Source organism: Kitasatospora sp. NPDC005748, from assembly GCF_040630735.1.
In the GTDB taxonomy this organism is placed as follows: Bacteria; Actinomycetota; Actinomycetes; order Streptomycetales; family Streptomycetaceae; genus Kitasatospora.
The window spans coordinates 1-56774 of record NZ_JBEXYD010000038.1 but is presented as its reverse complement, the minus strand read 5'-3'; the positions used below and the strand labels follow the sequence as shown (position 1 = coordinate 56774).

Annotated in this window: 47 protein-coding genes and 3 pseudogenes; 27 read left to right on the top strand and 23 right to left on the bottom strand. The window is 72.6% G+C overall.

Annotated elements, in window-relative coordinates; all coding sequences use genetic code 11:
• Window positions 1-93: 93 nt before the first annotated feature.
• Window positions 94-1068 (bottom strand): zinc-binding dehydrogenase, encoded by a 975-nt coding sequence (locus ABZ495_RS24830; RefSeq protein WP_359838172.1) that lies wholly within the window; start codon window positions 1066-1068, stop codon window positions 94-96.
• 98 nt (window positions 1069-1166) lie between these two features.
• On the opposite strand from ABZ495_RS24830, the gene ABZ495_RS24825 reads away from it, so the two are divergent.
• From ABZ495_RS24825 to ABZ495_RS24805, 5 genes are all read left to right on the top strand, one after another.
• On the top strand, window positions 1167-1802 hold the full coding sequence (locus ABZ495_RS24825; protein WP_359838158.1) for a helix-turn-helix domain-containing protein: 636 nt from the start codon (window positions 1167-1169) through the stop codon (window positions 1800-1802).
• 763 nt (window positions 1803-2565) lie between these two features.
• Window positions 2566-3621, top strand: coding sequence for an ABC transporter substrate-binding protein (locus tag ABZ495_RS24820; RefSeq protein WP_359838156.1), 1056 nt, complete (start codon window positions 2566-2568; stop codon window positions 3619-3621).
• A 7-nt stretch (window positions 3622-3628) separates the two neighbouring features.
• Window positions 3629-4453: an ABC transporter ATP-binding protein gene (locus ABZ495_RS24815; protein WP_359838154.1), complete on the top strand. Its 825-nt coding sequence runs from the start codon at window positions 3629-3631 to the stop codon at window positions 4451-4453.
• A 170-nt stretch (window positions 4454-4623) separates the two neighbouring features.
• Window positions 4624-5430, top strand: a complete 807-nt coding sequence (locus ABZ495_RS24810) for an ABC transporter permease (RefSeq protein WP_359838153.1) — start codon at window positions 4624-4626, stop codon at window positions 5428-5430.
• Window positions 5431-5941: 511 nt separating this feature from the next.
• A complete protein-coding gene (locus tag ABZ495_RS24805; RefSeq protein ID WP_359808657.1) occupies window positions 5942-6832 on the top strand; it encodes a TauD/TfdA family dioxygenase in 891 nt (296 codons plus the stop codon).
• 111 nt (window positions 6833-6943) lie between these two features.
• On the opposite strand, the gene ABZ495_RS24800 is transcribed toward ABZ495_RS24805, so the two are convergent.
• Both ABZ495_RS24800 and ABZ495_RS24795 read right to left on the bottom strand, forming a co-directional pair.
• Entirely contained in the window at window positions 6944-8278 is a 1335-nt protein-coding gene (locus tag ABZ495_RS24800) for an LLM class flavin-dependent oxidoreductase (RefSeq protein WP_359838151.1), read from the bottom strand.
• Window positions 8279-8399: 121 nt separating this feature from the next.
• Window positions 8400-9620 carry an ROK family transcriptional regulator gene (locus ABZ495_RS24795; RefSeq protein ID WP_359838149.1) on the bottom strand — a complete coding sequence of 407 codons (1221 nt, stop codon included), beginning with the start codon at window positions 9618-9620 and terminating at the stop codon, window positions 8400-8402.
• 223 nt (window positions 9621-9843) lie between these two features.
• Here ABZ495_RS24795 and ABZ495_RS24790 point away from each other — a divergent pair, with 223 nt between their 5' ends.
• Window positions 9844-10308, top strand: coding sequence for a hypothetical protein (locus ABZ495_RS24790; protein ID WP_359838148.1), 465 nt, complete (start codon window positions 9844-9846; stop codon window positions 10306-10308).
• Between the two features lie 148 nt (window positions 10309-10456).
• On the opposite strand, the gene ABZ495_RS24785 is transcribed toward ABZ495_RS24790, so the two are convergent.
• The 4 genes and pseudogenes from ABZ495_RS24785 to ABZ495_RS24770 form a co-directional block, all read right to left on the bottom strand.
• Complete coding sequence (locus ABZ495_RS24785; protein ID WP_359838146.1) at window positions 10457-15343, bottom strand: tetratricopeptide repeat protein; 4887 nt, start codon at window positions 15341-15343, stop codon at window positions 10457-10459.
• Between the two features lie 84 nt (window positions 15344-15427).
• Window positions 15428-15895, bottom strand: a complete 468-nt coding sequence (locus ABZ495_RS24780; protein WP_359838144.1) for a hypothetical protein — start codon at window positions 15893-15895, stop codon at window positions 15428-15430.
• 252 nt (window positions 15896-16147) lie between these two features.
• The gene (locus ABZ495_RS24775) at window positions 16148-16447 is read right to left on the bottom strand and encodes a hypothetical protein (RefSeq protein ID WP_359838173.1); all 300 of its coding nucleotides are present in this window, start codon (window positions 16445-16447) and stop codon (window positions 16148-16150) included.
• A 16-nt stretch (window positions 16448-16463) separates the two neighbouring features.
• Window positions 16464-17161, bottom strand: a pseudogene (locus ABZ495_RS24770) (IS110 family transposase); the annotation flags it as partial.
• Between the two features lie 233 nt (window positions 17162-17394).
• On the opposite strand from ABZ495_RS24770, the pseudogene ABZ495_RS24765 reads away from it, so the two are divergent.
• Together ABZ495_RS24765 and ABZ495_RS24760 are read left to right on the top strand one after the other, a co-directional pair.
• A pseudogene (locus ABZ495_RS24765) lies at window positions 17395-17588 on the top strand (hypothetical protein); the annotation flags it as partial.
• A complete protein-coding gene (locus ABZ495_RS24760; protein WP_359838142.1) occupies window positions 17540-17704 on the top strand; it encodes a hypothetical protein in 165 nt (54 codons plus the stop codon). The pseudogene ABZ495_RS24765 and the gene ABZ495_RS24760, both read left to right, overlap by 49 nt.
• Window positions 17705-18089: 385 nt before the next feature.
• Here ABZ495_RS24760 and ABZ495_RS24755 read toward each other — a convergent pair whose 3' ends face one another.
• Window positions 18090-18515: a MerR family transcriptional regulator gene (locus tag ABZ495_RS24755; protein WP_359838140.1), complete on the bottom strand. Its 426-nt coding sequence runs from the start codon at window positions 18513-18515 to the stop codon at window positions 18090-18092.
• Between the two features lie 55 nt (window positions 18516-18570).
• Here ABZ495_RS24755 and ABZ495_RS24750 point away from each other — a divergent pair, with 55 nt between their 5' ends.
• Window positions 18571-19539: an SDR family NAD(P)-dependent oxidoreductase gene (locus ABZ495_RS24750; RefSeq protein ID WP_359838138.1), complete on the top strand. Its 969-nt coding sequence runs from the start codon at window positions 18571-18573 to the stop codon at window positions 19537-19539.
• 163 nt (window positions 19540-19702) lie between these two features.
• Here the strand turns inward: ABZ495_RS24750 and ABZ495_RS24745 are convergent, their stop codons facing one another.
• From ABZ495_RS24745 to ABZ495_RS24735, 3 genes are all read right to left on the bottom strand, one after another.
• Window positions 19703-20254 (bottom strand): FAD-dependent monooxygenase, encoded by a 552-nt coding sequence (locus tag ABZ495_RS24745; RefSeq protein WP_359838136.1) that lies wholly within the window; start codon window positions 20252-20254, stop codon window positions 19703-19705.
• A gap of 1904 nt (window positions 20255-22158) precedes the next feature.
• Window positions 22159-22635: a hypothetical protein gene (locus tag ABZ495_RS24740; protein WP_359838134.1), complete on the bottom strand. Its 477-nt coding sequence runs from the start codon at window positions 22633-22635 to the stop codon at window positions 22159-22161.
• A 5-nt stretch (window positions 22636-22640) separates the two neighbouring features.
• Entirely contained in the window at window positions 22641-26672 is a 4032-nt protein-coding gene (locus tag ABZ495_RS24735) for a polymorphic toxin-type HINT domain-containing protein (protein ID WP_359838133.1), read from the bottom strand.
• Between the two features lie 532 nt (window positions 26673-27204).
• On the opposite strand from ABZ495_RS24735, the gene ABZ495_RS24730 reads away from it, so the two are divergent.
• The 3 genes from ABZ495_RS24730 (at window position 27205) to ABZ495_RS24720 (ending at window position 31159) form a co-directional block, all read left to right on the top strand.
• Window positions 27205-27723 carry a hypothetical protein gene (locus ABZ495_RS24730; RefSeq protein WP_359838131.1) on the top strand — a complete coding sequence of 173 codons (519 nt, stop codon included), beginning with the start codon at window positions 27205-27207 and terminating at the stop codon, window positions 27721-27723.
• Between the two features lie 68 nt (window positions 27724-27791).
• Entirely contained in the window at window positions 27792-29603 is a 1812-nt protein-coding gene (locus ABZ495_RS24725; RefSeq protein ID WP_359838129.1) for a trypsin-like serine protease, read from the top strand.
• 92 nt (window positions 29604-29695) lie between these two features.
• The gene (locus ABZ495_RS24720) at window positions 29696-31159 is read left to right on the top strand and encodes a S1 family peptidase (RefSeq protein ID WP_359838127.1); all 1464 of its coding nucleotides are present in this window, start codon (window positions 29696-29698) and stop codon (window positions 31157-31159) included.
• A 308-nt stretch (window positions 31160-31467) separates the two neighbouring features.
• Here the strand turns inward: ABZ495_RS24720 and ABZ495_RS24715 are convergent, their stop codons facing one another.
• Window positions 31468-32331 (bottom strand): LysR family transcriptional regulator, encoded by an 864-nt coding sequence (locus ABZ495_RS24715; RefSeq protein ID WP_329491858.1) that lies wholly within the window; start codon window positions 32329-32331, stop codon window positions 31468-31470.
• Between the two features lie 92 nt (window positions 32332-32423).
• Between ABZ495_RS24715 and ABZ495_RS24710 the strand changes: the two genes are divergently transcribed.
• The 4 genes from ABZ495_RS24710 (at window position 32424) to ABZ495_RS24695 (ending at window position 35062) form a co-directional block, all read left to right on the top strand.
• Window positions 32424-33161, top strand: coding sequence for an SDR family oxidoreductase (locus ABZ495_RS24710; RefSeq protein ID WP_359810150.1), 738 nt, complete (start codon window positions 32424-32426; stop codon window positions 33159-33161).
• 604 nt (window positions 33162-33765) lie between these two features.
• Window positions 33766-33969, top strand: a complete 204-nt coding sequence (locus ABZ495_RS24705) for a hypothetical protein (RefSeq protein WP_359838125.1) — start codon at window positions 33766-33768, stop codon at window positions 33967-33969.
• Window positions 33970-34145: 176 nt separating this feature from the next.
• Window positions 34146-34343, top strand: a complete 198-nt coding sequence (locus ABZ495_RS24700; protein WP_359810144.1) for a hypothetical protein — start codon at window positions 34146-34148, stop codon at window positions 34341-34343.
• A gap of 233 nt (window positions 34344-34576) precedes the next feature.
• The gene (locus tag ABZ495_RS24695) at window positions 34577-35062 is read left to right on the top strand and encodes an SPW repeat protein (protein WP_359810142.1); all 486 of its coding nucleotides are present in this window, start codon (window positions 34577-34579) and stop codon (window positions 35060-35062) included.
• A gap of 172 nt (window positions 35063-35234) precedes the next feature.
• Here ABZ495_RS24695 and ABZ495_RS24690 read toward each other — a convergent pair whose 3' ends face one another.
• The 3 genes from ABZ495_RS24690 to ABZ495_RS24680 form a co-directional block, all read right to left on the bottom strand.
• The gene (locus tag ABZ495_RS24690; RefSeq protein WP_359838123.1) at window positions 35235-35738 is read right to left on the bottom strand and encodes a metallophosphoesterase; all 504 of its coding nucleotides are present in this window, start codon (window positions 35736-35738) and stop codon (window positions 35235-35237) included.
• Window positions 35739-35759: 21 nt separating this feature from the next.
• The gene (locus ABZ495_RS24685; protein WP_359838121.1) at window positions 35760-38543 is read right to left on the bottom strand and encodes an aconitate hydratase; all 2784 of its coding nucleotides are present in this window, start codon (window positions 38541-38543) and stop codon (window positions 35760-35762) included.
• A gap of 316 nt (window positions 38544-38859) precedes the next feature.
• Complete coding sequence (locus tag ABZ495_RS24680; protein ID WP_359838119.1) at window positions 38860-39309, bottom strand: hypothetical protein; 450 nt, start codon at window positions 39307-39309, stop codon at window positions 38860-38862.
• Window positions 39310-39761: 452 nt separating this feature from the next.
• On the opposite strand from ABZ495_RS24680, the gene ABZ495_RS24675 reads away from it, so the two are divergent.
• Window positions 39762-40613, top strand: a complete 852-nt coding sequence (locus ABZ495_RS24675) for a class II glutamine amidotransferase (RefSeq protein WP_359838117.1) — start codon at window positions 39762-39764, stop codon at window positions 40611-40613.
• 463 nt (window positions 40614-41076) lie between these two features.
• Window positions 41077-41433, top strand: a complete 357-nt coding sequence (locus ABZ495_RS24670) for an STAS domain-containing protein (protein WP_359810128.1) — start codon at window positions 41077-41079, stop codon at window positions 41431-41433.
• Between the two features lie 37 nt (window positions 41434-41470).
• Here the strand turns inward: ABZ495_RS24670 and ABZ495_RS24665 are convergent, their stop codons facing one another.
• Together ABZ495_RS24665 and ABZ495_RS24660 are read right to left on the bottom strand one after the other, a co-directional pair.
• Window positions 41471-42439 carry an AraC family transcriptional regulator gene (locus ABZ495_RS24665; protein ID WP_359838115.1) on the bottom strand — a complete coding sequence of 323 codons (969 nt, stop codon included), beginning with the start codon at window positions 42437-42439 and terminating at the stop codon, window positions 41471-41473.
• Window positions 42440-42819: 380 nt separating this feature from the next.
• On the bottom strand, window positions 42820-43230 hold the full coding sequence (locus ABZ495_RS24660) for a hypothetical protein (RefSeq protein ID WP_359838113.1): 411 nt from the start codon (window positions 43228-43230) through the stop codon (window positions 42820-42822).
• Window positions 43231-43432: 202 nt separating this feature from the next.
• Between ABZ495_RS24660 and ABZ495_RS24655 the strand changes: the two genes are divergently transcribed.
• The 4 genes and pseudogenes from ABZ495_RS24655 to ABZ495_RS24640 all read left to right on the top strand — a co-directional run bounded on the left by ABZ495_RS24655 (window position 43433) and on the right by ABZ495_RS24640 (window position 45439).
• Window positions 43433-43942, top strand: a complete 510-nt coding sequence (locus ABZ495_RS24655) for a DUF6480 family protein (RefSeq protein ID WP_359838111.1) — start codon at window positions 43433-43435, stop codon at window positions 43940-43942.
• 6 nt (window positions 43943-43948) lie between these two features.
• Window positions 43949-44296 (top strand): annotated as a pseudogene (locus ABZ495_RS24650) (MSMEG_6728 family protein); the annotation flags it as partial.
• A gap of 221 nt (window positions 44297-44517) precedes the next feature.
• Window positions 44518-45162 carry a HemK2/MTQ2 family protein methyltransferase gene (locus ABZ495_RS24645; protein ID WP_359838109.1) on the top strand — a complete coding sequence of 215 codons (645 nt, stop codon included), beginning with the start codon at window positions 44518-44520 and terminating at the stop codon, window positions 45160-45162.
• A 52-nt stretch (window positions 45163-45214) separates the two neighbouring features.
• The gene (locus ABZ495_RS24640) at window positions 45215-45439 is read left to right on the top strand and encodes a CDGSH iron-sulfur domain-containing protein (protein ID WP_359838170.1); all 225 of its coding nucleotides are present in this window, start codon (window positions 45215-45217) and stop codon (window positions 45437-45439) included.
• 38 nt (window positions 45440-45477) lie between these two features.
• On the opposite strand, the gene ABZ495_RS24635 is transcribed toward ABZ495_RS24640, so the two are convergent.
• Window positions 45478-45969: a CinA family protein gene (locus ABZ495_RS24635; RefSeq protein ID WP_359838107.1), complete on the bottom strand. Its 492-nt coding sequence runs from the start codon at window positions 45967-45969 to the stop codon at window positions 45478-45480.
• A gap of 393 nt (window positions 45970-46362) precedes the next feature.
• Here ABZ495_RS24635 and ABZ495_RS24630 point away from each other — a divergent pair, with 393 nt between their 5' ends.
• Complete coding sequence (locus ABZ495_RS24630; protein WP_359838105.1) at window positions 46363-48660, top strand: catalase; 2298 nt, start codon at window positions 46363-46365, stop codon at window positions 48658-48660.
• A 131-nt stretch (window positions 48661-48791) separates the two neighbouring features.
• Here the strand turns inward: ABZ495_RS24630 and ABZ495_RS24625 are convergent, their stop codons facing one another.
• From ABZ495_RS24625 to ABZ495_RS24615, 3 genes are read right to left on the bottom strand one after another with little or no spacing between them, the layout of a single operon-like run.
• The gene (locus ABZ495_RS24625; protein WP_359810109.1) at window positions 48792-49460 is read right to left on the bottom strand and encodes a DUF3618 domain-containing protein; all 669 of its coding nucleotides are present in this window, start codon (window positions 49458-49460) and stop codon (window positions 48792-48794) included.
• Window positions 49436-49933: a phage holin family protein gene (locus ABZ495_RS24620; protein WP_359838103.1), complete on the bottom strand. Its 498-nt coding sequence runs from the start codon at window positions 49931-49933 to the stop codon at window positions 49436-49438. Before ABZ495_RS24620 ends, ABZ495_RS24625 begins: the two co-directional genes overlap by 25 nt.
• A gap of 2 nt (window positions 49934-49935) precedes the next feature.
• A complete protein-coding gene (locus tag ABZ495_RS24615) occupies window positions 49936-50697 on the bottom strand; it encodes a hypothetical protein (protein ID WP_359838102.1) in 762 nt (253 codons plus the stop codon).
• Between the two features lie 254 nt (window positions 50698-50951).
• On the opposite strand from ABZ495_RS24615, the gene ABZ495_RS24610 reads away from it, so the two are divergent.
• The 3 genes from ABZ495_RS24610 to ABZ495_RS24600 all read left to right on the top strand — a co-directional run bounded on the left by ABZ495_RS24610 (window position 50952) and on the right by ABZ495_RS24600 (window position 54381).
• Complete coding sequence (locus ABZ495_RS24610) at window positions 50952-52589, top strand: NAD(P)/FAD-dependent oxidoreductase (RefSeq protein WP_359838101.1); 1638 nt, start codon at window positions 50952-50954, stop codon at window positions 52587-52589.
• A gap of 124 nt (window positions 52590-52713) precedes the next feature.
• The gene (locus ABZ495_RS24605) at window positions 52714-53187 is read left to right on the top strand and encodes an SRPBCC family protein (RefSeq protein ID WP_359838099.1); all 474 of its coding nucleotides are present in this window, start codon (window positions 52714-52716) and stop codon (window positions 53185-53187) included.
• A 489-nt stretch (window positions 53188-53676) separates the two neighbouring features.
• Window positions 53677-54381 carry a metal-dependent hydrolase gene (locus ABZ495_RS24600; protein ID WP_359838097.1) on the top strand — a complete coding sequence of 235 codons (705 nt, stop codon included), beginning with the start codon at window positions 53677-53679 and terminating at the stop codon, window positions 54379-54381.
• A 74-nt stretch (window positions 54382-54455) separates the two neighbouring features.
• On the opposite strand, the gene ABZ495_RS24595 is transcribed toward ABZ495_RS24600, so the two are convergent.
• Window positions 54456-54878, bottom strand: coding sequence for an ATP-binding protein (locus ABZ495_RS24595; protein ID WP_359810091.1), 423 nt, complete (start codon window positions 54876-54878; stop codon window positions 54456-54458).
• 216 nt (window positions 54879-55094) lie between these two features.
• Window positions 55095-55493 (bottom strand): STAS domain-containing protein, encoded by a 399-nt coding sequence (locus tag ABZ495_RS24590; RefSeq protein ID WP_359838095.1) that lies wholly within the window; start codon window positions 55491-55493, stop codon window positions 55095-55097.
• A gap of 231 nt (window positions 55494-55724) precedes the next feature.
• Between ABZ495_RS24590 and ABZ495_RS24585 the strand changes: the two genes are divergently transcribed.
• On the top strand, window positions 55725-56660 hold the full coding sequence (locus ABZ495_RS24585) for a SigB/SigF/SigG family RNA polymerase sigma factor (protein WP_359838093.1): 936 nt from the start codon (window positions 55725-55727) through the stop codon (window positions 56658-56660).
• Window positions 56661-56774: the final 114 nt, after the last annotated feature.

Here is a 56774-nt window from a genome sequence, read left to right as displayed (position 1 = left end):
TACGGCAGCTGGCGAGCGTGCCCTGTAGCCAACTTCGACGCTCACCCCTGCGCGGCACGCTGGTGCACCAGCCTGTCACCGGGCGGCGGTGCGTCACGGTGTCAGGACGACCCGCCCGAAGACCTCGCCGGCATCCATCAGCCGGTGGGCGTCTGCCGCAGCCTCGAGTGGGAGGACGGCATGGACGACGGCGCTGAGGTCACCTCGCACCGCGGCCTCCAACTGGTCGGCGCGTATCCGGGCCAGGTCAGCTCGCGGCACCGTGTCCAGACTGAAGGTCGCGACCGACAGCGACTGCCGGAACCGGCTCAGCAGCGCCGACCCGAAGTCCGCCGGAGGCGGCCCGGCGACGAGGCCGACCAGCACGAGCCGACCACGGGGTGCGAGCCGCGCGAGGAACGAGGGCAGCGCCGGCCCGGAGACGATGTCGACGATCACATCGAAGCCGGCCGGCTCGGGACCACGCGTACTGTTCCCGTCACGGTCGAGCACGTGTGTCGCGCCGTACTCCATCAACCGCTCGCCCCGCTCGGCTGACGACGTGGTCACCGCGACTGCCCGTGCACCGGCCCGGGCCGCGATCTCGACGGCTGCGATGCCGATGCTGCCGGCCGCGCCACGTACCAGCACGGTCTCGCCCTCGGCGAAGTGCGCCTGCTGCAGGGCGAAGTGCGCCACCGGGGCGGCGCTGCCGAGTGTCACCGCATCGACGGGCGTCAGGCCGGCGGGCAGCGGCGTGACGTTCGCGATCCGCGCGACCGCGTACTCGGCGTAGCCGCCGGAGAGGCCGGTGAACGCCCAGACGCGTCGGTCGAGCCATGACGCCTCGACACCCGCTCCCACGGCCGCGACCGTCCCGGCCACCTCACTTCCCGGCACCAGACCGTCGCGAGGCATGGCCGGGCCGAGCGCGCCCAGCGTGCCGCGCCGGATCACCGCGTCGACTCCGCCGACCCCGATCGCCGCGGTCCGGATGACGACCTCACCTGCGCTCGGGCTGGGGACGGGGACATCGACGACCTCCATGCCGTTCGGGCCGCCGAAAGTACGGATCGAGACTGCTCGCATGCATCGCTCCTGACTGGTTCGGGCCGGTTGGCTCCCGTACGATCGAACGTAACGGACGGATGCGTCCACTTGCTGTTGTGAGAGAGATCGCCTGAAAGATGACTCACCTGCTGCGTGTCGACGCGAGGGAGAACCGCGATCGTGTCCTCGCCGCGGCCCGGGCGCTCTTCGCGGAGTCCGGGCTGGGGGTGACGATGCGACAGATCGCCCGGCGTGCGGACGTCGGGCCCGCGACCCTCTACCGCCGGTTCCCGACGAAGCAGGACCTGGTGCTCGAGGCGTTCGAGGAGGAGCTCGCCGAGTGCAGCTCGATCGTCTACGACGGCACCGCCGACCCGGATCCGTGGCGCGGGCTCTGCGACGTCATCGAGCGCGCCCTGCTCCTCAACGCGCGCAACCAGGGCTTCACGGACGCGTTCATGTCGGCACACCCCGACATCGTCGACTTCGAGGCACACCGCGAGGAGCTGGGCCGCGCCGTCTCGACCCTCATCCGCCGCGCGCAAGCTGCGGGCCGGCTGCGTCCGGACTTCGTGCTCGATGACTTCGTCGTCATTCTCCTCGCCGGCCGCGGACTGACCGCCGCGCCCGCCTCCACGCGCGACGCAGCGGCACGACGTCTCGCGGCTTTCATGATCGACGGCCTCCGCGTCGCCGACGCCGAGCCAGGCACCCGCGCCAGTAGCGCCGCGCGAACGGGAAGCTCCGGACCGCGACCCCGACCTCGATCGTGAAGAGCCGCCATGACACCAGCGCCGCGCCGGTGCAGCCACCGACGCGTGTTGCCGGCGCGGCAACACCGCGCCCGCCAGCCGAAGCGACGCCGTCACCTTCCCCACTACCCACCTGGTCGGCTCGCTGAGCGAGTCGCCCGGTGCCGGGCAGGCAGCGGTCCCGGGGGCGGAGGGGCCGGTTGTCGGCGCAGGCGGCGCGGGCGGCGCAGGTGGTGCCAGGTGATCGGCGTCCGTGGGGATCCCCGCGGTCCGGCGATCGATGCCGGTCTCCTCGACCCGGGAGCACTCTGCGCGGGAGGTGCCGATCACCTGGTCGGTCCTCGGGCCCGGCCGCTCCCAGGCCGGCCGGCACCGCTCCGCGGTCTGCAGGCGCGGGGCGCTACTCCCCGCGGCGGCGGGTTTCTTCCGGCGGCTGAACATTCGTTGACCTGCTCCCGGTCCGCTGCCAGGCTGTCGGTCGTGAGCCAATCCGAGCGCCTTGTGGGCCGCCTGCACGTCGATCTGCGACGGCACGCGAGCGCCATCTGTGCTGTCTGCCACTGATCCGCGCTCCTTCGCGCTGACGCGCTTCTCTCACCTGCCGGCCTGAACCGGCGCGGTCTCCCCACCGGCGCGGCCGCCGCTTCGGCCCTGTGTGCCGGGTGGTCCCGTCCACCGCCGACCGTCCACCACCGGCTGTTCACCCGCCTCGCCGCGTGACGCGCAGTCCTGCTGCCCGTCCCCGTCGGCGTACCTTGCCGACCCCGCAAATAAAGGATCACCCATGCCCGTGACCTCATGGCCCACCCCCCGACCCACCTCCCGACGCCGCTTCCTCACGCTGGCCGCGGTCGCGGCGGCGGCGGCCGCCTGCGGCCGGGCGACGGCGGCAGGCGGCGGTGCCGAGACGAAGAAGCTCCGCTACCAGGGCTCGGTAGGGCAGGTGACGCTGCCCGAACTCGCTGCGGACCTCGGCTACTTCGGCGACGTGAAGCTGGAATGGGTGGGTAACACGATCAGCGGTCCGCAGGACATCCAGTCGGCGGCGACCGGGCAGACGGACTTCGGCGGGGCGTTCAACGGTGCCGTCGTCAAACTGATCGCGGCCGGGGCGCCGGTGAAGGCGGCGATCAGCTACTACGGCGTCGACGCCGCCTCCTACAACGGCTACTACGTGCTGGAGGACAGCCCGATCCGCTCCGCCCGGGACCTGGTCGGCAAGAAGGTCGGAATGAACACGCTCGGCGCCCACGCCGAGGCGGTGCTCGACACCTACCTCCAGCGCAACGGCTTCGCCGCCCCGGAGTTGCGCCGGGTCGAGCGGATCGTCGTGCCCCCGGTCAACACCGAGCAGTCGCTGCGGCAGAGGCAGATCGAGGTCGCCTCGCTGGGCGGCGTCCTGCGGGACAAGGCGCTGGCGGCGGGCGGGATCAGGCCGCTGTTCAGCGACTTCGACCTGCTGGGCTCCTTCAGTGCCGGCACGTACGTGCTGACCGACAGGTTCCTCAAGCAGAACCCGAACACGTCGAGGGTATTCGTGACGGGAGTCGCGAAGGCGATCGAGTGGGCCAGGACGACGCCGCGCGAGGAGGTGATCGCCCGCAGCACAGACATCATCAAGCGCCGTGGCCGCAACGAGGACGCGGCGGCGCTCCAGTACTGGAAGTCCTTCGGCGTCGCTGAACCCGGCGGCCGGATCACGGATCAGACCTTCCAGCTCTGGATCGACTGGCTGACGGACCACGGTGAGATCAAAGCCGGGCAGGTCAAGGCAGCCGACCTCTACACCAACCAGTTCAACGGCTATTCGGCCGCCTCGCCCACCGCCGACAGGAGCTGAGCCCGCGATGACCGATCACATCAGCTTTCGTCAGGTCACCAAGACCTTCAGGGTACGGGGGCGCGCCGGGGACCGTCGGCACTCCGGATTCGTCGCCCTCGACTCGATCGAACTCGACGTTGCCAAGGGCGAGTTCCTGGCAGTGGTCGGGCCGAGCGGATGCGGCAAATCCACCTTGCTGGACCTCCTCGGGGGTCTGGCGGCGCCGACCTCCGGCGAGATCCTCCTCGACGGCCGACCGGTCACGGGGCCGGGGATCGACCGCAGCATCGTCTTCCAGCAGTACGCACTGCTGCCGTGGCGGACGGCCCAGCGCAACGTGGAGTTCGGCCTGGAGGCCGCCGGCGTACCGAGACGTCAACGCGCCTCCAGAGCACGGGAGTACCTCGACCTGGTCGGTCTCACCGGCTTCGAGGACCGTCACCCGCACGAACTCTCCGGCGGCATGAAGCAGCGGGTCGCGATCGCCCGCAGTCTCGCGTACGACCCGGCCGTGCTGTTGATGGACGAGCCGTTCGCGGCGCTCGACGCGCAGACCCGCGAGTCGCTCCAGGACGAACTGCTGCGGATCTGGCAACGGACCGGCAAGACCGTCGTGTTCATCACCCACGGCATCGAGGAGGCGGTCTACCTGGGCGGCCGCGTGGCGGTGCTCACCTCGCGCCCGGGCCGGCTGAAGGAAGTCGTTCCGATCGAACTGGGTGAGCGCGCAGTCGGCCAGGACCTGCGCTCCAGCCCGGAGTTCGCCCGCTACCGCCACCAGATCTGGAGTCTGCTGCACGACGAGGTCAGCCGTGCGCAGCAGTTGGAGAGAGAGGCCAGCCGCGTATGACCGACCTGAACCCGCGCCCGGGGGTGGCCGTGCGGACGGCCTCCGCCCGACCCCGACCGGTGGCCGAGCCGGCCACGGGCAGGGCGTCGGCCCCGAAGCCGGTACTGCACCCCGCCCCCGTTTCGCCTGCCGAGCCGAGGGACCGGGCGCCCGGTGGCACGGACACGCCGGTGTCGGCGCCGGCCCACCGGCCCGGGCTGCTACGGCGCCTCGTGGGGCTGCTGCTGAGCGGCGCGACGAAGTCCGTCGCGATCGTCGCGCTGCTGCTGCTCTGGGAGCTCGCCCCACGCTTCGACCTGGTGGACCCGACCTTCCTGCCGCCGTTCAGCGAAGTGCTGGACGCCTGGTACGGACTACTGCAGAGCGGCCAGCTGGCCGACAACACCCTGGCCAGCCTGACCCGTTCGCTCAGCGGATTCGGCCTGGCGGTGGTGATCGGTGTGCCGCTCGGCCTGCTGATCGGCTGGTACCGGCCGGTGGCCAACCTGCTCAGCCCGCTGTTGGAGCTGTTCCGCAACACGGCGGCGCTCGCCCTGCTCCCGGTGTTCGTGCTGATCCTCGGCATCGGCGAGACGTCCAAGATCTCGATCGTGCTGTACGCCTGCCTCTGGCCGATCCTGCTCAACACCATCAGCGCGGTGCGCGGTGTGGACCAGACCCTGATCCGGCTCGCCCGCTCGCTGGACCTCTCCGCACCCCGACTGTTCGAGAAGGTGATCCTGCCCGCCTCGGTACCGGTCATCTTCACCGGCGTCCGGCTCGCCGGGGCGGTGTCGATCCTGGTGCTGGTGGCCGCCGAGATGGTGGGGGCCAAGGCGGGGCTCGGCTATCTGATCAACGCGTCGCAGTACAACTTCGCGATCCCGCAGATGTACGCGGGCATCGTGACGATCTCCGTCATCGGGCTGGTCTTCAACCAGCTGTTGGTCGAGCTGGAGCGCAGGTTCACTGCCTGGCGTGCCCCGCTGGGCAGTTGAGAGGTGTGATGTGAGTACGCAACAGGAGTTCGCGGCTGACGTCCTGGTGATCGCTGGCGGCGCGGCGACCACCTGGGCGGCGCCGGACGCAGCCCGCGCGGGCGCGGGCGTCCGTATGGCCGACAAGAAGTACCGCGGGACCAGCGGCTCGACGGCGGCCGGCGAGGCGCCGCCCCCAGTGGTGAAGGTGGCGTGGCACGGACGGCATCCCGTCGATCGCGGCAGGACGGCTGCCAGACCTGCGTCCGGTGCGAGGCCGACTGCCCGGTGGCTGCGCTGTTCATCGCCCCGTACACCCACCCGCAGCCGCAGGACCCGGCCGTCCGTGACGACCGGCGGCTGACCGAGGCCGGGCAGCTCGGCAGCTACCGCGCGCAGATCGGCTGGGCCGGGGCCGGACCCCGGGCGCGCTGCGAGCGATCGGCCCGGCCCCGGGGCCGGCCGGATCGGCCGCCCCCCCGTCACCACCTCCTGAATGTCCGCACCGTACCCACCGTTTGAGGGAGAACCGATGACCAGCACCTTCGAGATCCGCAAGATCGGCGGCCGGATCGGCGCCGAGATCCTCGGCGTCGACACCGCCGCCGCACTCGACGCAGCGACCGTCCACAGGCTCAACGCCGCGTTGGTGGAGCACAAGGCGCTCTTCTTCCGCGGCCAGCAGCTGGACGACGACGGCCAGACCCGCTTCGCCGCCAACTTCGGCACCCTCACCACCGCGCACCCGACCGTCCCCGCGCTCGACGGGCAGCCGAACGTCCTGGCGGTGGACAGCGAGGACGGCGGCCGGGCCAACCGCTGGCACACCGACGTGACCTTCGTCCGTACGCCTCCGAAGGCCAGTACCCTGCGCAGCCTGATCGTCCCGCCGTACGGCGGGAACACCCTGATCGCCAACACCCAGACCGCGTACCAGGACCTGCCGGAGCAGCTGCGCGAGTTCGCCGAGCGGCTCTGGGCCGTGCACACCAACGACTACGACTACGCGCAGGGCAAGGAGCTGGACGCCGCGGACCGGGAGCGCCGCCGGGTCTTCACCGCCCGCAAGTACCGCACCGTCCACCCGGTGGTACGGGTGCACCCGGAGAGCGGGGAGCGCGGGCTGTTCATCGGCGGCTTCGCCCAGTCGGTCGTCGGCCTGCCGACCGCCGAGTCCCAGGACCTGCTGCGCAGTCTGCAGGCGTACGTGACCCGGCCCGAGAACGTGGTCCGCTGGCGCTGGGAGCTGGGGGACGTGGTGCTGTTCGACAACCGCGCCACCCAGCACTACGCGCCGGACGACTACGACGACCTGCCGCGCCGCCTGCACCGCGTCACCGTCGCCGGTGACGTCCCGGTGGGCGTGACGGGCGAGTCCAGCCAGGTACTGGAGGGTGACGACGCCTCGCACTACACGTCCTGACCGGCAGCCCGGCCGCGCGGAGTGCTCCGTGCGGCCGGCGCCACGGGGAAGGCCCGGACCGAGCGGTCCGGGCCTTCCCGTGCGGCCGGGCGCCGGCCCGGCGTGCGGCCGTCACGGCGTGGTGTACCGCCCGACCGGCCGCGGCAGACCGTAGTGCTCGCGCAGGGTGCTCCCGGTGTAACCCTCGCGGAACAGGCCGCGTGCCCGCAGGATGGGGACCACCTGCTCGACGAAGTCGTCCAGGCCGCCGGGCAGGAGCGGCGGCATGACGTTGAAGCCGTCGGCCGCGCCCTGGGTGAACCAGGTCTCGATGTGATCGGCGAGTTGCTCGGGAGTGCCGACCACGACCTGGTGGCCCCGGCCGCCGCCGAGCCGCCCGACGAGTTGGCGCAGGGTCAGCCGGTCGCGGACCGCGAGGTCGCGGATCAGCTCGAAGCGGCTCTTGGCACCGTTGATCTCGGTGACCGGCGGCAGTGGCGGCAGCGGCTCGTCAAGCGGGTGGTCGGTGAGGTCGACGCCGAGCACGGTGGAGAGCACGCCGACCGCGCGGGCCGGGTTGATCAGCTCGTCCAGCTCCTGGTCCAGCGTGCGTGCCTCCGCCTCGGTGGAGCCGAGGACGGGGACGACGCCGGGCAGGATCTTCACCTGGGCCGGGTCGCGGCCCGCCTCGGCAGTCTGTCGCTTGAGGTCGCCGTAGAAGGCCTGCCCCTCCGCCAGCGTCTGCTGCGCGGTGAACACCGCCTCCGCCCAACGGGCGGCGAAGGCCTTGCCGTCGTCCGAGGATCCGGCCTGCACGAGCAGCGGGTGGCCCTGTGGGCTGCGCGGGATGTTCAGCGGCCCGCGCACCTGGAAGTGCTTGCCGACGTGGTCGATGTCGTGCACCCGGTCCGGGGCGGCGAAGGCCCCGCTCGCTCGGTCCAGCAGCAGCGCGTCGTCCTCCCAGCTGTCCCACAGCGCGGTGACCACGTCGAGGAACTCGGCGGCCCGCTCGTACCGGACGGCGTGGTCCTGGTTGGCGCTGCGGCCGAAGTTCTGGGCGGCGCGGTCGCCGGCCGAGGTGACGATGTTCCAGCCGGCCCGCCCGTGGCTGATGTGGTCCAGCGAGGCGAACTGCCGGGCCAGGTTGTAGGGCTCGGAGAAACCGGTGGAGACGGTGCCGATCAGGCCGATCCTCGTGGTCACCGTGGCCAGCGCGGTGAGCAGGGTGAACGGTTCGAAGTGGCTGATCAGGCCCCAGCCCCCGTCGGAGCGGGCCTCGACGCCGTCGGCGAGGAACACCGAGTCGAAGGAGGCCGCCTCGGCGGTCCGGGCGAGCCGCTGGAAGTGCGCGATGTCACCCGCGGCGGAAGGATCGGTGCGGGGGTGGCGCCAGGCGGCCTCGTGGTGGCCGACACCCATCAGGAAGAGATTGAAGTGGAGTTGGCGCTCGGCGGGATTTTCGGGCATGGCGAAACACTCCGGAGCTCGGAAGACGGGCGGGGGAAGGGATCGACCCGATTCTCCGGCCCGCCCTCCGGCCGTTCAACGATTCACCTGGCGGTGGAATTAATGCGCCGTTGACGAGGGCTCACCGCATCGCCCGGGCGGTCGAACTCCCGGCCGTCCGCAGCTCCATCGGACGCTGGTAGACGCTGTCGAGCACCCCGGCGCAGGCCGCGACCGCCAGCACCTCGACGCCGAAGGCCGTCGCCGTGACCAGCTGTTCGGGTGCCGCGTTGGAGTGCAGCCGGATCTGTGCCGCCAGATACGGGCGCAGGCAGGACGCCACCGACATCCCCGCCTCACTGACCACCAGAACCTCGGGGTTGAGGACGTCCAGCAGCAGGCCGGCGGCGGGCGCGACGAGCCGGAGCCGCTCCTCGAAGAGCCGGATCGCGGTGGGGTCCCCGGTGCCGGCCAGGTCCAGCAACAGGCCGAAGTCGGGGCCGGGGATCAGGCCGAGGGCGTGGGCCCGGCGGGCGAGGGTCCGGTCCGCGACGGTGGCCTGGAGGCAGCCGGTGCGCCCGCAGCAGCAGGGCTCGCTGGAGCCGGGTACGGCGAGGTGGCCGATGTCGCCCGCGCGAGACCGCCGCCCGAGCAGCACGCTGCCGCCGGTGGCGATGGCCGCGTCGACGACGTTGCCGACGAACAGCTGGACGAGTTCGGTGGCCCTGCTGCCGGCGCCGAACAGCAGCTCCGCCCGGGCCAGCGCCCGGGCGTGGCTGTCGACGTGCACCGGCAGCCGGGTGGCGTCGGCCAGGACGTCGCGGACGGGGACGTCGTGCCAGCCGAGCGGGCCGTGGGCGACGACGCTGCCGCTCTCGGAGTCCACCCAGCCGCCGGTGACCACGCCGAGGCCGAGCACCGAGTGGCCGGTGGCCCGGCGGGCCAGGAAGCCCGGCAGGTACGCCCGGATGGCTCCCAGGACGGCGGCGGCGTCGCCACGCCGGGGCAGGCGCTCGTGGGCGACCACCCGTCCGCGCAGGTCCAGCAGGGCGAAGGTGAGCCACGGCACGCCGATGTGCACCCCGCAGGCGAGGTGGTGACGGGTGTCGATGTCCAACGGCAGCTGGGGGCGCCCCGCCCTGGGCGGACCGTCCGGCGGGGGCAGTACGCGCAGGAGCCCGAGACCGGTGAGGTCGGCGGTGTGCCGGGAGACGGCGGCCGGGCTGAGGCCGGTGGCCCGGCCGACGGCGCTGCGGGTCAGCGGGCCGCCGGTCAGTACCGCGCGCAGCACGGCCCCGGCCCCGCCGCCCTCGGTGGGCGCCGGGGTCCTGCCGTGCGCGGGCGGTGCAACCAGGGAGAGCATGCGGTCGATGCTCCCAGCGGCGTGTTGCACGGGCGTGGCGAGGGCGTGAAACGGCCCGGCCCGGCGCCCGACCGGGCCGGCCCGCCTACGGCATCGGTGCCCGACGGGCCCCGGCGCCCGGACCCGATCGCCACCCGCTCAGTGTCCTGTCGGTGCCGCGCGCTAGGATCAACTTCGTATACCGAACACCGGTACGACACGTGAACGCAGCAGGGGGACCACGATGAAGCGGACGAAGACGCGCACGCTCACCGCAGCGGCCGGGGTGCTGGGGGTGACACTGGCGTTCGCCGGGACGGCATCGGCGCAGTCCGCCGACCCTGCACCGGCCTCGGACGAGCCCTTCGGTCAGCCGGGCAAGGGCCAGATCCTGCCGCCGGCGCCGGACGAGGACACCATGTTCTCGATCCCCGACTGGATCGGGAACGGCGGCGCGGTGACGGCCTCGGTGATCGAGACGCTGCCGATCGCCGTCACCGTCGGCTGTCAGGGCGGCGGTTCGGTACAGGTGCACGTCGGCGGTCTGGCTCCGGCCGACTTCACGGTGCAGTGCCCGGTGGACTCCGTCGGCGTCGGCTCGGTGGACATCCCCGCCCGTCCCGGCCGGGACTTCCAGTTCACCGTGCACACCTCGGACCCGTCGATCCACTGGGGCATCAACGCCCTCCAGATCCGCTCGGCCAACTGACCCGGATCCCGGGCCCCAGACTCAGCCCCGCATGCTCCGGGGACCGGTAACGGCCGTACTTAACCCGCCCCCTCGGATGAGCAGTTCTGGAGCGGGAGGAGCACCTGAACGTGCCGCTCAAGCACAAGGAGCTGTTCGTGCTGGTCGATTAGGACGTGCGCCGGACCTTTACCGCCTCCTCGGCAACGGCCGAAGCTTCCTCATGCAGCCCTGCCTCCGTCAGGAGCGCACCGAGACTGGACAGTGCACGGGCGAGCTGTGGCTCGTAGCCAACGGAGTCGTTCACAGCCAGTCGGCGGTAGATGTCGACCATCTCCTCGGCGGTGGCCAGGGCCTCCGACCGCTGCCCCGCCTTCGACAGGTGGAGGGCGAGGTTGGACAGGAGGAGAGCGACGTGGGGTTCATGGGTGGCAGGATCGTTCGCAGCCAGTCGGCGTCGGATCTCCACCGCCTCCCTGGCGGCGGCCAGGGCCTCCGCGGGACGTCCCGCCCCCGACAGGTCGCTGGCCAGGTCGGACAACGAGTCGGCGAGACAAGGTGCGAAGGCGGCAGGGTTCTTCGCGGCGAGTCGGCGCCAGGCCTCCACCGCCTCCCTGACGGCGGCCAGGGACTCCTCCCGCAGTCCCGCCTCCGACCGGAGGCTGCCGAGCTCGAGCAGCGAATCGGCGAGGCGGGGCCCATGGGCCGGGTCGGCCGCGGCCAGAAGGCGCCGGACCTCCACCGCCTCCTCGGCCGGGGCCAGGGATTCCTCCCGCCGCCCCGCCTTCGACAGGTGGATGGCGAGTTCGAGCAGCGAATCGGCGAGGCGGGGCCCATGGGCGGGGTCGGCCGCGGCCAGAAGGCGCCAGAGCTCCACCACTTCCCCGGCGGTGGCCAGGCACTCCTCCAGTCGCCCGGTCCCCCGCAGGTAGAGGGCGAGGTTGCCCAGTGACACGGCGAGGCCGGGTCCGCGCTCGGCCGGGTCGGCCGCCGCCAGCCGGCGCCGCACCTCCACCGCCTCCTCGGCCGGGGCCAGGCACTCCTTCCGCAGCCCCGCCTCCCACATCAGGGCACCGAAGTCGAACAGCGAGGCGGCGAGGTCGTCCTCGAAAGTGGCCGGGTCGGCCGCGGCCAGCAGGCGCCGGACCACCACCGCCTGCTCGGTGGCGGCCAAGGCCTCCCGGTGCCATCCCAGCCTCCCGAACCGGATGCCGAGGTCGGACAGCGCGGTGGCGAGGTCCGACTGGGCGGCGGGCGGCTCGGTTCTGGTCAGCAGGCGGTAGACCTCATTCGCCACCTCGATGACGGCGCCGGCGTCCACCTGCGGGGCGTCGGGACTTCCCTCGACGACGACGTTCATCTTCGTCCCGTTCGGGAGGTCGACGGTGAACGTCTGCGACTCCTCGCTGGCGTTGGCCTCTTCGCCGAGGACGATGTCCAGCAACATCCCGTTCGAGAGGTCGACGGTGAACGTCTGCGACTGCTGTTCGGTGATGGGGCTGGTGTCCTCCTGCCGGGTGTCGGGACTTCCCGGGGCGACGAGGTCCATCCTCGTCCCGTTCGGGAGGCCTGCGGCGGGCGTCCGCGACTCCGGTTCGGCGGCGGTGCCTCCCGGGGCGACGACGTCCGTCCTCGTCCCGTCCGGGAGTTCGATGGTGAACGTCCGCGACTCCGGGGAGCCGCTCCGCCGCGGATCCTTGCGGCGCGGCCGGAGAACCGTACCGACCCGCCGTCCGATGCCCGACAGGAGGGTGCCGACACCCGACGGCGAGCCGGCGGGGCGGGGTGCGTCGGCCCTGCCCCGCTGGCGCCGGATCTCCGCGGCCTCCAGTTCGGCGGCGCGGGATTCCGTCCTCCGCCCCGCCTCGGACAAGAAGACGGCGAAGGTGGACAGCGCGGTGGCGAGCTTGGGACCGAAGGCCGCGGGGTCGTGCACGGCCGGCCGGCGGTAGGCGCGGACCGCTCCGGCGGCGGCGGCCAGGCCCTCCTCACGCCGTCCCGTCTTGGTGAGGCAGGAGGCGAGGTTGAACAGTGCGCTGGCGAGGCCGGGCTCGAAAGCCTCGGAGACCTCCGTGACCAGGCGGTGGTGGATGTCGACCGCCTGTGCGAGGGGAGGGAGGGCGCTCTGCGGCACCCCGGCCTTGATCAGCCCGGCGCCGAGGTTGGACAGCGCGCGGGCGAGGCCGGGTTCATGGGTGTCGGGGTCGGCCGCGGCCAGACGGTGATAGATGCCGATCGCCCCCTCCAAGGCGACCAGGGCCTCCACCAGCCGCTTCGTCCCCAACAGCCCGGCGCCGAGGTTGGACAGCGCGCGGGCGGACTGGGCTTCGAAGAGGGCGGGCTCCTTCGCGGCTAGTTGGCGGTAGAGGTGGGCAGTCTCCGCGGAGGCGGCCAGGCCCTTCTTCCGCTGCCCCGTCTCCGTCAACCAGCTGCCGAGGTTGGCCAGGGAGTGGGCGAGGTCGGCTTCGAAGGCCGCGGGGTTGCCCGCGACCAGGCGGCGCCGGATCTCCACCGCCTGTCCGACGGCTGTGAGGGCCTCCGCCGGGCGCCCCGCTTCCAGCAGCGAGACGCTCAGGTTGGACAGCGCGAGGGCGAAGGCGGGTTCGTGGGCCGCGGGGTTGCCGGCGGCCAGGCGGCGCCGGATCTCCACCGCCTCCAGTTCGGCGGTGATGGCCTCCTCCTCGCGTCCCTCCCCCGACAGCCAGATACCGAGGTTGACCAGCGAGTGGGCGAGGTCGGCTTCGAAGGCCGCGGGGTTGCCCGCGACCAGGCGGCGCCGGATCTCCACCGCCTGTCCGACGGCTGTGAGGGCCTCCGCCGGGCGCCCCGCTTCCAGCAGCGAGACGCTCAGGTTGGACAGCGCGAGGGCGAAGGCGGGTTCGTGGGCCGCGGGGTTGCCGGCGGCCAGGCGGCGCCGGATCTCCACCGCCTCCAGTTCGGCGGTGATGGCCTCCTCCCGGCGCCCGACGCCCACCAGGTGGAGGCCGACGAGGGTCAGTTGGCCGGCGAGGTCGGGTTCGTGGGCCGCGGGGTTGCCAGCGGCCAGCCGGCGGTAGACGTCGACTGTCGACCGGGTGGTGGCCAGGGCCTCCTCTCGCCGCCCCGCCCGCGACAGATGGTGGCCGAGGTTGCTCAAGGCCGTGACGAGACCGAGTGCGTGGGCCGCCGGGTCGGCCTGGGCCAGTCGGCCCAGGATGTCGACGGCCTCCTGGGTGGTGGCCAGGCCCTCGTCCCGCCGCCCCGCCTCCGCCAGCAGGGCGCCGAGGCTGACCAGTGAGGCGGCGAGATTCGGTTCGTGGACAGCCGGGTTGCCTGCGGTCAGCCGGCGGTGGAGGCCCGCCGCCTCCTCGGCGGCGGCCAGGGCCTCGTCCCGCAGTCCCACCGCCGACAGGTCACTGCTGAGGTTGACCAGCGAGGCGGCGAGGTCGGCGTGGTGACCGGGGCCGGTCCGGGTCAGGTCGCGCCAGATCCGTACGGCCTGCCGCCCGCCGGCGACGGCCTCGTCGCGCAGGCCGGCCCGGGACTGGCGGAGCGCGAGGCCCCGGTGGATGCGGGCGCGGGAGGCGGGGTCGGTGATGGTGGCCAGGCGGTGTTCCGCCAGCCGGGCGGCGATCGCGGCGATGCCAACGTCGAGGCCGGTGTGCCGGTCCGCGGGGAAGTAGGGCTCGACGGTTTCCAGGACGCCGGTGTCGAGGGTCTCCAGGGCGGCCAGGCGGGTCAGGGCGGCGCTGCCCGCCGCCAGGGCGAGGCGGGGGCGGTCGCGCAGGATCGGTTCGAGGTGTCGGGCGGTCAGGTGGGGCCAGCGGTGGGCCGCCTCGATCAGGACCGTCAGGGCCTGGCGGGTATAGCCCGCAGGTTCACCGGTCCCGTCGTCGGGCACCAGCAGTAGGGCCGGCGCGGCGGCGCTCCAGGGGTCCGTGGCGTGGTAGCCGAACTCCTCCTCGTGGCCGGGCAGGGTGAGTGCGAGGTAATCCTCGCCGAGCCGGTCGGGGGCGAGCGGGTCCAGCAGCAGCTCCGAGTCGGCCGGCGGGTAGCAGCGGCCGTGGTCCTCGGCCAGTCGCCCGCCGGCGGCGGTGCTGTCGGCGGCACCGGCCCGCACCAGGGCGGCTGTGGCGTTGGCGGGGGCCAGGGCGCCCGCGAGGGTGGCCACGTACACCGCCCGGCCGATGGTGCGCGGGTCACTGCGCAGCGGGCCGCGGCCCCGGTCGTGGAAGGAGTGCCAGTGGTCCTGTTCGCGGTCCAGCAGGTAGGAGGACAGACTCGCCTGCCCGTTGCCGGTCGGGGCGGCGCGGCCCCGGCTGGCGGCGTCCACGTCGACCAGGGCCCGCATGTGGACGGTGAGGGTCAGGGCGAACGCCGGGTCGTTCAGGTCGCCGGGCACACCGATCCCGGCGGCGTTCGGGTGCGCGAAGAGCTCGGCGAACCGGTCGCGGGCCGCGGTGTACACGGCCGCCCGGGCGCCGGGGGCGTCGGGGAGTCCCTCCAGCCGCAACTTCTCGACGTCGAGGACGTCGAGTTTGGCGAGCTGGTGGGCCAGACCCTGCCACCAACCGCCGGCCTGGCGCGCCAGCAGCAGGATGCGCAGCCGGTCTCGGGCCGCGTCCCGGTGTTGGCGCAGCAAGGTGATCAGGTCCTCCAGGGGCCAGCGCTCGGCGTAGTCCACCACCAGGACCAGCCCCGGGGCACGTACCGTCAGGGACTGGTCCTCGCCCCCGGCCGAGGCGACCTCGCTGCGGTGCCGGGCCAGTGCGACCGCCCAGCCCGCCTCGGCCGAGCGGGCGGCGAACTCTGCGGCCAGCCGTGTCTTGCCCGACCCGCCCTCGGCGTGCAGCAGCCGCACCGACAGCCCCGGCACCGCCTCGTCCCGCCAGGACTCCAGCAGCGCCGACTCCGGCCGGGGCAGGAAGGGCACCACCTGGTGACGGGCCGTCAGCAGGCGGCTGGGCACCCGCGCCAGCCCGGACGGCAGGGCGGCCGGCCCGGCGAGCGGGAAGGGCTCCACCCGGTAGGGCGGGGTGCAGCGGTAGATGTAGTTGTACTGGTCCCCGTGCTGCACGGGCGTACACCCGGCCGCCGCCGGTGGCCGTGATGTTCTGCGTGTACACCACGCCCTCGCCCGGGCCCACCGGCGTGCCCACGGTCAGCCCGCCCTCTCCTCACCCCCCGCACCGGTATGGGCCCTGGAGGCGGAGGAGTCCATGTAGTAGTTGTTCTGGGTACCATCCTGCAGCGCGAAATTGGTGCCGGGGCCGTTGAAGGTGTTGTTCTGCACCCGCTGCTGCTGGGCCTTCGGCAGCGCCGCCCGCATCGCGTCCAGCTGCGCCCGCAGCTCCTCGACCGCCTCGGGATGTGCGTCCAGGAAGCCTTCGAGCTCCAACTGCCACGGCCCGCGGACCATTTCGCGGGCACGGTCGACGTCCCGGCTCCGGGCGACCTGCTCCGCGCTGCTCTCCAGGCGCGCCGCGATCGCGGCACGCGGTTCGGTACCACGGCGCTGGAGGAGCGCCGACACGCGGTCACGGACGTTCCCCCAGGCGTCCGTGGCCATCGCCGCGACGATCGTCGTCGCGCCGGACATGGCTAATGCCACGATCTCCTGCTGTGCCATGAGCACCTCTCCAATCCTCAAGGTCCAAGATCGGCGGCAGGTGAAGGACGAGCGCCCAATCCAGGAGCCGGGGGACCTTGCCGCGGCGGAGCGTACGCCCCTGGGCCCCCGCCCGTCAGCAGCACGACTGCGGCCCGTTGCGAGTCTCCAGGTCATCCGCAGACGCTGTTCGGTGCCTGCCCGGCTTCGCCCCCTGGCGACATGTCCTGCCGGACCGTCCCAGATCAGCATGGGCGAACCCGCAAACGTCGCTCAACCGATCGGAGACCTCGTGACAGATTCGTTGCAGTCCCGGACCGGGCGGCGAAGGCGGGGGCGAAGTGACCGATCGTCCTGAACCAACTCGGGCAGCCGCCGCTCGGTCAGCGCCCGCAGCCTCAGGTGGTCGTCGAACAGCTGCCGGATCACCTCCCGCATCCGCACGCCCAGCGGGTCCTCAAGCCGGCAGTGCGTCAACGTCGCCCCGTCCGGTCCCCGCAATTCCACGGCCACCGCGTCCAACGGGCTCCGCGAGGCGGCGAACGTCGCCTCGACCGTCGCCAGGTCGCTCACCAGCCCAGTTTCCATTGCCGGGCGCGACGACGCTCTGCTCGTCGAGGGCGTCGAAGGTATCCTCGACCAGGCGCTCGGCCAGCCTCGGGGCCGTGGGTCGTAGCAGGGTCACCAGTCGGCGTCGTCCGACCTTCCTCAACTGGGCCGGTGAGCCGTGGCGTTCGAGTAGTGCCAGGACGACGGGGTGGTCCAGTCTTGGGCCCAGGATCCGCTCCAGCGGGGGTGGATCTGGGTGAGCAGGCCGCGCAGGCGGATCTTGATCCTGGTCGACTCGGTGGCCAGGTCGTCGTCGAAGCCGACGATCATCTCCAGCTCGGCGGCGGTCTCGTCGGACGGTGCCAGGTCGCGCAGGGTGTGCGGCATCGTGCGCGCGGCGTCCGCGATGATCGCCGCGTCCCGGGCGTCGGTCTTGGCCTCGCCGGCGTAGAGGTCGGTGATCCGTCGCATCGTCAGGCCGGGCAGGTAGGCGACTCGGCAGCCCGTGTGGCGGGCCACCGCGAGAGGCGGGGCGCCGATCGAGGCGGGCTGGTCAACCACTATCAGCACGGTGCCGTGCTTGGCCTGGAGCCTGCTGAACACCTCGCGCAGTTTCGACTCGGTGTTGGGCCGTCGCTTGTCGAAGACCCGTTTGCCGGCCCGGGTCAGAGCGGTGGCGTGATGCTCGCCCTTGCCCACGTCCAGGCCCAGGTACACATCAATATCACCCGTGTCGATCACGCGTATTCTCCACCGTGGTCGTGCCCTTCCTGGCCTCACCTGCGGCATCAGCGTGCCGGCATCCACGTTACGAAGAGCTTGCCTCACCCGGGACGGGATCGGCGCTCGTGCCCCTAATCAGCGGTCTGCCAATGCCTCCGGCCCCGGTGACAGCACCTTTCGATCATGATCGACTGGGGCGACCAGTCATGCCGGGCCCGGAGGCCGGGTGCCCCATTGCGGGGCCGCGAAAACGGTAACGGGGCGCGTCGTAGGAACAGAACGGACAAGACGAGCGCGGACGGGTCCGGTCGCGACGCGAGCTCCGTCTGAAGCAGACCCTGCTCGGCAGGTCACGGGGCGGGCTGACCAGCAAGGTCCATCTCGCCGCCGCGGGTGCCGTCCGCTGGCGCTCGTCCTGACCGCGGGACAGGCCGGCGACAGCCACGCGGCACCGAGGTCCGGTTCATACGCCCCGAACTACGCGCCGAAGTCGAATTCCTCGAACTCACCCCAGCCGGCCGCCTGCGCCACCCCGTCTGGCGAGGCCTGCGCGGGTAGCACCCGAACGCGCCGCCCCCTCAACCGGCAGGAGCGTTCACTCCCGGGGAGCTCTCGCGTTCAGCGGGCAGGGCGGGCCGTGGGCACGTCCTGGCCGACAGGACGCACTCGGCCGACACCGGTGATCTCCAGGACCCGGCGGCCGTCCGGGGGCGGACGAGACGAACCCCGATGCCGGGGCAGCTCGCGCAATTCGCCGAGCACGGTGTGGAGTGGGCGTGGACGGCCTGTTGCTTCCGCCGGAAGGTGCCAGCCGACCTCGCGCGTCGTGCGGGGCCGGCCGGTGGCGTCTGCCGCGGCTGCTGTGGGCAGCGGCGTGGTTCGGAGATGATGCGAGCGTTGAGAGGTCGCGGGGCGCGAGGTCGCTGGCGCCGCCGGTCGGGCTTCAGGTCCTTGTCGGGTCCCAGAGCCCGTCGGCCTTGCCGCGGGCGACGTGGTCGGCGTAGACGCCGACCTTCCAGGTGATGAGCGACCGACACTCATCCAGGGCTTGCATATGCGCGTCCACGCGCTGCCGGTGGTCTTCGAGTAGCTGCAGCCGTTCCGCCTCGTTGCCGGGCCCCTGCCGCACGAGTTCGGCGAACCGCTTGAGATCGGCCAGCGGCATTCCGGACTCCCTCAACTTGACGCAGATCAGAAGCCAGTCGACGTCGAGCGAGCTGTACCGTCGCCGGCCGCCTGAGGTGCGCTGAACCGGTCCGACGAGCAGGCCTTCGCGCTCGTAGAAGCGCAGAGCGTGGACGCTGAGGCCGGTCTGCCCGGCCACGTCGCCGATGCTCAGCGGTTTGGCAGAAAGCCTGGTGGATTCCATGCGTCACAGCCTAGGACTTGATCTAGACCTCGCTCTAGATCGTAGCTTCGACGGCATGACCATTGACCAGCAGCCGCTCGGCTCGCCCTTCTCCGCCGTCAGCACCGCTCGGGACGTCACCGCCGGCCTCGACCTGTCCGGGACAAGCGCCGTCGTGACCGGGGGCTACTCCGGACTCGGTCTGGAAACCACCCGTGCACTCACGGCCGTGGGAGCCCGCGTCATCGTCCCGGCACGCCGGCCTGACATCGCGCGCGCCGCTCTCGCGGGCGTGGTGGGTTGTGAGGTCATCCCCATGGATCTGACCGACCTCGCCAGCGTGCGACTCGCCGCCGCACGCCTTCGCCGCTCACTGACCTCGCTCGACCTGCTCATGGCCGTCGCCGGAGTCATGGCCCTCCCCGAACGGCGGGTCGGACCCGGATGGGAGAGCCAGCTCGCCGCCAACCACTTCGGGCATTTCACCCTTGTCTGCGAGCTCTACCCGCTCCTGGCCGCCGCCGACGGTGCGCGCGTCGTGATCAACAGTTCCGCCGGCCACGCACTGTCCGACATCCGCTGGCACGACCCGCATTTCCTCACCGGCTACGACAAGTGGCTCGCCTACGGCCAGGCCAAGACTGCCAACGCCCTTTTCGCGGTACACCTCGACGCCCTCGGGCGAGAGGACGGTGTTCACGCCCTCTCGCTCCACCCAGGCAAGATCATCACCGGACTGCAGCGGGAGATGACACTCCAGGAGCAGGTCGACCGCGGGTGGGTGGACGCCCACGGCAACGTGATCGCCGCCGACTTCAAGACACCCTCCCAAGGCGCCGCCACCGGCCTGTGGGCCGCCACCTCCCCCCTCCTCGCCGACCACGGCGGTCGCTACCTGGAGAACTGCGACATCGCCGGCATCTCGGCACCCGGGACCCCGATGGACGACGGCGGCGTCCGCGCCTACGCCGTCAACCCCGATGCGGCGCAACGGTTGTGGGAGCTCTCTCTCGCCGCCACCGGCGCGACGCCGATCACCCGATGAGTCCCGACCCGCCGTGACGACCCGTCCCGACCGAGACCCCGGCAGTCCGCGGATCCGAAGCGCCCGGCCCGGCCGCACCGGCCCCCCGGGGCCGGAGGGGCGAGTCGGGCCCGCAGCGCGTCCAGCTCCGGGGCTGTCATGCCGGTCAGGCGGCGATCGGCCACTATCCGGAGAGCCAGCGCGCGCGGGCGGCGGCGCGCTCATCGGTGCTGGGCAGGGCCGGGGCTGCGGTGTCGTCGGTGACCGGGGCGAGCTCGGCGATTCGGTCGCCGAAGATGTACTCGACGCCGTCGCGGGTGTCGTCGTACAGCACCTGGGACAGGTCCCCGCGCAGGATCTCGATGTCCGCGATGAACCCGTCACCACCGTCGTCGTCCGCGCGGAAGGTCTCCAGCACCCGCCCGTCCGCGTCCACGGTGTGCGCGCCGGCGGTGTCGGTGCACGCCGCGCGGACCGCCGCGTCCAGCCCCATGCGCCTGATGACCTCCTTGGCGACCCCGCGCGCGTCCACCGCCTGCCCGCCGGGACGCAGCTCGGGAGCCCGCTCCACGACGGTCACCTCGGCTCCCCGCCGGCGCAGCCAGTGGGCCAGGGCGGGTCCCGCGATGCTCGCCCCCGCCACCAACACCCTAGGACCGCTCACCCGCGTCCCCTGCTCGTCCGTTCGGATCGTGCGCTCCGGCTCGGAGTCGTTGACGCCCACCACTGCCTCCATGTGCTTTCCCTGGGCTGGAACGTTTCCCAGCACAGGCCCACCACTATCGGTGGATCCAGAGTGTGGACTGCGGATCCGCACACAACTCATCGGTACAGCCGAAATCGCGTCACGCTCCCCCAACCACCATGAACGGCATGGCACGCGTCGGGCATGGCCACGATCGCCGTGACCTCGGCCGGCCCGCTGTAAGCCAGGTGAACCGGGCTGTCAGCTAAGTGGTCGGCTCCGGAAGTCCTTCGGGGGTTGACCCCGCCCGACGCCAAGCGAGCTCGGCGCACGGACGGCGTCCATCCCGCTCACCGCTCTCACCGGTGGACCAGCGCCGACCTCAGCACAGAGCACGCTGGGTGGCGCGTGATGCCGACAAGCGGACACCCCTGATCAGGGGCTTCGGTCCCGGTAAGGACGATGTCCATCATGGAGAGCATGGGGAAGAAGCCGCGCCCTCGCCGCTCGTTCACGCCGGAGTTCAGGCCGAGATCGTCGAGCTGTGCCGCTGCGGACACCACACCAACGGTGTTCGTCAAAGCGGAGCAAGCTCAGTACCTCTCCACCGGCTGGTGGACGGCCGGTCGCGCACCGACCTGGGCATCCCCCACCGCTCCACCATGACCCGCGACAACCTCCAACGCGCCCTCGAACAGGCCAGCCACCTCCACCGGACAGCGTCCTGAATGGGGACCCCACGGTCCGGACACCTTGTTCGCGGCGCAGCGGTCGGGCTGGTCGAGCGGTGGGATGGCCAGCCGTAGTCCGCCGGCTCCGAGTAGGAAGGGGGCCGCCGCCCGTGAGTGGTGGTTTCTACTGTCCCGGGTGTCTCGGGGGGGGTGGTTTCCGTGGCTTCGGGTGCGCGGCGCGGCGTAGATGTGGAGACTTTCGGCCTGAACGAGAGCGTGGGCCTGGAACGAGACCGTGGCGGATGCCCTTAAGGGCACGCTGCCGTGCGCTCGCGAGACTTGGACCCGGCCGCTGCTGGCCTGGACCCAGGACCCGAAGTCAACGAGTTCGACTCCGCCGACTTCAATGCCGAGCACCGCGAGGCTGGCGCCACGTTGTCGACGCTGGAGTTGAGGATCGCCGAGCTGCCGGTGCGCCAGTCCTGGCGGATGGAACGGGTCCCCGCGCTACCAGGGGCCACAGTCCGCAAGCCTGCACCGAGGCTTTGCGGATCACGTCTCTGGGAAACGAAGAACGAAGTAGCGGCAGGCCGGGCGCCGATCAGCGCCCGGCCTGCCGCTTCAGGCTGTTCCTCATCTAGGAACGGCCGATGACCAGGATGGCAGGCCCTTTTGGCTTGAGGTGTGGTTTCTATCCGCTGATGAGCTGCTCACTTCTGCTCGGGACCTCTGGGGGTCAGAGGCCGAGAGGGAATCAGCATGAACATCGGATGCCTTGCGGGGCGCAGCGCGCCGGGCGGTGCGCGCGGCCGGCGCCGAGGAGGGTGGCTGGGGCCGGGTCGCGGCCGTCCTCGACGACAGCTGGTCCGCGAAAGCGAATCGCGGTTGGCGCGGCGGCGCTCGGCCTTGCCGGCGCGGGCCTCGTGGCCGGGGCTGGACCCGCGAGCGCGACCTCGACAGGTACAGCACAGGCTGAACGGACAGGCCCGGCACTGCTCGGGTGAGGGCGCAGGGCCGGGGCGATGCCGAGGTAGGCGGCACGGATACCGAGGTCGGTCCAGGTCGGATCGATCACGCGGCCGTCCGCGTCGGTGCACCAGGCATGGGCGATGGCGACCGGGCTGCCGGCAGCGATGGCGAAGCCCTCCGTGTAGTGAAGGTGGGGGTGCGTTCGTTCGATGGTCGCCGCATTGACGTAGCAGTCGCGCTCCGGGAGAGGCCGGATCGAAAATTGGTGTACCTGTCGAATTGCGACGATGCTCGAGAGTCTGGATCGATGTCCACCTACGGGAGTTCGAGGGAAACCCCCGCAGCCAGCTCACGCACGTGACGATTCTTGGCGAGCAGCGGATGTTCGGATGTCACTCGAATCAACTCATTTCGAATGAAATCTGATCCAGCGGAAATGAATTCATTTGCGGTACAGGTAGCCTCAAACTCCAGATAGCTCGGCACCATATGGAGAGAAGTGCCATTCAGTTCAAAGTCAATGGATTCGGCATTCTCGGTGAAGTCGATCTTCCCCAGAGCCTCGCCGCCTTCGGCGAATATCATCACCTGTTGCACACAGTAGAGCGCATCGAACAGCGGCACCCATTCCCACGGAGGTCCGATCTCGGTCCCGTGATGGGAGATTTCCAGCGCTCCCAGGAAGTAGTACCACCGCAGATCGGCTCGCGTCACTGCCGCCAGATCGGCGGCGTGAGCATGTTCTCGTCCGTGGGCACCGAAGAATTCACTCGGCCTGAATGAGATTCGCACGCAAGTCACCGCCGCACAGGAAAGGCATTGCGGACTTTATTGAGATCCGGATCATAGTATACGCGCAGGACGTAAAGCGGATTCCTCCTCGCGGTCCGATCGAACCCGACTACATCATTGAACCGTAATTCCAGAGTGATGCCGTCTCGATTTTGATTATCCGTTACTCGCGTCCCACGGCTCAGTACTTCTTTGATCTTGGCTGCGCGCGACATAGGCGTGGTTCCCGGAATCCATTCAGTCTTGGACGCGATGGTTGAGAATATTCCCTCGGGTGTGTGACCTGCCACGATGTGGGCGTCGTCGATTACCAGCGTTTTAGGATCGAAGCACTCGGCGTTGTGAACCAGCACCGGCGTGTCGCCCGCGAGCACATAATACGTGTGAAGGTCTCGCACCGTGAGGTTGTAGGCGGCCTGGAGGGTCGCCCGGTGGTCGGTGGCGACGATCTCCACGGCGCCGGCGGACGGTGTCCTCAGGCGGTTCCCGGTTTCGAGGTCGGCTGCGTCGATCCAGGTCTGTGCGGTTTCCGACCAGAAGGGGTGGTTGTCGGTGGCGGTGAGGTCGTGGACGGTGCCGTCCTCGCCCTGGATCCGAAGGTCAGTGAATACCCTGTCGTCGGGTGTGTAGATGACTGCGTCGACCGGGCGGGCAGCGGTTTCGCCGGTGAGTGGGTCAGTGGCGAGGACCTGCTCCCCGGTGGAGACCCGTTCGATCGGCTCGGTGGTTCCGTCGGCCATAAGAACGCGGGTGCCGGCCGGGAAGCTGTTCTTCTTCAGGCAGGACCCGGGGATCCTGGCGAACAGCTTTTTGAGGAAGTCGACGACTTTCCCTGACCCGGGTACCTTCTCGGCCCATTTGGCGAGTTTGGCGATGGCTAGCGCGTCGCCGGCGAGGGGGATAGCCCCGGCGCAGGAGAGCAGGGCGTTCTCAACGTCCTTCTGCAGGCCGTAGAGGCCGCAGTTGATCAGGTCGGCGATGTCTCCGAAGCCGGGGACGAATCCGGCGACGTCGAGGAGCTTGTGGAGCCCGTCGATCCCCATGTCGACGGCCTTGTCGACCAGGTCCCCAAGCCAGCCGCCCGAACTGTCGTCCCTGGCCTGCTTGCGCAGTTCCGCCTCGATGGCGGCGAGGGCATCCTGCTTCTGCTGTTCAGCCCGCTGTTTCGCTTCGGCGTCCGCGTTCTCGACAGCGCGGCGGGCGGCCTCCTGCTCGACCGCGACCTTGTCGGTATACGACTTGAAGGCCTGGAGCCAGGCCCTTTCGGCGGTCTCGGAGTCCTGACCGGCCTCCTGCGCGGCGGTCCGGGCCGTTGCTGCCCACTCGTGGGCGTCATGGGCGGACTCGTTCGCCCATGACGCCGAGGCCTGGGCCTGCCGGGACGAGTACGCGGCCGACGCCTCCGCCCGGCGCGCGCTGCCCTCGGCGGCTGTCGCGGTTCGGGCCGCGGCGGCGGCGCTGTTGGCGCTGGCCTCGGCCTGTTGGGCCTTCGCGCGGGCGTCGGCGGCGTAGCCGGCGGCGCGGTCGGCGTGCTGGCGGGCCTGAGTGGCGTAGCCGTTGGCCTCGGTCGCCGCGTTGCGGGCAATGGCGGCGGCCTGTTCGGCCTCGGCGGCGCTTTGCTGGGCGTAGGCGGCGACGGCGGAGGCTTCGGCGATGAGGCGCTGGATCTCGGCGATATGGGTGGCGGCGAGTTGGTCCTTGCGCGCGGCGGTGTACTGCCCGGTTGCGACGAAGGCGCGCAGGACTGTCGGTGGTCCTTCCAGGGCGATGCGTGCGGCGGCCTTGACCTCGGGGCCGCCGGTGCCGGCAAGTTGGGTGGCCTGGACCTGGTCGTCGCTGATCTGGGCGGTGTAGCGGCCGCGGCTGAGGAAGTCACGTAGCCCGCTCACTGGGCCGTTGAGGGCCGCGCGGGCGGCCTGCTGCACGCCGGGGCCGCTGCTGGCGACGAGCTGGGTGACACTGACCTGGAGGTCGGGCGCGGCCACCTGGTACTGGCCGGTGTTCAGGAACGCGGTGACCGCGGCCGGTCCCTCGGTGAGGGCCTGGGTGGCGGCGGCGCGCACGGCCGGTAGTTCGGAGTCGATGGCGAGGGCGCTCGCGCGTTCGCGCTCGTCCATCTCGATGGCCCGGCGGCGTCCGGACGTGAGGTACTCCAGGACGGAACTGTCGGGACCGGAGAGTGCGGCGCCGGCGGCGGCGGTGCCCCAGGCGTCCGAGATCCGCATCGAGAGCAGGGCCAGCTTGCGTCCGTCCGAGACGATTCGGGCCGTGTCGGCGCCTGGCTGCGCGAGAGCGGCGGCCAGGCGATCCGCCTCGTCCTTCACCCGGCGAACCTGCTGGACGGCCTCACCTGCCGCGGCCTGCTTGGTCTCATAGGCGGCCTTGGCATCCCTCGCCTTCTCCACCGCCGCGGCGGTGCGGGAGTTGAGGTCTTCCGCTTCCGCACGCCGCGCGAGGTCCTGGACCGTATTGGCCGCGTCGACGGCGTCGCTCGACTCCTTGGCGGCCACCTGTGCGGCGTCGGCATGCGCCGTGGCCACCTGCGCGGCCTGGGACGCCTCGGTTGCGTGCTGCGCCGCTTCGTCGGCGGCGGCTGCCGCGGCGCGGGCGTGGGTGGCGGCGGATGCGGCCAGGGTCCGGGCACTGGCGGCGGCCTTCGCCGCGTCCGCCGCCAGGGACCTGGCGGCGCCGGCGGCGCGTGCGGCTTCCTGGGCGTGGCGGCGGGTGGCTGCGGCGGCGGCTTTCGCCCGGGCCGACTGGGCCCCGGCCTGGCCTGCGAAGTCGCCGGCCTGGTCGGCTGAGTCGGCGGAGGCCAGCGCGTTGCGTCCGGCGCTCTCCGCAGCGTTTGCGGCCTCACTGCTAGCCGACGCTGCGGCGTTGGCCTGGGTCAGCGCTTGGGCGGAGACTTCCGCGGCGGCGGCAGCGGCGGCAGCGGCGGCAGCGGCGGTCGCCGCCTGGGCTGCGGCGCCCGCCCGCGAGCGGTCGGAGACGGCGGCCGCGGCGGCTGACCGTGCGTTGGACGCGGCCTGCGCGGCGCCGGCCGCGGCGTAGGCGGCCTGGGAGGCGGCACTGGCGGCCACACGGGCCGAGTTCGTCGCCGCCTGGGAGGCCTTCACGGCGGTTTGCGCGGCTCGACCGGCCCGCTCCGTGGCATCGGCCGCCCGTGCGGCCGCTGCCGCGGCCTTGACGCTGTCGTTGCGTGCGGCCTCGGTCTCGGCCGCTGCCCTCGCGGTCGCCTCCTTGGCCAGGGCGGAGGCTGCCAGAGCCTGCGCGGCGAAGGCTTTCGCCGCCTCGGTCTCACGGACCGCCTGGGCGCCGGCCTCCTGAGCCTGTTGGGCCAGCTGGACGACGGTGGTGCGCTCCGCGTCGCGGGCGCGGGCGACGTGCTGGCCGACGGTGAGGAACTCGTGGACGTCGTCGGCTGTGCCGTTGATCGCCAGGCGGGCGGCGGCCTGCGTGTTGGGTCCGCCCTGGCTGAGGATCTGGACCAGTTGTACGCGCTCGTCGGCGTCCCGGGCCGTGTACTGGCCGTCATTCAGGAACGCTTGGACGTCGTCCTCGGTGCCGTTGAGCGCGGCCTGCCCGGCCTCCCTGACGCCCGGTCCGGCCCCGTTCATCAGCTGGGCGACCCGGACCTGCTGGTCGGCCTTCAGCGGTTCACGCCATCCCCCGTCGAGAAATGCCGCGAGTTCCTGGGGCGTACCGGCCAGCGCCCGGCGCGCCGCCTCCTGCACGCCGGGCCCTCCTGCGGAGTGGATCTGGGCCGCGGCGACCTGGTCGTCCTGGATCCGGGCGGGTACCTGCTCGCTGTCCAGGAAGTGGCGCACGTCGGCATCCGAGCCGGTAAGCGCGGCCTCCGCCGCGGCCTTGATCCCGGGGCCACCCTCCTGCCAGAAGAGCACCACCCGGGCGCGGTCCGTCAATGGCGCCGGCTGCCCGTCGCCGTCGGTCGCCGTGGCGGGGTTGGTCCCCAACAGCCCCGCGACGAGGGCCAGCGGCAGCATCCCCAGCCACACCCGGCCCATGCCCGCCAGCACCTGACGTCGCCTTCTGCGCATGGCGAAGCCACCCCACCCGTGCGTCACGAGAAACCCCCCCAATCTCCCTCAGGCCTCGTTCGAGCACAGCCTGGCTATTGGCATCACCTGAGAGCAGAGCACGAATTCACTGGCCCAGTCCAGCCCTGGCAGAAATATTCCGCGCGGCTGGAATCGGAATCCGTGAAAGAAGTTCCCCGCCTCAGTCTCCGAGTGGGCGACAGGAATGCCGGACGCGGAGAACTGGGCCAATGGTGCTGGTGGGACGGATGAGGCAGGCGGTGACACCTTGCCGGACATCGGGCAGTATGGGCGGCCATACGCGGATTTCCGCACGTGCCGGCGATAACCGGAACCAGGTGGCAATAGCAACTCTTGACTTTCCTTTGATGATCCCCTCAGGGTGGAGGGTGCGTTATTCGCGTCCCAGCGCCCCGAGATGTCGGCGAAAGAGGACGTGACCTTAGTCCTTTTGACGCCTGCAAACCTGTTCGTATGATCAGTCCAGAAAGGGAATCGGATGAGTCTTCGCATGCGCAGTCGGCTGACAGCTGCCGCTTTTGCCGTCGCTGTCACCTTCACCGCCGTGGCCGCCGCCTCGGCCGACTCCTCCTCAGCCGCCTCCGCCGCCCAGACGGCCCCCGTCGCCGCGTCGGCCACAGCCGACGACGCGACCCCGCCGCCGGCGGTCGAGGACTTCACCTATCCGGGCGCCAGCCCCTTCCCGAACCTGAAGCTCCTACGGGGCGACGGCCACATCCTCCTCGCCGACTGCAACACCACCACCCAAATCCAGCTCTGGAGCCGGGCCGTCCCCAACCCGGCCGGCGGCCCCTCGGTCTGCTTCCGGGTGAACGGCACCGTCGGCCAGCTCACCCTCGAACTGCCGCAGACCTTCCTCATCCAGACCAACGATCGCGCGGTTCGCGCCAACCTCACCGCCGACGGCGTCGCCCAGACCGTCGACGTGCCCAAGGGCGGCATAACCGGCGTCGGCGAGGGCGTCGGCCAGAAGCCGACCATGCTCGTCGAACTCCGCGTCACCGGCTGACCGGGCGCGCTCCCAACCCCTTACCGAGTCACCCACGGGTCGGAACGGCAACGAAGGAAGCCCATCCCATGTTTCACTTCCGCACACGTACGGCCTGGACGACCGGGGCTGTCACGACCGTCGCCCTGACAGGTGCCCTGCTGGCCGGTACGCCCGCTCCTGCTCTCAGTGGCGACGTCGCGACGGCGGGGTCCTACGCGTTCACGGCCAAGCTGGACATCGGTGACGGCAAGCGTGCCTGCACCGGCGCGTTGGTCGATCCGTTCTGGGTCGTCACCGCCGCCTCCTGCTTCGCCGACGACCCCGCCCAACCGACGACCGTCCCTGCCGGTCCGCCGACACTGAAGGCCGTCGTCACCGTCGGCCGCGCCGACCTCACCACCACCACGGGTCAGGTCCGGGACATCGTCGAACTCGTCCCCCGTACCGACCGCGACCTCGTACTCGCCCGGCTCGCCACTCCCGTCACCGACATCACCCCGGTGGCGGTGGCCACGGCCGCTCCCACCGCCGGCGAGGACCTTCGGGTGACGGGCTACGGCCGCACCAGGACCGAGTGGGTGCCCGACAAGCTCCACAGCGCCCTCTTCACCGTCGGCGCCGTCGACCCGATCGGCCTCGCCATCACCGCGAAGGCGCCCACGGACGCCACCGTCTGCAAGGGCGACACCGGCGGCCCCGCCCTACGGCAGGTCGGCGACCACTACGAACTCGCCGCCCTCAACAGCCGCTCCTGGCAGAACGGCTGCCTAGGCTCCACCGAAACCACCCGCACCGGTGCCTACAACACCCGCACCGACGACCTCGGTACCTGGATCCAGCAGACCACCTCCGCCTGGGCCGCCACCGTCCGGTCCGGGAACCGCGGCACCGTCTACAACCCGGACACCAGGACCGCCGAGATCTTCACACTGCGGACCGACGGCGCCATGATCCACGCCTACAACACCAACGGCGAGGGCTGGTCGGGCTGGCACGTCCTCGGCGACGGCGCGCGGTTCGTCGGCGAACCGGCCGTCGTCCACAACCCGGTCACCAACACCCTGGAGGTGTTCGCCACCGGCACCGACGGCTCGATGTACCGGGCCACGTGGAGCCAGGCCACCGGCTGGACCCCGTGGACCCTGACAGGTGACTGGAAGTTCCGCGGCGACCCGACCACCGTCTACAACCCGGACACCAGAACGGCCGAGGTGTTCGCTCTGCGGACCGACGGCGTCATGGCACACCTCTACAACACCAACGGCGAGGGCTGGTCGGGCTGGTACGCGCTGGACCCCGGGGCCCGGTTCGCCGGCGAACCGGCCGTTGTCCAGAATCCGATCACCAACTCGCTCGAGGTGTTCGCCACCGGCACCGACGGCTCGATGTACCGGGCCGCGTGGAGCCGGGCCACCGGCTGGACCCCGTGGACGATGACTGGTGACTGGAAGTTCCGCGGCGACGCCTCCACGGTCTACAACCCGGACACCAGGACGGCCGAAATCTTCGCTCTGCGGACCGACGGCGTGATGGCGCACCTCTACAACACCAACGGCGAGGGCTGGTCCGGCTGGTACGCCCTCAACCCCGGAGGCGCGTTCGTCGGGGTGCCGGCCGTCCTCCACAACCCGGTCACCAGCACCCTGGAGGTGTTCGCGACCGGCACCGACGCATCGATGTACCGGGCCACGTGGAGCCGGGCCACCGGCTGGACGCCCTGGACCATGACCGGCAACTGGAAGTTCGGCAGCTCCCCCGCCGCGGTCTACAACCCCGACACCAGAACGGCCGAGGTCTTCGGCCAGGGCACCGACGGCGTCATGGCCCACGCCTACAACACCAACGGCGGTGGCTGGTCCGGCTGGTCCGTGGTCGGCCAGATCCCCGCGACAGGCTGACCGCACCCGTGATCCACCCGCCCGGGACACCAGCAGGTCCAAGAAGGGAGAAGAGTTACCTCATGCCTCGCTCACGCCCACGCTCGGCGTGGATGACCGGGACGGTCACGACCGTCGCCCTGACAGCTGCCCTGCTGGCCGGTACGCCCGCGCCCGCGCTCAGCGGTGACGCCGCGCCGGCCGGTGCCTTCGCGTTCACGGCCAAGCTCGACATCGGCGACGGCAAACGCGCCTGCACCGGTGCCCTGGTCGATCCGTTCTGGGTCGTCACCGCCGCCTCCTGCTTCGCCGACAATCCCGCCCAGCCGGCAACCGTCCCCGCCGGCCCGCCCGCACTCAGGACCACCGCCACGGTCGGCCGCACCGACCTCACCACCACGGCGGGCCAGGTCCGGGACATCGTCGAACTCGTCCCCCACACCGACCGCGACCTGGTCATGGCGCGCCTGGTCAACCCGGTCATCGACATCACCCCGCTCGCCCTGTCCTCCACTGCCCCCACCGCCGGCGAGGAACTCCGGGTGACGGGCTACGGCCGCACCAGGACCGAGTGGGTGCCCGACAAGCTCCACACCGCCCTCTTCACCGTCGGCGCCGTCGACCCGACCGGCCTCGCCCTCACCGCGAAGGCGCCCACGGACGCCACCGTCTGCAAGGGCGACACCGGCGGCCCCGCCCTACGGCAGGTCGGCGACCACCACGAACTCGCCGCCCTCAACAGCCGCTCCTGGCAGAACGGCTGCCTAGGCTCCACCGAAACCACCCGCACCGGCGCCTACGACACCCGCACCGACGACCTCAACGACTGGATCAAGTTCGTCCGCTCCAGCACGATGCCGCCCCAGGCCCCCGGTGTCCTGCGCTGGTTCCTCTCCGACTCGGCCCAGTCGAACGTCTCCACCCGGGCCACGTTCGACTTCGGGGAGAGCCCGATGATCCCGCTGGCGGGCAACTGGGACGGCATCGGCGGGGACACCCCGGGCGCCTACGACCCCACCACCGCCCACTTCTACCTGACGAACTCGCTCGACGGCGGCCCCAGCACCACCGACTTCGGGTTCGGCGACCGGGACGATGTCCCCCTCGTCGGCCGGTGGGACGGCGGACGCACCAGCGAAGTGGGGATCTACCGCCCGAGCACCGCCGAGTTCCACCTGCGCCACCACGACGGCACCGTGACGTCCTTCAGGCTGGGCAACGGCGGCAACTGGAAGCCGATCGCCGGGGACTGGACACACAAGGGATTCGACACCCCGGGGCTGTTCGACCCCGACACCGCCACCTTCTACCTCGTGAACTCCATCCACGACGGCGAGGCCGACATCACGTTCACGTTCGGCGCGCGCGGGGACACGCCCCTCACCGGCGACTGGAACGGCAGCGGCACCACCCAGGTCGGCGTCTACCAGACCACCGGCAGCGCCTTCCACTTCCGCGGCGCCGCCCCCGACGGCTCCACTACCTCCGTCTCCTACGGCGACAGCGGCCTCCCGGTCACCGGCGACTGGAGCGGCAGCGGCAAGTCGACCCAGGGCATCGTCGTCCCCGGCCGGTGAAGCGCCGCCCACCCGTCCGGACCGACACCGTGGACACCGGAGGCCGCCAGCCGTGGAACAGCCGGACCAGCCCCCGCCCGGGGCGCGGTCCGATCAGGCCCGGGGGCCCACCGCCATCCCGGCATCGATGTGGGAAATGATCTTCGGAGTGATGGGAACGCCCACGTCGCCGGGTTGGTGTCGCTGCAGGTCAACGGATTCCGTCGGATGGCCTCGACGAGCTCCGCGGAGTCCTACCCGGCACCCCACCCCTCCGGCCCAGCCCCGCTCCGCACCTGATGCCACGACCCGCGGAGCCTCGGACCCGGTCACAGCCGTGCGGCCGTGCGGACCAGGCCGGCCAGCGCGAGGGAGCGGCTGTGCGCGGGCCAGGCGATGTGGGTCACCACGGAAGGTGCGTCGACCAAGGGAACGGCCGCGTGCTCGGCCCACAGCCAGGAGCGGGCGGAGTCGGGGACGACCGCCACGGTGCGTCCGAGGGCGATCAGCTGGGCCAGTTGTGTCTGGTTGTGGATCTCGGGGCCGGGGCCGGGTGCGTAGGTGCCGCGGGTGGGCCAGCGGGCGAGCGGCAGACCGGGGACGTCCCTGACATCGGCCAGCGACAAGGTCTCGCGGGCGGCGAGGGGGTGCCCGGCAGGCAGGACGGCGACCTGCCCCTCCGCCGCCAGTACCTCGCTGTCGAACCCGGCGAGGGAGTTCCACGGTGTGTACATGAGCGCGACATCGGCGCGTCCGTCGCGCAGCATCTCCTCCTGCTCGCAGATCCCGCCCGGCAGCACCTCGATCTCGGCACTGTCGGGCTCGGCTGCGTAGGCGTCGAGAAGCTTCCGCAGCAGTTCATGGGAGGCTGCGGCCTTCACCGCGAGGACCAGGCGGTCGCGGGGGCCTCCGGGGCTGTCGGCACCGCCGGCGCGCCGGGTTCGGCGAGCGGCGGCGACGGTCGCGTCGAGGGCCGCTCGGCCCTCGTGCAGCAGCACCTCCCCCGCACCGGTCAGGCGGACACCACGGCGGTTGCGCTCCAGCAGGCAGACTCCCAGGCGCCGTTCGAGCTGCTGGATCGCCCGCGACAGCGGCGGCTGGGCCAGGCCGAGGCGCTCGGCGGCGCGTCCGAAGTGCAGTTCCTCGGCGACGGCCACGAAGTACCTCAACTCGCGGGTTTCCAGGGTGTCCACGGCCGCAGCTTACGCGGTGATACCCGGCAGGTATGACAGGACACCGTATCGGTGTTGGCCACGCCTTTCGTGCGAGGAGCACCATCATCAGCATGAGCGAAACGATGATCGCGCTGGTGACCGGCGCGAACAAGGGCATTGGGTACGAGATAGCGGCCGGGCTGGGCGGTCTCGGGTACCGCGTGGGCGTGGGAGCCCGTGACGAGGCCCGTCGCGAAACCGCCGTCGGCACACTGCGCGCCCTCGGCGTGGACGCCTTCGGGGTGCCGCTGGACGTGACCGACGACCGCAGCGTCACCGATGCGGCGGAGCTGGTCGAACGGCTGGCCGGACGCCTGGACGCCCTGGTCAACAATGCCGGGATCTCGGGCGAGATGGGCCCCGGGTGGGAGCAGGACCCGACCGCGCTCGATCTGGAAGTGCTCCGCACGGTGGTGGACACCAACGTCATGGGTGTCGTCCGGGTGACCAACGCGATGCTGCCGCTGCTGCGGCGCTCCGGCTCGCCACGCATCGTCAACGTCTCCAGCAGCGTCGGCTCCCTGACCCGGCAGGCGGACCCCGACACCGAGGTCGGTCCGATCATGGCGGCCTACGCTCCGTCGAAATCCTTCCTCAACGCCCTCACGCTGCAGTACGCCCGCCGGTTCGCCGGCACCGGCATCCTCGTCAACGCCGCCTGCCCGGGCCTGGTCGCCACCGACTTCACAGGCTTCCACGGACCCCGAACCCCCGCCCAGGGCGCGGCTACAGCGATCCGGCTCGCCACCCTGCCCGACGGCGGCCCGAGCGGTTCGTTCTTCGAGGACGACGGCGTCGTCCCCTGGTGACCGGCCCACCGAGGCGAACAGGTCGACGGCTTCCTGGCGACGCCCGCGGCGTTGGCGTGTACGGGGTGGGAGGGTGCATGGTGTCACCATGTCCGAACGCCGCGACCGCCGCCGTCTTCACGCCCGCGCCCGAGCTCTCGGGGTACCCATCGAGCAGGCCGGCCGCCGCGCCTTGCTGCGCAGGCCCGGACCGCCGACCGCGGAACCCGTGTGGCCGCGTACCGCGATTCCTGACCGGGACGAGGCTCCTGCCGTCGTCCGGGCGGTGCCTCCGGTGGCGGTGGCGTGCTGCACGGTCTCGCGCGACCGGCAGGTCACGGACGGCGGGACGGTGGTCGTACTGACCCGCCACAGGGCCGACTGTCCGATCTGGTCGGCCCGCTGAGCAGACCGAACAGCAGGGATTCCGCGGTGGCGTGAACGTCGTGCGCCGCCGCGGGGACGTCGTCCACCGGTCGACGTCCCCGGCGACACCGGCGATCCACCGGCTGCTGCGGCACGTTCACGACCAGGGATTCCGCGGCGCACCAGAGCCCCGTGGCTTCGACGCCGACGGCAACGGGCTGCTCACCTTCCTCGACGGCGAAGTGCCTGGCGGGCCCGGTTGCGCGACGCGGACGACCTCGCCGCCGCGATCGACCGGCTGCCCGACACCGACGGACCGCTGACCGTCGGCCTCCGTGCGGTCGAGTACCTCGACCGCACGGGCCTCACCGTCCTCTTCGCCCGTGCCCACCGGATCCGGTTGATCGCGGGCGGACCCAGCCCCTCCCCCGCCGCCCGCGCAACGGCTGACCACCGGGGGTGACCGGTCCCGGCGCTCCGGCTCCCCTGCCCACGTCGTCACACTCGCGCGGCCCGCCGGTAACGCCGGGGCCTGACGTCCACCCGATGGTCACCAGCCCGAGACACGCCTGCAAAACCACCGTCATGACGATGCGTCACCCTTGAGGTCAAAGGACGAAGACCGAAAGGAACCATGAAATGAGCGACTACTTCGCACTCGTCACGGCCCTGGCCCCCCTCCCCGCCCACGTCCACGCCGACAACGGCTCGGGCCCACCGCCCCGGCTGACCGGCCACCAGGCGGACCGGCTCGCCGGCATGGCGAAGCACGACGGCGCCACGACCACCGTCCGGCGCCGGCGCCGCCGCTTCGGCCGGCGGCCGTCCTTCGCGTAGCACCGCCGGCCGGGCGCCGGTCCGCCGGGCGGCTGCGGCCCGGACACGGGTGGTGGACCTGGCCGCGACGGCGGCCCCGCCGCCACGCCGCCGGGCTCCGTGGTGCGGCTTCCCACTTGGGAGCCGACGCGGGCTTCTCCGAGAGGGGAGCACCTCCCACTGTCCGATTTGCGTGTTTATGGGCTCTTTATGGGTAAGCGGTGGAGGACTCACTCACCCATTCGGAGGCCATCATGGCGTCGACCCACCGCGCACCCATCGAGGAGCACCCCGACCTGATGGAGCTGCGCGCCCGGCACGACCGCGCCGCCGCCACGCCACGTGCGCAGATGATCGAGGCGCTCGCCCTCGTCACCGGCCTGTACCTGGCGGCGTCGCCCTGGATCTGCGGTTTCAACGGCTTCACCACCCTGGCCGTCACCAACCTCATCACCGGCATCGCCTACGCCCTGCTCCTGGGCGGCCTCGGCAGCTCCTACGAGCGGACCCACTCGATGGCCTGGGCCGCCGCCGCGCTCGGCATCTGGACCTGCGTCGCCCCCTGGGTCGTCGCCGGCGACGTCGCCCACACCCGTTCCATCACCAGCAACCTCATAGCCGGCGCCATCGCCACCGTCCTGGCCTGCGCGGCGTCCGCCGCCGCCCGCGACCGCGCGACCACCGGGCAAGCGACCGGCACCCGTCGCAACCGCCCCATGCCGGGGCTCGACGACCGCTGACACCGGCAAGACCGGCAAGACCGGCAACCCCACCCGCCGCCGGGAGGACGACCACTCTCCACCCCCTCCCGGCGGCATCCGCACGCCACCACGCCACCACAGCGGATCGCCGAGCGCGGCGCCCCGGGTGGGCCGGCCCGGGCCGCCGGTGCCCCCGGCCCGGTGCCGGTGGTCAGGAGCGTGGTGGCAGCCGGTGGAACCGCACCTCGGTGAGGTGGCCGTCGTCCGCGCGGGCGGTCAGGTAGGTGGCGAAGGGCTGGCGCCGCCGGTCCGTCGGAGAGCCGGGGTTGAGCAGGCGCAGGCCCCTGGGAGCCCGGCTGTCCCACGGGATGTGGCTGTGGCCGAAGACCAGGACGTCCGCATCGGGGAAGCGCGAGCCGCACCGCTGGTCGCGTCCCCCGGCGGGGCCCGTCTCGTGGACGACCGCGAAGCGCAGGCCCACCAGCTCGACCCGGGCCACTTCGGGCAGTCGTGCGCGCAGCACCGGCCCGTCGTTGTTGCCGTGGACGGCGACCAGTCGCCGGGCCCTGGCCTCGAACAGGTCGAGCGTGGCGGTGTCGACCCAGTCCCCGGCGTGGATCACCACGTCGGCCGCGTCGAGGGCGCGCAGCAGCGGGGCGGGCAGGGAGCGCGCCCGAGTGGGGACGTGGGTGTCGGAGGTGAGGAGCAGTCGCATGGTCGCGGGTTCCGACTCGGATCAGGGGGCCAGGAGGGAGCGCAGGGCGTGCGGCAGGATTCCGCCATGCCGGTAGTACTCGGCCTCGGTGGGGGTGTCGAGACGGACGCGGGCGGTGAAGCGGGTGGTACCCGCCGGTCCGCTCGCCTCGATGTCGACGGTGTCGGACAGTTCGGCGACCCTGTGGACGGCGTAGGTCTCCTCGCCGGTGAGTCCCAGCGTTCGGGCGCTGTCGCCGGGTCGGAACTGGAGGGGCAGCACGCCCATGCCGACCAGGTTGGAGCGGTGGATGCGTTCGAAGGACTCCGCCAGCACGGCCTTGACGCCGAGCAGCGCGGTGCCCTTGGCCGCCCAGTCGCGGGAGGACCCGGAGCCGTACTCCTTGCCGGCGACGATCAGGAGGGGAACGCCTTCTTCGGCGTAGCGCACGGCGGCCGCGTGGATCGTGGTCTGCTCCCCGTCGGGCAGGTGACGGGTGAAGCCGCCCTCGGTGCCGGGTGCCAGCAGGTTGCGCAGGCGGACGTTGGCGAAGGTGCCGCAGATCATCACCTCGTGGTTGCCGCGGCGGGAACCGTAGGAGTTGAAGTCCCTCGGGGCCACGCCGCGGGCCTGCAGGTATGCGCCGGCGGGCGAGTCGGGCCGGATCGCACCCGCCGGCGAGATGTGGTCGGTGGTGACCGAGTCGCCCAGCAGGGCGAGGACGCGGGCGCGTGTCAGGTCACGCAGGGGCGGCGGGCGATCGGGCAGGGCCTGGAAGTACGGCGGGCACCGGACGTAGGTGGAGTCGGCGTCCCAGGCGAACAGGTCGCCGCGGGGATCGGGCAGGGCCTGCCAGCGTTCGTCGCCGGCGAAGAGGTCGGCGTAGCCGGCCTTGAACATGTCGGGCCGCAGGCTGGCGGCGATCACCTGTTGGATCTCCTGCGGCTCGGGCCAGATGTCCCGCAGGCGCACGGGCCGGCCGTCGTCACCGGTGCCGAGCGGGTCACGGGTGAGGTCGACGGCCATCGAGCCGGCGAGGGCGTAGGCGACGACCAGCGGCGGGGAGGCGAGGTAGTTGAGCTTGACCTCGGGGTGGATGCGGCCCTCGAAGTTCCGGTTGCCGGACAGGACGGACGCGACGGTGAGGTCCTCGGCGGCCACCGTCCGCGAGACCTCGTCGATCAGCGGTCCGGAGTTGCCGATGCAGGTGGTGCAGCCGTAGCCGACCAGGTCGAAGCCGAGCGTCTCCAGGGCCGGCAGCAGTCCGGCGTGCGCGAGGTAGTCCATCACGATCCGCGAGCCCGGCGCGAGGCTGGTCTTCACCCACGGCCTGGACCGCAGCCCGCGCTCGACGGCCTTCCGGGCGAGCAGCCCGGCGGCCACCATCACCTGCGGGTTGGAGGTGTTGGTGCACGAGGTGATGGCGGCGATGACCACCGCGCCGTGGCCGAGCCGGTCGACGGTGCCGTCCGGCCCCGCGGCGCAGACGGGGCCGGGCGGCGGGGGCGGTGTCTCACCGGCCCGGGGTACCCGCGTCGGTTCGGCCGGCCGGTCCCCGGGGTGGTCGCCGGTCACCGACAGCGGATCCGAGGCCGGGAAGGACTCCTCGTCGCCCTCGTCCACGCCGGCCGGCGCACCGGCGTCCGGGGTGTCGCCCCGGCCGAGGGCGGCGAACAGGGCCGCGGGCGCCTCGGGCAGCGCGATGCGGTCCTGTGGCCGCTTCGGCCCGGCGATCGAGGGGACGACGGCCGACAGGTCGATGTCCAGGGTTTCGCTGTAGTCGGCGGTGTGCCCGGGGTCGTGCCACAGCCCCTGCTCCTTGGCGTACGCCTCCACCAGCGCCACGTGCCGCTCGTCGCGGCCGGTGAGCCGCAGGTAGGCGAGCGTCTCGGCATCGATCGGGAAGATCGCGCAGGTGGCGCCGTACTCGGGGCTCATGTTTCCGATGGTGGCCCGGTTGGCCACCGGCACCTCGGCGACGCCCGGTCCGTGGAACTCGACGAAGGAGCCGACCACGCCGTGGGCCCGCAACCGCTCGGCGATCGTCAGTACGAGGTCGGTGGCGGTGCTGCCGGACGGCAGTGCCCCGCTGAGCCGCACGCCCACGACCCTGGGGACGAGCATGCTCACCGGACGGCCGAGCATCGCGGCCTCGGCCTCGATCCCTCCGACGCCCCAGCCCAGCACGCCGAGCCCGTTGACCATCGGCGTGTGGGAGTCGGTGCCGACGAGGGTGTCCGGGAAGGCCAGCCCGTCCTCGTCGAAGACCACCCGGGCCAGGTGCTCCAGGTTGACCTGGTGGCAGATGCCGGTCCCCGGCGGGACGACGCGCAGGTTCCGCAGCGCGCCCTGTCCCCATCGCAGGAACTCGTAGCGTTCCCGGTTCCGTTCGTATTCGAGTTCCACGTTCCGGCCGAAGGCCTCCGGTGAGCCGAAGCGGTCGGCGACGACGGAGTGGTCGATCACCAGCTCGACGGGCCGGCGGGTGTCGATGAGGGCCGGATCACCGCCGCGTTCGGTCATCGCCTCCCGCATCGCGACCAGGTCCACCAGGCACGGCACTCCGGTGAAGTCCTGCATCAGCACCCGCGCGGGCGTGAACTGGATCTCCGTCGCCGGCTCGGCGTGCGGGTCCCAGTCGGCGACGGCGCTGATCTGGTCACGAGTGACGCCGTGCCCGTCCTCGTTGCGCAGCAGGTTCTCCAGCAACACCTTGAGGCTGTACGGCAGCCGTCCAGCACCGGGTACCGCGTCGAGCCGGTAGAGCGAGCGGGACGAGCCGAGGGCCTCGAAGGTCCCCCGGGCGGCGAAGCTGTCCGATGGCATGGCGTGACCTCCCGCGGGTGCGGCGGTCCCCGCCGACCGGGGGCCGCAGGCGGCGGCTACCCGGGTGCGGCGGGGTCAACCGGAGGGGGCGCCGCCGTCGGCGCCCGGATGGCCGAGAGCGCAGCTGGCGGGGCGCGCGGCGCTCGTGGCGGGCGGCGTCCGTCTCGCTACTTCCACGCGGTGCAGTTCGTCCGGCACCCCGCCGCGCCGACTGAGGACCGCCGGGAGCGTCGGCCCACACCATCGCAGGGTCGTCGCCCCAGGGGGTGGCGGCCTTCCGGCGCCCCGGACAGCGCGGTCACAGGAGGAGCCGCCGTCACGTCCCGCGCCGTGAGGCGAGCGCGACGTCGTCGGCCGCGGCCCATGCCAGCGAGTACCAGGAGAGCCCGGCGAGGACCGCGGCGCTCGGCAGCTCGGCGAAGTAGGCCAGCGCCTGCGCGAGCTCGTAGTCGGAACCGCGGTGCGCCGACCACAGGTCGAAGAACGCGTCCAGGCCGAGCAGCACGGCGCTCGCCGAGGCAAGAGGGCTGGTGGCGCGATGGCGCCGACGCACCAGCCAGGCCAGCAGGAACAGTGCGGCGATCTCGATGACGTCCAGCCACACCCATGAGTTGGAAAGGTTGCGTGCGCCGAAGCGCCCCTTCACCGACATCACGAGCACGGCGATCCACGGCATCAGCAGCACGCCCGCCGAAACGAGAACCGTCGGCAGCCAGCGCCGGATCGCGGCTTCACGGGCCGCGACCGCCCTCTTGAAATTACGCACCGCCGGAGCCTACCAATGGCGGATGAGCCCGAACGGCACCGCGTTCGACCCCTCGCCCGCCGGCCTGGTCCCGCCGCCGGCCGGGTCGCTCCCCCGGCGGACCACCTCTCCGAGGCCGTGCCGAGGTCGTCGAGGGCACCGGTGTCCTGGAGTCCAGGCACCGGCGGGCCCTGACTCCACCGTGCTGGACGACGCGGTCGCCGCCCGGGACACCCCCGCCCAGATCATCGCCGCGGTCCGGGTGGGGGTCCTGAGGTCCCCGGCGCCGGCGAGGTGGCCGCCCGCCGTGCACCGCCCACGAGTACGCCGAGCCCGGCAGGCCCCGCATCGCTTGGAACGACGGGCAGAGCCGAGCCGACCTCCTCGCGCCCGGCCCGGCGCCGCGCCCTACGGTGGAAGGAGTCGACCGAGGGATCCGCGTGACCGCACTGCCCGTGAGGACGGTGAGATACATGTGCCGATGGCTTGCCTACTCCGGTTCCCCGATCATGTTGGAGGAGTTGCTGTACAAACCCGCCCACTCGCTGATCGACCAGAGCCGCCACGCCCGGATGGGCGTCGAGACGACCAACGGCGACGGGTTCGGCGTCGGCTGGTATCCGGACGAGCTGCGCGACGTCGACGGCGCCACGGATCCGGCGGTCTTCCGAGCGGTGGGCCCCGCGTGGAGCGACCGCAACCTGCACGAGCTCGCACACTGCGTGCGCTCGCCGCTGTTCCTCGCCCACATCCGTGCCTCCACCGGCACGGCGGTGCAGCAGACCAACTGCCATCCCTTCCGTTACGGACGGTGGCTCTGGATGCACAACGGCGCGATCCATGACTTCCCGAAGCTCAAACGCGACCTCGCACTCGAGGTCGCCGCTCCCCTCTACCCCTCCATCGAGGGCTCCACCGACTCCGAGCTGATGTTCTATCTGGCGCTGACCTTCGGGCTCCGGGACGACGTACCGGGAGCCGTCGAGCGCATGGCCGGCTTCGTCGAGGCGGTCGCCGCCCGGCACGGCGTCCCCGACGCCCTGCAGATGACAGTCGGCGTCTCCGACGGTAGGCGGCTGTGGGCGTTCCGCTACTCGACCGAACGCGCGTCCCGTTCGCTGTTCTTCAGCACCAGCGTCCACGCGCTACGCGCCCTGCATCCGGACAGCACCGTCCTGCGGCGGGTGTCCGAGGAGACCCGCATCATCGTCTCCGAGCCCATCGGTGACCTGCCGGGCGCCTGGAACCCCGTCCCCGAGTCCTGCTACGGGCTCGTTCAGGAAGGCCACGACTCGATCCACGTGTTCCGGCCGGTCCGGCCCTGATGAGCATCGAGAGCATCGCGGCCCTGCTGACCACCCTCCTGGTGATCGCCCGCGCCGTCAGCGTCCTGCACTGACACCCGTCCCGGCTCTCCCACCCGGCGAGAACCGGACCCCCTCCCGGACCCGGGGGTGGTGCCGGCCGGTCAGGACAGCGTGGTGAACGGCTCGTAGAAGGGCTCCGGGTACCGCACGGCCGCGTCCGGGTGACGGCCACGAGGTCCGACACCGGCTTCGGCAGCACGACCACCAGAGTCGTCGGCAGCAGGACGCTCCCCTGTCGCGACCCCACCCGGCCCCCGGCCCTGACTGCCCACCGCTCGGACCGCCCGCCCGGACGCCGCGCCGTTTCGTTTCCCGGACTGCCACCGGGCGGAAAGGCTTCGCTCCCGGTGCTGCGCGAACGGCGTACGACCGGGAGAGTGGGCCGGGGCCGGTACTCGGCCACACTCAGGGAAAGGCATCAGTGGAATCCGGACTTCGCATCGCCAGCCACCAGAGCGCACCCGGTGTGCGGCGGGTCGCACTCGACGGGGTCGCCGACATGGATACGGCTGACGTCCTGCGTGCCGCGCTGGACGACGGACTCGGTGCCCCTCCCCTCCCGCAGGCCCTGGTCGTGGACTGCGACAAGCTGAGCTTCTGTGCGTCGGCCGGGCTCAACGAGTTCCTGCGGGCCCGGATGACCGCCGTCGGCCTGGGCATCGCCTTCCGGGTCGCCGCGCCGCAGGACCAGTTGCGCCGACTGCTGCGCCTGACGGAGACCGACACCCTCCTGGGAGTGCCGCCCGTCCCCGAGTCCGAACCGTCCAGGCCGTTCTGACCCCCGGGCCCGACGGCGGGCGACGACCGGCCGACGATCACCGCCGTTCGGCGCCGACCCCCTTGAGCGCGAGCGACGGCGCCCGGCCGTACACCGAGCGGTAGAGGGCGGCGAACCGCCCGGGGTGGGCGAACCCCCAGTGCGCGGCGATCTGCGTGACGGTCACCCCGGCGTGCGGGTCGGCGGCGGCGAGGTCCGCGTGCGCGCGTTCCAGCCGGACCCGGCGCAGAAACCCCAGCGGCGTGGTCCCCGCGTGGCGACGGAACGCGTACTGCAGCGCGCGCGGGGTCACCCTCACGGCGGTCGCGATGTCGGCGAGCGCGATGTCGCGGTGGGCGTTGTCCTCGATGAACGAGACCGCCCGCCGAAGGGTGCCGCTGTCGGCGTCGCGGGTGTCGACGCGCGCGGGCGCGGTCCTGACGGTGTGGGGCAGGGAGGCCAGCACCACCGCCGCGAGGTGCTGCGCGGCGGTGGAGACGGCCAGCGCGCCCGGGAAGGACGCCGCGTCGTTCAGGACCGCGTCGCGCACGTAGGCGATCGCGGCGCCGAGTCGCTTGTTCCCGGCCTCGGTGACCGCCCGGGAGCCCGTCAGCCTCACCGGTCCCGGCCCGGCTGCTCCGCCGGCGGCGGCCATCCGGTCCAGCAGGGCCGGATCGAACATCGCGATGGTGTAGCGCGCCGACCGTACCTCACCCTGGTACGGGAGGTCGGGCTGGGCGAGGAGGAACGTCTCCCCCGGGCCGTACACCGTCTCCCGGCCGTCCGTCCGGTCTACCAAGGTCCCGGCGTGCATGCTGACCAGGCAGATCCTGCCCAGGCTGCCGGCGTCGTACCCCATGTCGAAATTGACGGCGAGACGGTCCACGCTCAGCGGGCCCGCCGCTCGACGGGTGACCCGCACCTGTGCGTCACTCACCGATCCACCGATCCGCATCGGGGTGTACGCGGACGACAGGAAGGCCTCCGTCGCGTCCAGGCTGCCACTGCGGAAGTCCACACTCTCCATGCCCCGATCCTGCCAGGGAATCCCGGCGCTCGAAACGAGGTCGCGGGAGCGCGACCCGCAGGCGACTCCCGCCCCTCCCGGGCCGGCGCGGGAGCTGAGGACCGGGCGTACGGGGACAGAGCGCGTTCGTGTGGCGGCGAGGGCGCCGAGCCTGCCAGGCGGCCCCCGGCCGGGGCGCGGCAGCCGCCGAGGGGGCACCGTGCCGAGTGAACCCCGTCTCCCCGACGGGGGTTGCGGCCGGACGGCGGCAGCCCTCGGGTGCCGGCCGGGCACCCCTGGGGCCACTGTCCTCCGGCGGGACCGGCATCGGTCGTACGGCAGAGCGAGAGCTCGCGCTCCCAGACGTCACTGTTCAGGCGTCACTGCAGGGGCGTCACTGTTCAGGCGCTGATCCGGGCGAGCATGGAAGCCAGCCGCCGCACCGCCTCCTCGGCCTGGGTGAACTGCTCCGCGGTGGGGACGACGGTGTTGAACGTCGGGCCGTCCCCCGCCGGCAGGGCCCGCCAGTGCAGGACGGGGGAGAGCGCCGCGCTGCACCCCGCCAGGAACCAGGCCAGGCGGCCGTGGGTGCGGGCCAGGCCGATCGCCAGCACGGCGAGCGCCTCGCGCAGCCGCTCCAGCCGCTGGGGCTCCACCGCATCCGCCCGGCCGCACTCCGGGCCGACCACCCCGAGGCCGGCGGCCACCTCGCGGGCCAGCGCCCGGTCCCTCGGCGTGAGGTCCCACCCTGCCGTCCCGAGCTGCTGTTCCGCCTCCGTGATCAGCCCCAGGATCTCCACCCGCATGTCCATCCCCGCACGATAGCGGCAGCACCGGCCGCGCCGACACGGCCCGGCCGAGGGCACTTCGGGGAGGGAGTCGGGGGCCCGTCGGCGGGAGTTCCCGGACGATCGGCGCCGGGACCGGCCAGTGCGATTGGTTCGCGTGCACGTGGATAGACGCGCCGGGGCGACGACGTCGCCGACGCCGTCGGCCCGGGACGGGAGGCCGATCATGGCAGTAGCAGGTTCGCAGACCCCGAGGAGCGCGGACCGGGCCGGGCTGCACGCCCGGGCCGAGGCTCTGGGATGGTCGGTGGAGGATCCGCCCCCCGGAACCCGGCGCCCGCTCCGGTGCGAACGCTCCGACCTGACCGTGGAGTCGTTCTTCTCGACCGACGGCGAGTTCCGCGCCGCCCGGATCCACGGCCCCACCGGCCCCGACGAGGAACTCGACTTCCCGTCGACGCTCGACTTCCTGCAGCGCCACGGGACGGACGCCGGCCAGGGCGGAACCGCTGCCGCCGAGGCGGCCGCAGTCCTGGCGCGCAGCGCGGCCCGCCGTTCCCCGGCGGGCCCGGCGCCGCAGGAGACGCCGCCCGCCGAGGAGAGCACCACCGCCGGCATCTCCACCCCGGAGCCTCCCGAGGTGCGCCAGGCCTGGGGCACCTGGCCGATCGTGGTGGTCGCGGTGCTCGTCGTCTGCGTCGTGCTCTTCTTCGTCGCCCGCATCGCGGGCTGGTGAGGCCGGCGCCACCATCCGGCCGTAGGGATGTGGGCCGGCTACGAGGAGGCGCTCGTCCGGTACGGCCGGGAGGTGTGCCGGGCCTGGACCGCCGAGGGGCGCCGGGGCACCTGTGCGGACAGCCTCCGGGACGGCCTGCCGGAGCGCGGGACCGGGCCCCCCGCCGTACGCTCCCAGGCGGAGCCGGCGGGTGCGGGAGAACTCCCTCCGTGGCTCGGAGCCGCGGAGTTCCACGCCAGCCACCGGTCCGCGCTGCTCCGCAAGGACCCGGCGTTCTACCGGGCCCGCTTCCCGGACGAACCGGACGACCTGTCCTACGTATGTCCCGCGTCCGACCGCGCGCATCGGGTGTGAGGCGGGAGCACTGCCCGCCCCCGGGGGCCGGCCGGGCGTTTCGCCTCACCGCGGAGCGCTGACGCTCCCGCCGGGGAGGCGGGTCGCCGGCCGGGGCTGCGTCCCCGGCCGACAGATCCGCGTGTCCCGCGCGCCCTCTACCCCGCCCTCCATCCCGCTCACCACCCCGTGGCCGGAGGTGTCGGCAGGGCCCGGGTGGGCAGACGCGCGGCATGTGGCTGATGAAACCTCCCGGTGTCTACCGGGCGCAGGAAGACACCGATCTGCTGATCTCCAGTCTGGGCCGCGAGCGTCTGCGGGAGGGGGACGAGGTGCTGGACATCGGGACCGGCACGGGTGCGGTGGCCCTGGCCGCCGCCGGCACGGGCGCCCGCGTCACCGCCATCGACGTCTCCCGCCGGGCGCTGGCCACGGCGTGGCTCAACGGCGCGCTGAACGGGCGACGCATCCGTGTCCGGCACGGCGATCTGGTGGAGCCGGTGCGCGGACGCCGGTTCGACCTGATCGTCTCCAATCCCCCGTACGTACCGGCGGCCGACGACGCGCTGCCCACCCACGGGGCGGCGCGGGCCTGGGACGCCGGGCACGACGGACGCGCGCTCCTCGACCGGATCTGCCGCGACGCCCCCCGGGTGCTGGCACCCGGGGGGATCCTGCTGCTGGTGCACTCCTCGCTCTGCGGGGTCGAGGCGAGCTGCCGGGCCCTGGCCCGGGCCGGACTGCGGACCGGGGTGGTCGCGCGCCGGCGCCTCGCGTTCGGCCCGGTGATGTCCGCGCGGGCCGACTGGTTCGAGGAACAGGGGCTGATCGCCCCCGGCGTGCGGCACGAGGAGCTGGCGGTGATCCGCGGTGTCCGACCTTTCTGACCTGCCCGGCGCGCCTGGGCTGCCCGACCTCCGGGAGACCCGGCGCCTGACCATGCCCGTGGAGAACGGGCCCCTCCTGGTGGAGGGGCCCGTCGAGGCTGTCCTGCCGGACGGCACCGTCCGGGTGAGCGAGCGCCCGGTCGTCGCGCTGTGCGTGTGCCGGCGCAGCAAGCGCTACCCGTTCTGCGACACCAGTCACCGTCGACGCTCCGTGCCGCCCGCGGAGCGCGCCCAGCGAGGCCGGGCGCACGAGGAGGGCGCGGCCGAGGCCGGTTGACCACGGCCCGACCCCGCCCTCCCGCCCGGGCGGCGGGTTCAGGGCCGCAGGTGGTCGCGCAGCGCCCGCAGGGCGGCCAGGACGGCGGCCCGCTGGACGGCGGTGCGGTCACCGGGGGCGGGCGGGGCGAGCACGACGGTCTCCTTCGGCCCGGCCACCGCGACGTACACCGTCCCGGGTGGCCGGCCGTCCTGCGGCTCGGGGCCCGCCACGCCCGTGGTGGCGATCGCGTACGTGGTGTCCATGAGTCGGCGGACCCCCTCCGCCATCTGCCGCGCGACCTCCGGATCCACCGCCCCGCGTGCGGCGAGGAGGTCGCGGTCGACCCCCAGTACCCGCGCCTTGATCTCGGTGGCGTAGGCGGTGACCGAGCCTTCGAAGACGCCGGACGCGCCGGGCGCCTCCGACAGCGCGACCGCCAGCGCGCCTCCGGTCAGCGACTCCGCGACGGACACCGTGCTCTCCGCGGCGCCGAGCGCGGAGTGGAGCTCCCGCGCCAGCCGCTGTCGCTCCTCGTGGCCTTCGGTCATCGCTGCCTTCCTTCGCGCTCGGGTGGTGGGGACCGGGCGAGCGGTCGCGGTGTCGGGACGCACCCCGGCAGCGGCGGCTGCCACCCGCGTGGGGTGGGTCGCGCCCCGGTCCGCCCGTCGAGTGCTGTCCGGTCACCGCCGGTCACCCGAGTCGCCGTGCGGAGATGCGTGAGGGGGCGATGGCCAGCAGGCTCGGGCCCAGGGCCGGAGAAGACCGCCGGCGCCCGTCCGCCCTGACGGCCGGCCGTCAGGGCGGCTACCCGGCGCGCCGGGCGCGACACACGCCCCCGCCACGTCATTCGACCACCTTGCACCCGCGCCCCTCGGGCCGGGCCGGCCTCCGCCGGCACTGCTCCGGCGGGCAACTCTCCAGCACCAGCAGTGAGGAACGCGATGGAAACGCCAGGCCCCCTCAAGAAGGCCGCTGACGCCCTTGTCGACGCCCTGACCGACGGCGACGCCCGCCCCCCGGTGGAAGTACCGGGTGCGCCGGGAGCGAAACCGCCGTCCGTGGCCGAGCCCACCGAGCCCCGGGCGCCCCTGCCGCCGAAGCCCGACCAGCGCGCGCCGGAGCCGCTGTCGGCCACCGGGCGGGGCGGACGGGCCGCCGACGACGTGCGGGCGCAGAACGGCGGGTTCCTGACGACCGCCCAGGGTGCGCGGCTACCGGATTCGGATCACTCGCTGAAGGCGGGCCCGCGGGGGCCGGTGCTGCTGCAGGACCACCACCTGCGGGAGAAGATCACCCATTTCGACCACGAGCGGATCCCGGAGCGGGTGGTGCACGCCCGCGGCGCGGCCGCCCACGGCGTCTTCCGGGGCTACGGCACCGCCGGCGGGGTCACCAGGGCCGCGTTCCTGGCCGAGGGCGTGGAGACGCCGGTGTTCGTCCGGTTCTCCACCGTCCTCGGCTCCCGCGGGTCGGCGGACACGGTGCGTGACACGCGGGGCTTCGCGACGAAGTTCTACACCACCGAGGGCGTCTTCGACCTGGTCGGCAACAACATCCCGGTGTTCTTCATCCAGGACGCCATCAAGTTCCCCGACATCATCCACGCCGGCAAGCCGCACCCCGACCGCGAGATCCCGCAGGCGCAGAGCGCCCACGACACCTTCTGGGACTTCGTCTCCCTGCACACCGAGGCCACCCACCACACCATCTGGAACATGTCCGACCGGGGCATCCCCCGCTCCTACCGGACGATGGAGGGCTTCGGCGTCCACACCTTCCGCCTCGTCGACGCCGACGGCGCCACCACGCTGGTGAAGTTCCACTGGAAGCCCAAGCTCGGCGTCCACTCCCTCGTCTGGGAGGAGGCGCAGCTGATCGCCGGCATGGATCCGGACTTCCACCGACGTGATCTCTACGACGCCATCGAGGCCGGCGCCTTCCCGCAGTGGGAACTCGGCATCCAGACCTTCCCCGACACCCCCGACCAGATGTTCGAGGGCATCGACCTGCTCGACCCCACCAAGATCGTCCCGGAGGAGCTGGCACCCGTCCGGCCGATCGGGCTGATGACGCTCAACGCCAACCCGACGAACTTCTTCGCGGAAGTCGAGCAGGTGGCCTTCCATGTCGGGCACCTCGTCCCCGGTATCGACGTCACCGACGATCCGCTGCTGGCCGGGCGCCTGTTCTCCTACCTCGACACCCAGATCACCCGGCTGGGCGGCCCCAACTTCGCCCAGATCCCGATCAACCGCACCCACGCCCCGGTCAACGACATGCTCCGCGACGGCTTCCACCAGGACGCCGTCCACACCGGCGTCGCGCCGTACAAGCCCAACTCCCTCGACGGGGGCTGCCCGTTCTTCGCCGGCGCCGCCGACCACGCCTACATCGAGCACCCCACCCCGGTACCCGCCGCCACCAAGGTCCGCGAGGCCCCGGCCACCTTCGACGACCACTTCAGCCAGGCCCGGCTCTTCTGGCTCAGCATGAGCCCGCCCGAGCGCGAGCACATCATCGCCGCCTACACCTTCGAACTGAACAAGTGCTACCACCAGGCCGTCAAGGAGCGCACCCTGCTGGTGCTCGCCAACATCGACCGCTACCTGTGCGCCCAGGTCGCCGCCGGCCTGGGCCTGCCGGCTCCGCAGCCCTCCGAGCCGGTCACGGACCCCGCGCCCAGCCCGGCCCTGTCCCAGCTCGGCCAGGAGTGGCCCATCCAGGGCCGGGTCATCGGCATCGTCGCCGATCCCGCCGGGGACCTCGCCGCTCTCGCGGCCGTGCGCCGGGCGGTCCTCGCCGCGGGGATGGTGCCCCTGGTCATCGCTCCGACGGGAGGCGAGCTCACCGCCGACGGCGCGGAGCCCCTCGCCGTCCAGCGGACCTTCGCCACCGCCCGCTCGACCGAGTTCGACGCCATCCTGCTCGCCGGCTCACCCGCGCCCGGGATCGACGCCGACGGCGGGCGGGACGCCAAGGCCGGCGCGCCGCAGGGCCCGGGCGCACCGGTCGACCCCCGCATCACCCTCCTGCTGGCCGAGGCGTGGCGCCACGCCAAGGCCATCGGCGGCTGGGGCACCGCCGAGCAGGCCCTGGCCGCGGCGGCCGTCCCCGCCGCCGGGCCGGGTGTCGTCCTCGGCGACGACGGGGAGAACGTGCTGCGCGAGATCAGCGGCCTGCTCGCCGCCCACCGGGTCTGGGACCGCTTCCCTCCCCCGACCGAGGCCGCGACGCGCTGACCCGCCGCGGTAACGCGACGCCCCGCCACCGGGAACGGTGGCGGGGCGTTGCGGGCTTGTGCCAGAACGGCGGTCGGACCCTCTTCGGGGCGTATCCGCGGGTACGCCCCGAAGAGCTTGGCCAGGGAACGTCAGCCCTGGCCGCCCTGTCCCTGGTGGCGGATCTCGTCCGCCGCCTCCTGCCCGGCGGCCTTCAGGTCGTGCGCCGTGCGCTGCCCGGCGTCCTGGGCGGCCCCCTTGCTGGTCTGGGCGGCGTCCTGGGCCGTGGACTTGACCGCCCGCACCGCGTCGCCGGCCGGTTCGCGCAGCTCGTCGCGCACCTCCTGGACGGCTTCGACGGCGGCCTGCTTCGCCGGCTCCAGCAGCTCCGGGTGCTCGCGCAGCTTGGCGCCGCCCTGCTCCTCGACCTTGCTGGTCGGCAGCAGCGCCGCCGCGAGAAGGCCGGCGCCGAACGCCATCAGGCCGGCGGCCAGAGGACTGCCCTGGGTCCGGCGACGCACCTGGGCGGGGGTCTGCTGGACGGCGTCGCCGATCTGGGCGGCGGTCTCCTTGGCGGTTTCGCCGAGCTGCTCGACGCCCTCGCCGGTCGCGGCGGCCGCCCGCTGCGCGGACGATCCGGTGTCGTGGACGGTGCCCATCACTCGCTCCCTGATTCCGGTGATCCTGTCCCGTGCGGCCTCGGCCTGGCGGTGCGCCACCCGGCCGGGGGCGACCTTGTCGGCCAGCCGGTCGACGTTGCGTGCGAGGTGCGCGCGGCGCGCCTCCACCTCACTCCTCAGCTCGTCGGGTGTCGCACCCATGCCGCGTCCTCCTTCAGGGTCTCCAGGGTCTGTTCGGGAGTGAGGCGTACGTCCTTCAGGCGCTTGCGCCCGGAGCGGTAGAGCACGGCGCCCACCACCGCCCACAGGGCGGTGACGATCAGCGCGGCCCACGCCAGGTTCATCGCGTTGCCGAGCGCGAAGACCAGGGTCAGGCTGGCGAGCACGAGCACCAGGTGGCCCGCGTACCCGGCCCCGGCGAGCATCCCGGACGCCTTCCCCGCCTTCACCGCCTCCTGCTTGACCTCCGCCTTCGCGAGGTCGATCTCGTCGCGCACCAGTCTGCTCAGATCGTCGGTGATCTCACTGATCAGATCGCCCAGTGACTGGTTCCCGGTTGCCGGCGGGGCCGCCGTCGCCCCGGTCGGGTACGGCGGCGGGCCCGGGGGCCCGCCGGTGGGAGCGGGGCCCGCCGCCGGAGCCTTGGCGGCCTGTTCGGAATAGGAGATCGCCATCGCTAGACCCCCTGCGCCGGCGGCCGCCGGCCGAAGGCCGGATCCTGGCCGTAGGCGGGTGTGACGTGGGGCGGCTGGGACTGGCCGTAGTCCTCGTACGGGCCCGGCGCGACGCCGCCGCCGGTGGGCAGCGGACTCGCCGGCGGATACCCGGGCGCGGGCGGCGCCGCCGGGCTCGGCGGTGTCACCGGGACGGGCGGCGGGTACTCCCGCCCACCGCGCCCTTCCCCGCCGGGGGCCGACGTGCTCCCGGCCGCCGCGACGCCCTTGCCCGTGCGGCCGAGGGCGAAGCCCGCGAGCGCGGCACCGGCCAGGAACACCCCGGGCCGACGGCGCGCGAAGTCCTGCACGTCCTCCAACAGGCCGTCGGGGCCGCGCCGTTCCAGCCGGTCGGCCACCTGGTGGCCGCCGTCGGCCAGTTGGCCCACCGCGGCGGTGGCCGCGGAGTCCGGCTTCCCGTGGTCGGCCATGTCCCGCAGCTCGTGGGCCAGCCGCCGCACGTTCTCCGCCAGTCGTCCGGTCTGCGCCCGGGCCTGTTCCTGTACCTGATCGCGAGCCTCGGCGAGCAGGTCACGCACCTGCGCACCCGCCTCGCCGACCACCTCCGATGCCTGGTCCTTGGCCGTACCCACGGCCTCGCCCACGTTGTCGGCCACCACCTGTGCACCACCGCCGGCCTTGTCCCGCACGCTGCGGACAGCGGCACCCGCCACTGTGGCGTCCTCTTCCTGGTTCGAACCCACCGGGCCCGTGTACTCGTTCAAGGCTCCTCCTCACGCATCGGTCGGATCGTCCTTGGGCCGCGCCTGCCCGGCATCGGGAGGTGTAACCGCGTTCGTCCGACCCGACCGGGCGGCGCCGGCGCGGGCCGCCCGGACCGGCGTGAACCGCGCACCGGTCGCACCCGGTGATGACCACGGTGGGTGCCCGGGCCGTTCGGCGGCTCCTTCGCCGGGCCGTTCGGCCGCGCCCGGGGTAGCGTGCTGCACGGGGAGAGGGCACCGGCACGAGGAGAGTCATGCCTGACGCCATCGTCATCGGCGCCGGCCCCAACGGGCTGGTGGCCGCCAACATCCTGGCCGACGCCGGCTGGCAGGTGGAAGTCCTGGAGAGCCAGTCGGAACCCGGCGGAGCCGTCCGCAGCGACCGGGGCGTGCATCCCGGCTACGTCCACGACGTGTTCAGCTCCTTCTACCCCCTGGCCGCCGCCTCCCCCGCCATCGGCGCGCTCGACCTGGGCGCCCACGGCCTGCGCTGGAGCCACGCGCCCACCGTGCTGGCCCATCCCCTGCCCGACGGGCGGTGCGCCACCCTGCACCGCGGGGTGACCGCCAACTGCGCCGGGCTGGAGAGCGCCTTCGGCGGAGCCGACGCCGAGGCGTGGCAGCGGCTCTCCCAGCTGTGGGAGGACCTCGACCCGCACCTCGTGAGGTCGCTGTTCACCCCCTTCCCCCCGGTCAGGGCGGGGGTCGCGATGGCCGCCCGGCTGCGGGCCGCGGACGGGCTCCGGACCCTGCGCTTCCTGACCCTCCCGGTACGGCGCCTGGCGCAGGAGGAGTTCACCGAACCCGGCGCCGGTCTCCTCCTCGCCGGCTGCGCCCTGCACGCCGACCTGCTGCCCGAGAGCGTCGGCAGCGCCGCGTTCGGCTGGCTGATGGCGATGCTCGGCCAGCAGGTCGGCTGGCCCGCCCCGGTGGGCGGCGCGGCCGCGCTCACGGCGGCGCTGGTGCGGCGGCTGGAGGCGTCGGGCGGAAGCGTGCACTGCGACGCCCGGGTGGTGGAGGTGGTGGTGCGCGGGGGCCGCGCGCTGGGCGTGCGCACCGCCGACGGCCAGTCCCACCGGGCCCGCCGTGCCGTCCTCGCGGACGTTCCGGCGCCGACCCTCTACGGCGCCCTGGTGGGGTGGGAGCACCTGCCGCCCCGGACGCGCGCGGATCTCCGGCGCTTCCAGTGGGACTTCTCCACGGTCAAGGTCGACTGGGCCCTCGAGGGCCCCATCCCCTGGACCGCGCCCGAGGCGGCCGCGGCCGGGACGGTGCACCTGGGCGCCGACCTCGACGAGTTGAGCGACTACGCGCTGCAGTTGAGCACGGGGCGGCTGCCGCGCCGCCCGTTCGCGCTCCTGGGGCAGATGACGACCACCGATCCCGGCAGGTCCCCCGCCGGCACCGAGTCCGCCTGGGCCTACACCCACGTCCCCCAGGTGATCAGGGACGACCTGGGGGACGCCGGCATTACCGGCCGCTGGGACACCCGCGAGACCGAGGCGATGGCGGAGCGGATCGAGGACCAGGTGGAACGGTTCGCCCCGGGCTTCAGGGACCGCATCGTCGCCCGGCGCGTGCTCACCCCGCCCCTCCTGGAGGAGCGCGATCCCAGCCTGGTAGGCGGCGCGATCAACGGCGGCACCACCGCGCCGCACCAGCAGTTGGTCTTCCGCCCGGTACCGGGCACCGGGCGCCCCGAGACGCCCGTGGCAGGGCTCTACCTGGCCTCGTCGTCCGCCCACCCGGGCGGTGGTGTCCACGGGGCCTGCGGGGCCAACGCCGCCCGCGCGGCGCTGCGCTCGCACCGGCTGCTGGCCGGTCGCGTGCTGGCACCTGGTCTGGCCGCGGCCCAGCGGCTGCTGTCGGGCCGCCGCGGACAGCACGAGTGAGGTTCTCCCTGCCGGGTGCTCCGCCCCGCCGGACCGGCGTTGGCGGGGCGCCGGACGCCCGGCATCGCGGGAGCAACGACAGCGCGGAGCCCGGCAGGTCCGGGACGAACGAAGGAGGAGTCGCATGGCACGGCGCCAGCAGTTCATCGAATGCCCACCGGAAGCGGTCTGGAGCGTCCTGTCCGACGGCCGCAACTACGCCGAGTGGGTGGTCGGGACCCGGGACATCGAGCACGCCGACGCCGACTGGCCGGCCGTCGGCACCCTGCTGCACTTCCGGGCCGGTATCGGGCCGCTCACCCTGGACGACCGTTGCGTGGTACGGATCTGCGAACCCGGCACCCGCCTGGAACTCGAGGCGAAGGCCGAGCCCTTCGGTGCCGCCCGCATCGCGTTCACCCTCGTCCCGTGGGGCGCCAACACCCTGGTATTCCTCGACGAACACCCCCTCACCGGCCCGGGAAGCCGGCTCCAGGGGCCGCCCAGCGAGCTGCTGCTGCACCTGCGCAACCGCCGGCTGCTGGGCAACCTGGCCCGCGTGGCGGTCCGGGAGCACCAGCAGACCGCCGGGGCGGCGCCGAACCACCACCCGGGGTGAGCACGCGCCGGCCCGGCCGGAACCGGACCGCGACGATCGGGACGGGACACGGCCGACGACACCCAGCGCGGGCTGCCGGAGTTGCCATCGGTCATACCTGCCACTGCAGTTCCGCGCCGCGCTGACCGGGCCGCCGCCCACGGGCCGCGCCACCGGCCGGACCGGTCGCACGGCGATCCCCGCTACCGGCGGCAGGGATCACGGGCGCGGGTGACGGCCCGCGGAGAGCCGGGCGGGGCCGGCTTCCCGGGGACCGTCGGAGCGGGCGCACCGGCGCCCGGAGCGGCGGCGTACGTGCCGTTCCCGTCGTCGTCGGTACCGGAGACGGTACGGACTCAGGGGTCCGCACCGGACGCCACCCGCGGCCCGGGGGCGCTTCGATACGAAGATCGCGGGTAGTCGACGCGCCGTCGGGCGCGGGTCCGGCCGGTCGCGCGGTCCGTCGAGGGGAGCGGCGGTCGAGAGGAGCGACGAAGGTGGGGGCGCGCCATGATGGGACATTCGCACGCGGTGAGCGGAGGGCTGCTGTTCGCGGCGGCGTCGGGCCATCTCCCCGTCGAACTGGTCGGACCCGGGTTCGGGCCCGCCGACCTCCTGATGGGCACCGTCCTGTGCGCCGGCGCCGCCCTCCTGCCCGACCTGGACCACCACGACAGCACGCTCGCCCACTTCCTCGGGCCGGTGTCCGGGGTGCTCTGCCGCGTGCTGGGCCGCGTCAGCGGGGGCCATCGCCACGCGACCCACTCGCTGCTGTTCGCGGCCCTCGCCGGCGCCGGTACCTGGGCCGGTATCGCCCATCTGGGCCGCGGCTTCGTCCTGGGCCTGACCTTCTGCCTGCTGGCGCTGGCCCTGCGGGCCCTGCACCTGCACCCGCCCGGCAACAGCCCGGCGACCTGGGCACTGCCCACCGGCCTGGCCGCCCTCGGAGCGGCCGGCCTGGACTCCTGGCTGCCGAACGCCCGGTACTGGCTGCCGTGCGCGGTGACCCTGGGCGTCCTGGCACACCTGCTCGGTGACTTCCTGACCAGGCGGGGCATCCCGCTGTTCTGGCCGTACGGACGGCGTTACGAGATACCGCTGATCAAGCGCACCGGAAACGGCGTCGAGACCAAGTTCCTCGCCCCCCTCATGACGATCGCGACCTTCGTCCTGCTCTGGTGCACGGTCTTCCCCGGAACCCTGCCGATCAGCTGAGCCGGGCGGCACCCCGCCACCCGCCCGGACGACGGCGCGCCCCCGGCGGGGCCGGCGGCGCCGACCGACGCCGCTCAGCCCTGCGGGAGGTCGATCTCGACCCAGACCGCCTTGCCGGGGCGGTCGGCCCGCGGGAGGTGCCCCCACCGGCTGGCCAGCAGCTCGACGGTGTGCAGGCCGTGCCCGCCGATGCGGGTCGGCTCGTGCGGCAACCGGGGCCGCGGCGGTTCGTCGGAGCCGTCCAGCACCTCGATCCGGAGGGTGCCGGCACTCGCGGACAGGACGAGCTGGTCCGGCCCGCCGGCGTGCTGGCAGGCGTTGGTGGCGAGCTCGGAGACGATGAGGAGGACGTCGTCGGCCCGGGCCTGCTGGTCCGGATCGGTGGTGGGCAGCCATCCCCAGTCCTCCAGCGCGGCCCGTGTCCGGTCGCGACAGCGTCCGACCGCACCTGCCGCACCGTCCAGGGTCAGCCTCCGGACCTGACCGGTGGGAGGCATCCCTGGCATCACCGACCGGCTCGCCGTCCGGTACTCACTGGCACTCATCTGTCCTCACTCCGACGACCGACCGGGACCGGGTGGCAACCGGCCTTTGCTTCCTCGTGTGCCCGCCGGTTCGCAGGAGACACCGGTGACGTGCACCGGGCCCCGCCGCCCCCCGGCGGCTGCCGCACGGTCCACGGGCCGCCCTCCGGCGCCCGGGTGTACCCGGCGTCATCGGGCGAGAGCCGAACCGAGGTCCGCGCGGATGTCGAACACGGTCTGCGCCCCGGTGAGCTCGAACACTCGGGCGACCGAGGACTGCAGGCCGGCCAGGACGAGGGTGAGGTGCGCGCGTTCCGCTTCGGCGCGGGTGTTGAGCAGCAGGTTGAGGCCGGTGGAGTCGCAGAACGACAAGCCGTGGCAGTCGACGACGACCCGCTCCCGGGCCTGTCCGATCGCCTCGTGGAGCTGCGTGCGCAGGAGCGCCACGCTGTCGTAGTCCAGCTCGCCGACCGGCGAGACGACCACCGCACCGTCCTCGGTTCGCAGATCGGCCCTGAGGCGCACGGTGTGCGAGTCCTCGCCGGGCTGCTGGGGGGCCGGTTCCGGCTCGGGGACGCCGTGGGGCATCGCTCTCCGTCCTCCTTCTGTCGAGTGGGGCCGTGTCTGCCCGTACGACGGTACGGCGGCATCCGACCGCAAGGTACGCCCTCCGGGCGGGACAGTCGAGCAGCACCACCCGAATGTGCAGGCAGTGTGAATATAGTGGGGCCTTTCCGCAAGGGGAGGCCTGATCCGGGTGAGGCTGGGCACGTGAGCCGCGTCGTACCCGATCACATGACCCCCAGCAGAGGAGAGGGCATGCCGACCGTCGTGTCCCGCCCTTCGACCACTGCCCGCACCGGCAGTTCTTCGACCGCCGCGACCGCACCGGTGGCGGACGGCGACGCGGTGACGTCCTCGGCCGACCTCGTCCGGGTGGCCGCGCGGCTGGGGATCGAGGCGGACCGATTGGCCGAGGTGTGCCCCGCCGACGCGCGCGAGCTGTCGAAGGCCCTGTTCGTCCGCCTGCGCGCGGCGGAGGAGGGCAGCGCCGAGTACTCCTACGTACGCGGCACCCTGATCGAACTGAACATGGCGCTGGTGAAGTTCGCGGCGAACCGGTTCACCCCCCGCAAGGAGCCGATCGAGGACATCGTCCAGGTCGGCACGATCGGTCTGATCAAGGCCGTCAACCGCTTCGACCCGTCGTTCGAGGTCGAGTTCTCCACGTTCGCGCTGCCGACCATCCGGGGCGAGATCAAGCGCTTCTTCCGCGACACCGGCTGGATGGTGCACGTCCCCCGCCGTCTGCAGGAGCTGCGGCTGACACTGGCCAAGACCAGCGACGCGATGGAGCAGCTGCTGGACCGCGTCCCCGCGCCCGCCGAGCTGGCCGCCGAGCTGGACCTGACCGAGGACGAGGTGCGCGAGGGCCTGATCGCCTCCCAGGCGCAGAGCGCGAGCTCCCTCGACGCCCCGGCCCTTGGGGCGGACGGGGCGGACGGCGGCGACCCGCTGGCGGACCGGGTCGCGCAGGAGGAGGGCGCCTACGAGCTCAGGCTCTGCCTGGAGACCCTCAAGCCGGCGATCGCCGCCCTGCCGGAGCGCGACCGCACCATACTCTCCCTGCGCTTCGGCGCCGAGCTGACCCAGGGCGAGATCGGCCGCCGGCTCGGCATCTCGCAGATGCACGTCTCCCGGCTGCTCAACCGCATCCTGGCCGGCCTGCGCGCCGAACTCCTGGCCGACGCCTGAGCGATGCTCCCGAGCCGTCGCGCCCTGGTGGTCACCCCCGGAGACCGCGCCGACCTGCTGATCGGCTCGCTGGCCGCGCACGCCGCCGGCGCCCCGCCGATCGCCGGCGTGCTG

What these genes read in the sequence shown, in the direction of transcription:
- ABZ495_RS24600 (WP_359838097.1), top strand. Translation starts at nt 53,677, where the DNA reads ATGATGGGACATTCGCACGCGGTGAGCGGAGGGCTGCTGTTCGCGGCG.
- ABZ495_RS24585 (WP_359838093.1), top strand. Translation starts at nt 55,725, where the DNA reads ATGCCGACCGTCGTGTCCCGCCCTTCGACCACTGCCCGCACCGGCAGT.
- ABZ495_RS24605 (WP_359838099.1), top strand. Translation starts at nt 52,714, where the DNA reads ATGGCACGGCGCCAGCAGTTCATCGAATGCCCACCGGAAGCGGTCTGG.
- ABZ495_RS24635 (WP_359838107.1), bottom strand. Translation starts at nt 45,969, where the DNA reads ATGACCGAAGGCCACGAGGAGCGACAGCGGCTGGCGCGGGAGCTCCAC.
- ABZ495_RS24610 (WP_359838101.1), top strand. Translation starts at nt 50,952, where the DNA reads ATGCCTGACGCCATCGTCATCGGCGCCGGCCCCAACGGGCTGGTGGCC.
- ABZ495_RS24625 (WP_359810109.1), bottom strand. Translation starts at nt 49,460, where the DNA reads ATGGGTGCGACACCCGACGAGCTGAGGAGTGAGGTGGAGGCGCGCCGC.
- ABZ495_RS24700 (WP_359810144.1), top strand. Translation starts at nt 34,146, where the DNA reads ATGAGCGACTACTTCGCACTCGTCACGGCCCTGGCCCCCCTCCCCGCC.
- ABZ495_RS24595 (WP_359810091.1), bottom strand. Translation starts at nt 54,878, where the DNA reads ATGCCTCCCACCGGTCAGGTCCGGAGGCTGACCCTGGACGGTGCGGCA.
- ABZ495_RS24820 (WP_359838156.1), top strand. Translation starts at nt 2,566, where the DNA reads ATGCCCGTGACCTCATGGCCCACCCCCCGACCCACCTCCCGACGCCGC.
- ABZ495_RS24590 (WP_359838095.1), bottom strand. Translation starts at nt 55,493, where the DNA reads ATGCCCCACGGCGTCCCCGAGCCGGAACCGGCCCCCCAGCAGCCCGGC.
- ABZ495_RS24690 (WP_359838123.1), bottom strand. Translation starts at nt 35,738, where the DNA reads ATGCGACTGCTCCTCACCTCCGACACCCACGTCCCCACTCGGGCGCGC.
- ABZ495_RS24685 (WP_359838121.1), bottom strand. Translation starts at nt 38,543, where the DNA reads ATGCCATCGGACAGCTTCGCCGCCCGGGGGACCTTCGAGGCCCTCGGC.
- ABZ495_RS24620 (WP_359838103.1), bottom strand. Translation starts at nt 49,933, where the DNA reads ATGGCGATCTCCTATTCCGAACAGGCCGCCAAGGCTCCGGCGGCGGGC.
- ABZ495_RS24710 (WP_359810150.1), top strand. Translation starts at nt 32,424, where the DNA reads ATGAGCGAAACGATGATCGCGCTGGTGACCGGCGCGAACAAGGGCATT.
- ABZ495_RS24815 (WP_359838154.1), top strand. Translation starts at nt 3,629, where the DNA reads ATGACCGATCACATCAGCTTTCGTCAGGTCACCAAGACCTTCAGGGTA.
- ABZ495_RS24660 (WP_359838113.1), bottom strand. Translation starts at nt 43,230, where the DNA reads ATGGACATGCGGGTGGAGATCCTGGGGCTGATCACGGAGGCGGAACAG.
- ABZ495_RS24825 (WP_359838158.1), top strand. Translation starts at nt 1,167, where the DNA reads ATGACTCACCTGCTGCGTGTCGACGCGAGGGAGAACCGCGATCGTGTC.
- ABZ495_RS24720 (WP_359838127.1), top strand. Translation starts at nt 29,696, where the DNA reads ATGACCGGGACGGTCACGACCGTCGCCCTGACAGCTGCCCTGCTGGCC.
- ABZ495_RS24790 (WP_359838148.1), top strand. Translation starts at nt 9,844, where the DNA reads ATGAAGCGGACGAAGACGCGCACGCTCACCGCAGCGGCCGGGGTGCTG.
- ABZ495_RS24745 (WP_359838136.1), bottom strand. Translation starts at nt 20,254, where the DNA reads ATGGAGGCAGTGGTGGGCGTCAACGACTCCGAGCCGGAGCGCACGATC.
- ABZ495_RS24630 (WP_359838105.1), top strand. Translation starts at nt 46,363, where the DNA reads ATGGAAACGCCAGGCCCCCTCAAGAAGGCCGCTGACGCCCTTGTCGAC.
- ABZ495_RS24750 (WP_359838138.1), top strand. Translation starts at nt 18,571, where the DNA reads ATGACCATTGACCAGCAGCCGCTCGGCTCGCCCTTCTCCGCCGTCAGC.
- ABZ495_RS24695 (WP_359810142.1), top strand. Translation starts at nt 34,577, where the DNA reads ATGGCGTCGACCCACCGCGCACCCATCGAGGAGCACCCCGACCTGATG.
- ABZ495_RS24725 (WP_359838129.1), top strand. Translation starts at nt 27,792, where the DNA reads ATGTTTCACTTCCGCACACGTACGGCCTGGACGACCGGGGCTGTCACG.
- ABZ495_RS24805 (WP_359808657.1), top strand. Translation starts at nt 5,942, where the DNA reads ATGACCAGCACCTTCGAGATCCGCAAGATCGGCGGCCGGATCGGCGCC.
- ABZ495_RS24645 (WP_359838109.1), top strand. Translation starts at nt 44,518, where the DNA reads ATGAAACCTCCCGGTGTCTACCGGGCGCAGGAAGACACCGATCTGCTG.
- ABZ495_RS24755 (WP_359838140.1), bottom strand. Translation starts at nt 18,515, where the DNA reads ATGGAATCCACCAGGCTTTCTGCCAAACCGCTGAGCATCGGCGACGTG.
- ABZ495_RS24675 (WP_359838117.1), top strand. Translation starts at nt 39,762, where the DNA reads ATGTGCCGATGGCTTGCCTACTCCGGTTCCCCGATCATGTTGGAGGAG.
- ABZ495_RS24795 (WP_359838149.1), bottom strand. Translation starts at nt 9,620, where the DNA reads ATGCTCTCCCTGGTTGCACCGCCCGCGCACGGCAGGACCCCGGCGCCC.
- ABZ495_RS24830 (WP_359838172.1), bottom strand. Translation starts at nt 1,068, where the DNA reads ATGCGAGCAGTCTCGATCCGTACTTTCGGCGGCCCGAACGGCATGGAG.
- ABZ495_RS24730 (WP_359838131.1), top strand. Translation starts at nt 27,205, where the DNA reads ATGCGCAGTCGGCTGACAGCTGCCGCTTTTGCCGTCGCTGTCACCTTC.
- ABZ495_RS24665 (WP_359838115.1), bottom strand. Translation starts at nt 42,439, where the DNA reads ATGGAGAGTGTGGACTTCCGCAGTGGCAGCCTGGACGCGACGGAGGCC.
- ABZ495_RS24640 (WP_359838170.1), top strand. Translation starts at nt 45,215, where the DNA reads ATGCCCGTGGAGAACGGGCCCCTCCTGGTGGAGGGGCCCGTCGAGGCT.
- ABZ495_RS24800 (WP_359838151.1), bottom strand. Translation starts at nt 8,278, where the DNA reads ATGCCCGAAAATCCCGCCGAGCGCCAACTCCACTTCAATCTCTTCCTG.
- ABZ495_RS24780 (WP_359838144.1), bottom strand. Translation starts at nt 15,895, where the DNA reads ATGGCACAGCAGGAGATCGTGGCATTAGCCATGTCCGGCGCGACGACG.
- ABZ495_RS24655 (WP_359838111.1), top strand. Translation starts at nt 43,433, where the DNA reads ATGGCAGTAGCAGGTTCGCAGACCCCGAGGAGCGCGGACCGGGCCGGG.